Origin of the sequence: Agrobacterium rosae (genome assembly GCF_002915175.1) — a bacterium.
Classification (GTDB): domain Bacteria; phylum Pseudomonadota; class Alphaproteobacteria; order Rhizobiales; family Rhizobiaceae; genus Agrobacterium; species Agrobacterium rosae.
This window is the reverse complement of the sequence record NZ_NXEJ01000004.1, coordinates 173,015-228,778: the sequence shown is the minus strand read 5'-3', so window position 1 is coordinate 228,778 and position 55,764 is coordinate 173,015. Positions and strand designations below refer to the sequence as shown.

Sequence of the window (55,764 nt, the reverse complement as noted above, 5' to 3'; positions counted from 1 at the left end):
ATGCGCCAGCGTCCGCGCACCGTCCTCCAAGGACACCTCCCCCTTTGCGGGCGGCATAAAATCCGAGCGGTCCAGCGAGCGGCGAATATTGGCGGAGAAGAACGGGCTTTCCATATAACGCGACACCAGTGACGGAACGATCGCACCGCGTGCCGCCGTCGCACCGCCCCTATCATAAGCCTTGCCCGTATGCGCCTCGATCCATTGGTCGATCAGCATATTGCCGGGACCGCTATCAAAGGCCGCCAGTGTGCCGCTCTCACCGATATAGGTGAGGTTGGAAATACCGCCGATATTGACGAAGACGGCAGGCGTTTCGAACTGCGCGGGCAGATTGGCGGCAAGTGCTGCGTGATAAATCGGGATCAACGGTGCGCCCTGCCCGCCATGCACCATGTCGTTGGCGCGCATGTCATAGACCACATCAATGCCGATTTTCTCGGCCAGCAGCATACCATCGCCGATCTGCACCGTCAGGGCATCATCCGGGCGGTGAAGCACGGTTTGGCCGTGAAAGCCGATCACGTCGATGGCCTCGGCATTCAACCCGTGCCGATGCAGGAATGATTTGACCGCCGCCGCATGCGCTAGCGTCAGCTTACGCTCGGCGTCACCAAGATCATCGGGCCGTTCGTCACGCTGTCGGATGGACTTGGCCGTGACCAGCGCCTTTTGCCATGTGGCGCGCAGTTGCGGGTCATAGGGAAAATAGCCGCTCGGGCCGTGGCGGACGACGCTTTCGCCATCCGTGCGCAGAAGCGCGATGTCGATGCCATCCATGGACGTTCCGCTCATCAGCCCTATCGCCGTTTTGACCTCGCCCATGTCGTTCTCCCTGCCGGATGGAATCATCTCGTTCCCGATTGCCGATATTCATGGCGCAAACGGGTGCATTTATCAAAAAACAATGCTAATGGCGCGGCATTCACTGGCATTTCAGTGAGCAGAAGACCCAACCAGAAAGAAAAAGGTTATGTCCAGGTTCAAGTCCGATTTCCTCCGCACGCTCGATGAGCGCGGCTTCATTCACCAGATCTCCGACGAGGCAGGTCTCGATGAACTCTTCGCCAAGGAAACCGTGACTGCCTATATCGGCTTCGATCCGACCGCGCCCAGCCTTCACGCTGGCGGTCTGATCCAGATCATGATGTTGCACTGGATGCAGAAGACCGGCCACCAGCCGATCTCTCTGATGGGCGGCGGCACCGGCATGGTCGGCGATCCCTCGTTCAAGGACGACGCACGTCAGCTGATGACGATCGATACGATCGAAAGCAACATCGCCTCCATCAAGCGCGTGTTCGCCAATTACCTCAACTACGACGCAGCAACCGCGCCTGCCCTGATGATCAACAATGGCGACTGGCTGCGCGATATCAACTACCTCGAATTCCTGCGCGATGTCGGCCGTCACTTCTCGGTCAACCGCATGCTATCGTTTGAAAGCGTGAAGACACGACTGGATCGCGAGCAGTCGCTGTCCTTCCTCGAATTCAACTACATGATCCTTCAGGCCTATGATTTCGTGGAGCTGAACAAGCGCACAGGCTGCCGCCTGCAAATGGGCGGTTCCGACCAGTGGGGCAACATCATAAACGGCATCGACCTTGGTCACCGCATGGGCACGCCGCAGCTTTACGCGCTGACCTCGCCGCTTTTGACGACGTCTTCGGGTGCGAAGATGGGTAAGTCGATGAATGGTGCCGTGTGGCTAAACCCGGATATGCTGTCGGCTTACGATTTCTGGCAATACTGGCGCAATACGGAAGATGCCGATGTGTCCCGCTTCCTGAAGCTCTACACGACGCTGCCGATGGACGAGATCGCACGTCTCTCAGCACTGGGTGGTTCGGAGATCAACGAGGTCAAGAAAATCCTCGCGACCGAAATTACTGCCATGCTGCATGGTCGCGATAATGCAGAACAGGCAGCTGACACGGCGCGCAAGACATTCGAAGAAGGTGCATTGGCCGACAACCTGCCCTCCATCGACGTACCGAAGGCTGAGCTAGAGGCAGGCGTCGGCCTGCTGTCGCTGATCGTCCGAGCTGGCCTTGCCGCCTCCAACGGCGAAGCCCGTCGTCACGTTCAGGGCGGTGCGGTGAAGATCAATGATCAGAGCATGTCGGATGAGCGTCAGGTTATCGGTGCTGGTGAAGTGACGGCTGATGGCGTCATCAAGCTTTCGCTGGGCAAGAAGAAGCACATTCTCGTGCGGCCTGTTTGAAACTAAATCAGGGAGAACGCGCAAGCTTCTCCCTGATTATTTGCGGAGAATGCAACCTCTCCTCCGTCATGCTCGGGCTTGTCCCGAGCATCTAACGCACCCCAAGATCAAACGTGGTCAGATCCTCGGGTCAAGCCCGAGGATGACGGTAAACGAGGGCGAACGCCCATCAGTTTCTCAGCTTATAACCCGTCTTGAACATCCAGCTCACCACGCCGAGGCATACCGCCAAGAACAAGGTGACCATCGCCAGGCTGAGCAGAGGATTGACGTCCGAAATCTCGTAGAAACTCCACCGGAAGCCGCTGATGAGATACAGGACCGGATTGAAGTGGCTGACGGTCTGCCAGAATGGCGGCAGCATGTTGATGGAATAGAAGCTGCCACCGAGGAAGGTCAGCGGTGGAACGACCAGCATGGGAATGAGGTTGAGCTGTTCGAAATTCGAAGCCCATATGCCGATGATGAAGCCGAACAGACTGAAGCTGATTGCCGTCAGTATGAAAAACAGCAGCATCATGAACGGATGCGCAATCGAAATATCCACGAAGAAGGACGCGGTGATGAGGATGATCGTGCCGATCATCAACCCCTTCGTGGCGGCTGCCCCGACATAACCAATCACGATCTCGGTCATTGCCACGGGCGCTGACAGAAGTTCATAGATCGTACCGGTGAATTTCGGGAAATAGATTCCAAAGGCGCCGTTACTGATACATTGCGTCAACAAAGTCAGCATTATGAGGCCGGGCGTGATGAACGCGCCGTAGGAAATGCCATCCACTTCCTGAATGCGCGAGCCTATGGCGGTGCCGAACACGATAAAATAGAGCGATGTGGAAATGACCGGCGACACAACGCTTTGCAGAAGCGTGCGGCGCGTGCGGGCCATTTCGAACAGATAGATGGACTTGATTGCCTCGAAATTCATTTTTGACCTCCCACCAGCGCCACGAAAATGTCTTCGAGAGAACTCTGTCGTGTTGAAATATCCTTGAAGTGGATGCCGGCGGCAGAAAGCGCTGCCAGCACATCGGCAATACGACTTTGCTCGCCATTGCCCTCATATTCGTAGGTCAGGCAGGTACCGTCTTCGGAAAGGGAAAGCTGGTATTGGGAAAGACTGTCCGGCAAAACTTTCACCGGCTCCGTCAGTTCGAGCGAAAGCTGTTTGCGGCCAAGCTTCTGCATCAGGGCAGTCTTGTCTTCCACCAGCAAAAGCTCGCCGCCATTGATGACGCCGACTCGGTCGGCAATCTCTTCGGCCTCTTCGATATAGTGGGTGGTGAGAATGATGGTGACGCCGGTTGCGCGCAGGTCCTCAACCACCTTCCACATGTCGCGGCGCAAGGCGACATCGACGCCCGCCGTCGGCTCATCCAGAAACAGAATTTTCGGCTCGTGCGCCAGCGCCTTGGCAATCAGCACACGTCGCTTCATGCCGCCCGAGAGCTCCCGCAGCATGTTGTCCTTCTTGTCGAAGAGCGACAGCGATTTCAGGATACGCTCGACCAGCTGCGGGTTCTTCTTTTGCCCGTGCAACCCGCGTGAGAAAGAAACAGTATTCCACACGGTCTCAAACTGATCGGTGGTCAGTTCCTGCGGCACGAGGCCGATAAGCTCGCGTGTCTTGCGAAACTCACTGACGACATCATGCCCGCCGACGAGGACTTTACCGCCGCTGGGGTTGACCAGTCCACAGACAATGGAAATCAGCGTGGTCTTGCCCGCACCATTCGGTCCGAGAAGCGCCAGGATTTCGCCCTGCTTGATGTCGAGTGTAACGCCTTTGAGAGCCTGGAAGCCATTGGCATAGGCCTTGGTCAGGTTCTGAATGGAAACGATTGGCTTCATGGGGGAGTTCATACGAAATCTTTCAACACAATCCTGCTGGAGAGGATATAAGTTCAAGATTGCTTAAAAGCCATCCCCGCAGGAAGATCATTCTACATGCGGGACCGTTATGAGGTGACCAATCTCAGCTACAATGGCGATAGCCGGATTTGCGGGTGCGCAGATCGAAGTGGAAGTGGTTCCAGTGGTTTGGATCGCTGCCCGGCCCAAGCACGGTCGAGAAATACTTGCAGCTGTCGGTGCGGACCGCCTTCAGAAGACCCTTCTCGCGGAATGCGAAAAAGTTCTTGGAGCGCACGTCGATTTCCTTGCCGTTCTTCAGCGTGATGGTGCCGATATCGATGGCGTTGCCGCGCGCATGTTCCGACCACGGGTTGCTGGAGCGCGAATTCATCTTGCGGCAGGAATAACCACCCATCGGCGTGATGCGCTCGACGCCGGAGAGATAGCGGAAGCGCGACGATGGCACGAGTTCGAATTTCACCCATTTGGCAAAAGCCAGCGTCACCTGGCAATTCAGCTTCACCGCTGGGCGGATCGCGACACCGCTGGCAAGGCCTGAGAGTTCGATAGGGTAATCGATGCCGCAGGTCGGGCCATCGGCAATGCGCGCAACATCGCGGAACGCCACGCCAAGCCGGCGCAGTTCGGAACGGCAGGACACTTCCGACTGCGGCATCATGCCCGGCGGTGAGGACATGCGGCGTTCCTGCGTCGGATTGTCAGGCATCAGCATCGCCACGTCCTGAACCGGCTGACGCTGCCCTTCTCCCGGTGGCGGAATGAGACGCGATTGGCTGGCAGACTGTCGGCGCGGCGCAGGAGACATCGGCATCTGGCTGTCCATCTCGCCCTGCATGGTCTGGCTGGGCTGGGCTCCGGAGACTTCCATGTCCTGCTCTTCGGCAAGACCGCGAACCGGGGCAACGCCCAAGCCGTCATCCATATTGACGCCGCCCTCACCCTCGGCCATCTCGCTTGGCATCTGTGGTGATGCACCGCCCAGCCGCTGTTGTTGCGCATCCAGTGTCGAATATTGCTCGCCTGGCCCTGCCTGCAACAGCGGATCACGAGACGGCGTATGCTCCGGCATCGGTTGCGACAAAGGTGCATAATCATTCGCGGGCTGGTTTGAAGCGACGCCGGCAGGTGGTGCGCTATAATTCTGCTGATTGGATGAGCGTATGGAACTGACGCGCGTCGATCCATCGACTTCGGCGGGCGGCACCAGCCCCTCAGCCGAACAGGACGCGATAACCGTGGAAATCGTCAGCAACGTCACAAAACGACGCGGAAGGGAAACATACGCCATACCAGAACCCGTGCCTTCAGCGGCCGCAAAGCGCGGCAATCGAATCAAATCTTAAAGAAATTTGGTAAACGAACCCTTTTTGCGGGCGCAGAGAAACTCACGGGTAAGGGTTTGCCACGCAAACGCCTGTTACGGTTGACGTCGCCCGGCTTTCACAATCCATCAAAAGGATGAATGCAGTCCACGCTAACGAAGCGTTCATCATCCTTGCGTATCGTTATGAGACGCAGCTAACGATTACGGGGCTCATCATGGCCAAGCCAGGCTTCCGCTTTACCCATTACGATCTGAGAGAATTGCGCGCAGGCGCGATCATCGAAGTATCGTTGAATGCCGTCAACAATGTCCGGTTGATGACGTCGGGCAACTATCAGCGTTTTACGGAAATGCTGGACTTCAAATATCTGGGTGGCGTTGCCAAGAAGTCGCCAATCCGCGTAACAATCCCCGAGACATCGCACTGGCATCTCATCGTAGATTGTGAGGGGCATAACACCCTTGCAGAATCAGCCGTGAAAATGCTGCCACCGCGTGCCGTACCGCTCAATCGCGAGGTCTCACAAGCCAGCGCATAGTTATACGACGCGCTATTTACCGTTCCGTTCGCGGCGAAGCTTCGCCCACCAATCCAACCGTTTGCGGATATCCCGCTCGAAGCCGCGATCCGGCGGATCGTAAAACGTCGTGCGGCCCATTTTCTCCGGGAAATAATCCTGCCCTGAAAAGGCATCCGGCTCATCGTGGTCGTAACGATAGCCATCGCCATAGGCTTCGCTCTTCATCAGCTTCGTCGGCGCGTTGAGAATATGCTTGGGTGGCAGCAGCGAGCCATTTTCCTTGGCCGCCCGCATCGCCGCTTTGAACGCTGTGTAGACGGCGTTGGATTTGGGTGCGGTTGCCAGATAGACGCACGCCTGGGCCAAAGCCAACTCACCTTCGGGCGAGCCGAGATAATCATAGGCGTCCTTGGCAGCGTTACAGATGACCAGCGCCTGCGGGTCGGCAAGGCCGATGTCTTCCACCGCCATACGAACAAGTCGTCGCCCGAGGTAAAGCGGATCTTCGCCAGCATCCATCATACGCGCCAGGTAATACAGCGCGGCATCGGGATCGGAACCGCGCACGGATTTATGCAGTGCGGAGATGAGATTATAGTGGCCGTCCTGCGCCTTGTCATAAACAGGCGCGCGACGCTGCACGATATGCGTCAGGCCTTCCGTATCAAACACCTCGTCCTTGCGCACAGCACGCCAAACCTCTTCCGCCAGGGTCAGCACAGCGCGCCCATCACCATCGGCCATTCGGATCAGCGAGGCGCGTGCGTCATCAGTCAGTGGCAGCGGCTTTTCTTCGACGCTTTCGGCGCGCGTTAGAAGCTCGGCAAGGCTTTCCTCATCATGCGATTTGAAGGTCAGCACCCGCGCGCGCGACAAAAGAGCGGCGTTGAGCTCGAAGGACGGGTTTTCCGTCGTCGCGCCCACGAGGATGATGGTGCCGTCTTCCATGACCGGCAAGAAACTGTCCTGCTGGGCGCGGTTGAAGCGGTGGATTTCGTCCACGAATAGCAATGTCTGCCGCCCGTTCATGCGGCGGGTGCGCGCGCCTTCGAAAACCTTTTTGAGGTCGGCAACGCCGGAAAATATGGCGGATATCTGCTCGAAAGCCAGTCCCGCCTCGCCGGAAAGAAGACGGGCGACCGTGGTCTTCCCCGTGCCCGGCGGGCCCCAGAAAATCATCGAGCCCAGTGAGCCGCTTTCGATCATGCGGCGCAGAACGCCTTCTTCACCCGTCAGATGCGGCTGGCCCGTGACCTCGGAAAGCGTGGTTGGGCGCAGCCTGTCCGCCAAAGGCCGCCGGTTGGCGACCTCCGCTGGAATCTGTGGGGCGAAGAGATCGCCGCTCATCGCAGGAATTGCCGGATGCGTTGGCCATCACGAATGATCTCAAGACGCCAGAAGCCAGGATTGTCTTCCAGCGCTTTTTCGACATTCGCCGTGGATGTCATGTCCGTACCATTCAGGGAGACGATGATGTCCTTTGGCTGGAAACCAACACGGGCGGCTGGCGAATTGCGCTTCACATCCATGATAACAACACCCGAGGTGCTGGTCGGCATCCGCAACTCGTCGGCAAGCTTTGGCGAAAGATTGGCAACAGTCGCGCCAGCAAAGGGATTGCGTCCTTCCAGTAAGCGTTCATCACGCGGTGCTGTCTCAGGCGCGGTATCAAGCGCGATGGTGACGTTTTTCTCCTTGCCCTTGTCGATCAGGGTAATGGTTGCGGACTTGCCGATGCCAGCCGTGGTCAGGCGATAACCCAGCGCATCCGGGTGTTCCACCGGAATGCCATTGACCGCTGTCACCACCTGCCCCGGCTCGATGCCAGCCTTTTCAGCTGGGCCATCCTTGACCACACCGACGACCAGCGCACCGCGGGCACGCTTGAGGCCCAGTGCCTCGGCCACTTCTGACGTCACAGGATCGAAGGTTGCGCCAACGTAGGGACGCTGGAAGCTCGTTTCGCCCTTTTCGGCAGCAGCCAGGAACACCCGCACCAGATTGGCCGGAATGGCAAAGCCGATGCCGTTGGAGCCGCCACCGCGTGAGAAGATGGCGGTGTTGATGCCGATCAGTTCACCCGCCATGTTCATCAGCGCACCACCGGAGTTACCGGGGTTGATGGAAGCATCGGTCTGGATGAAAAAGCCGAAATCGCCCTGCGTGACCTGGTTGCGCGCCAGTGCCGAGACGATACCACTCGTGACCGTCTGTCCCACACCGAAGGGATTGCCGATGGCGAGAACGAGATCACCCACCTCGGTCGCATCGGAATTGCCGAGCGCCAGAACAGGGAACTCTTCCTTGGCGTCGATCTGCAGGACCGCGAGATCAAGACGGTCATCTTTCAGGAGAACCTTGGAGGCGAACTCGCGCCCATCCGCCAGCGCAACCTTGATATCGTCTGCACCATCGATGACGTGGTTGTTGGTCACCACCAGCCCGCTTGCGGTGGCGATAACGCCGGAACCAAGCGACGACTGCTTTTCCGTGCGGTTTGGCGATTGTTGCCCGAAAAACTGCTCGAAGAACGGATCGCCCGCAAAGGGCGACGCACGTTTTTGAACGAGCCGTTCGGCGTAAACGTTGACCACAGCCCCTGCCGTGCGCTTGACCAGCGGCGCGAAGGACAGCTGCATTTCCGCTGTGCTGGCAGGTACGGTCTTGTTGTCTTGCGCCTGCACGGGAACAGGCAGAGCAAGCATCGTCGCAAGAAAGCCGGTGGTTAAATAGTTCAACATGCTTGGCATGTGATTCCTCATCCTCATCAATATGATGGAGTTATAACGCTTGAGCCTATAAATCAAAGGGCGGCAAGATCATGACGGAACGTGCCTTAAACTGCGGGATGGAACAAGTTGCCCTGTTTCCTGCTTTAGACGGCTTATAAGACCGTTTATGGAAAAGAGATCCACATGCATTTCAAGAAACATATTCTTGCTGCTCTGATTGTTGTCACCTCATATTCCCATGGCTCACCCGTGGGTGCGGCCAGCTTCGATTGCACAAAGACAGATCTCGCCGCAGACGAAAAGACGATTTGCGAAAACCGTGCACTGAACGATCAGGACGTGCGCATGGCCACGACCTTCGACATCCTCACGCAATTGATGGCGATGGGTGCACGCGATGAGCTGAAGACCCAGCAGAGTGAATGGCTGAAACACCGCCAGACATGCGCCGCAGATGTCGCCTGCCTGACCACCGCCTATGATGAGCGCATGAAGAAGCTCAGCGAAGCCTTCCTCAACATCAACAGACCGCTCTAAACCGCTGAAATGATTCCGCCCATCAGCCCATGCAACTGGTCTCGATACCCGGTGCGGGCTGATGGCGCATCCTCGCGCGATGTCATCACCACAGACAGTCTCTTTGACGGCACAATGTAGAGCATCTGCCCGCCATAGCCCCAGGCGTAATACACCATCTCTCCCGCCATCTCCTTGATGAACCAGCAATAGCCATATCCATCGCCGTTGAAGACGGAGTTGGTTCGCCGCACCCAGGATTGGTCGATCCAGCTCTGAGAGACGATGCGCTCCCCATCCGGCGTAACGCCACCGCGACGATAAAGCTCGCCAAACGCCAGCAGCGACCGTGCCGTCATCGCCATCTGGTTTCCACCAAGATAAATGCCCTGCGGATCACGCTCCCATGAGTCGATGGAAAAGCCGTTGAGTGGGGAAAACCAGTCTCGCGCCAGAGCAAGTGTCGACTTGCCCGACGCCTTGGTCAAAATGGCAGACAGCAAATGAGTCGACCCAGTCGAATAGAGCATCCCGCCACCCGGATCTCCGGCAAAACCGGAACCGAGCGCCATCCGCACCCAGTTTCGACTGGAAACCCAGCGCCCGTAATTGGGACCGGACATACGCTCCAGACCGGATTGCATGGACAGCAGATTACCGATTGTCACGCGTTCGATACGCGGATCGGGCTTGGCTGGAAAGTCGGTCCGAAGCACGGATGATATCGGCTGATCGACACCCTCCAGTATCTTCCGGTCTATCGCTATACCCACCAAGGCGGAAACGATGGATTTCGATGCGGACTTGATATTGGTCGAGCCATTCAGCGAAGCACCATGATAAGCGCGGCTGGCGACTTCCTTGCCATCGATACTGACGATGACCGTCTTCAGGCTGTCCAGCGCATCGGCATTTTCGAGCAGTTTCGGCATGCCGTCGCGCGTCTGCGCGCGAACGACGGATGCGAGTGGGAGTGAGGCGATGAGGGCGAGTGCTGTGCGGCGTTTCATGCTGCCTTACTTAGTGCCTTTCGGAAGAGGCAGAAGGCCTCTCACTCGTTTGTGACTTCACCCACCGGTGACAAAGCGCACGTGAACAACGGTTTCGAATGCTTTGTTGAATCAGTTTGGCAGCGCGTTGAATCTGTTTCGAACGGCTATTCCTCGTAAATCATCTTCTTCGTCATGCCACCATCAAGCACCAGCACCTGCCCGGTCATGAAACCCGCGCTGGCGAGATAAACAACGGCACCCGCAATGTCCTTTGGGCGGCCCACTCGCCCTACCGGGTGTTGCTCGTGGTCTTCTTTGCGCAAATCCGTTTCATTGGTGATCCAGCCCGGCGCAATCGCATTCACCCGAATTTTTGGCCCGAGGCTAACCGCCAGCGCATGCGTCAGCGCAACCAGCCCGCCCTTTGATGCCGCATAGGCTTCCGTCTCCGGCTCCGACATGTATGCCCGGGTGGAGGCCATGTTGACGATGCTGGCACCCTCACCCATCAGCGGCACCGCGGACCGCGTCATTAGAAAAGCCCCGGTCAAATGGCTGTCGGTCACCTTGCGCCAATCGGCCAACGACAGCTCGTGGATCGGGCCGTTGTTCGGCCCAGCAATACCGGCATTGTTGACGAGAAGCTCAAGCCCATCCCAACCAAGCTGCGTGAACGCCTCCGCAACAGATGCCTCATCGCCAACATCGCAATGAATGTGCCGCGCTTTCGTCTTACTCTCTTTGATGTCGAAGGATGCCACCGTCCAGCCATCCTCCAGCAGAGTTTCGATAATCCCAGTCCCGATCAAACCGGCACCACCGGTCACGATTGCGCGTTTCATACTTCCGATCCTTATTTTCACTGTTCAGCCAACGTGCTGAAGAAGAACCAGTTCCGGGTCAAAAAATCGCAGTTGGCATCAACGTCGAAATTGCGCATGCTGAAAGCCATGCAATCCGCCGACAGAACAGCACCGCGATTGGTTTCGAACCGACTCACCCTTCGGCCTTTCGACATCACGGATTCGCCCGCGCTGGCCCGCATCACCAACGATCCGCTGGTCCTGCGCAATCTGCTTCGAACATCATCTCCCTTCACGGTGGACGACGCCCGAGCGAGGATACTGCGCTTTCGGAAAAACAATCTGCCCGTTTGGTCGATCGATAATGGCCAACTGATCGGCCTCATCGGCCTTGCTGGCGAATTCGGACTGTGGCTGGGGCGCAGTGCATGGGGTAAAGGTTACGGCGAAAAAGCCAGTCGTCTCGTCATCGACCATGCCTTTACGCAGATGGGAATGACGACGCTCCACGCCAACCCTATCAGCGATAACAAGGCATCGTGCCATCTGATGGAGAAGCTTGGTTTCACGGACGTTGGGCGTTCTCAATCATTCTGCAAGCAGCGCAACAAGATGGTTGCGCTGCGCCGTTATGAGTTAAAAAACATTGGGTGAAGAAGGTCTAACGACCCTTCCAACATCATCCTCGGGCTTGACTCGAGGATCCAACGAACCCCAACATCGAACGTGGTCAGATCCTCGGGTCAAGCCCGAGGATGACGTCCAATGGTAAGCCTACTCCGGCAAAATGCGAACCGCACCCTTATCCGCACTCGATGCAAAAGCCGCATAAGCCTTCAGCGCCGTCGTTACATTGCGCTTGCGCTGTTCGGCTGGCTTCCAGCCCAGCTGGTCCTGCTCTGCACGGCGTGCTGCGAGTTCCGCGTCTGGAACCTTGAGGTTGATCGTGCGGTTCGGGATGTCGATCTCGATGGCATCGCCCTGACGCACCAGGCCGATGGCACCGCCTTGGGCAGCTTCTGGAGAAGCATGGCCGATGGAGAGGCCTGAGGTGCCGCCGGAGAAGCGTCCGTCGGTGATGAGCGCGCAGGCTTTGCCGAGGCCCTTGGATTTCAGGTAGCTGGTTGGATACAGCATTTCCTGCATGCCAGGACCGCCCTTAGGGCCTTCATATCTGATAACAACGACATCGCCCGCCTTAACTTCGTTAGACAGAATGCCCTTCACGGCAGCGTCCTGGCTTTCGTAAACCACGGCAACGCCGTTGAATTTCAAGATGGATTCATCCACGCCCGCTGTCTTCACGATGCAGCCGTCCAGCGCGATGTTTCCGTAAAGCACGGCCAGACCACCATCCTTGGAGAACGGCTTTTCGACCGAGCGGATAACGCCGTTTTCACTGTCGATATCCAGCTCATCCCAGCGTGAGGACTGGCTGAAGGCCACCTGCGTCGGTACGCCGCCAGGGGCAGCCTTGAAGAACTGGCGCACGCTTTCGCTGTTGGTACGGGTGATGTCCCAACGGTTGATGGCATCGCCAAGGGTGGCTTCGTGAACGGTGTAGCAGTCCGTATTGAGAAGACCGCCGCGTTCCAGTTCGCCCAGAATACGCATTATGCCGCCTGCCCGGTGAACGTCTTCCATGTGCACGTCCTGCTTGGCAGGCGCGACCTTGGACAGGCACGGCACCCGGCGCGACATGCGGTCTATGTCTTCCATGGTGAAATCGACCTCGCCCTCATGGGCAGCGGCCAGAATGTGCAAAACGGTGTTGGTCGAACCACCCATGGCGATATCAAGCGCAATGGCGTTTTCGAAGGCGGCCTTGGTGGCAATCGAGCGCGGCAGCACGGTGTAGTCATCCTGCTCATAATGACGGCGCGCCAGATCGACAATCAGATGACCGGCCTCTACGAACAGGCGCTTGCGATCCGAATGGGTGGCGAGTGTCGAACCGTTGCCGGGCAGAGCCAAGCCAAGGGCTTCCGTCAAACAGTTCATGGAATTGGCCGTGAACATGCCGGAGCACGAACCGCAGGTCGGACACGCCGCACGCTCGATTGTGTCGACTTCTTCGTCGGTCATCTTGTCGTCGGCGGCAGCAACCATCGCATCCACGAGGTCAAGCGCAACCGTCTTGCCATGCAGAACCGCCTTGCCCGCTTCCATCGGTCCACCGGACACGAAAACGACGGGGATGTTGAGGCGCATGGCAGCATTCAGCATGCCCGGCGTGATCTTGTCGCAGTTGGAAATGCAGACCATGGCATCGGCGCAGTGTGCGTTGACCATGTACTCGACCGAGTCGGCAATGATTTCGCGTGATGGCAGCGAATAGAGCATGCCATCGTGGCCCATGGCGATGCCGTCATCGACGGCAATCGTGTTGAATTCCTTGGCGACACCGCCAGCAGCTTCGATTTCTCGCGCCACGAGCTGACCGAGATCCTTCAGGTGGACGTGGCCCGGTACGAACTGCGTGAACGAGTTGACGACAGCGATGATCGGTTTGCCAAAATCGCCGTCCTTCATACCGGTCGCGCGCCAAAGGCCACGCGCACCGGCCATGTTGCGGCCGTGGGTTGTCGTTCTGGAGCGATAAACTGGCATGTGCTTATTCCTCGATGTGTTCGATATGAAGGCGCGTTTGCGCAGTGCAGTCTGCTCACACCTTCGCTTTTGAGAACTTTCTACTCGAAAGCCGGTTGCCTGTCACTGTCACCTTGCGGCGAAACAGTACGGTTCGGTACGGTACGGCGTCCCGTTCTTTCGATGCGTCGGCTTACTCTGCCGCATCCCTCAGCATGGTTTCCTGGCTCGGTTCGAAATCTGCCAGGAAATTCTTGTGGTTCGGGCATTGGGACAAGCATTGATGGAACGAATCGATCAACCACTGTGCTGCGGGGCCAGCCGGCGTGTCGGATTTGCGCAGGGCATAAAGCGCATACTCCCCGCCCTCATAAGCATCCAATTTCAACGCTTTCAAAACGCCGTTGATAATATCGTTGCGAACCACGGATGCCGGAAGACCACCCCAACCCAGCCCGCCCTTGATGAGCTGATATTTGGTCGCGATGTCGCTGACGCGCCATTTTTTGTAGGATAAGACGTTGAAATCACGACCTTTGGTCAGGCCGGATGCGTCTGTCACAACAAGCTGCACCTCTTCGCGGACATCCGCGAGCGTCAAGGGCCGATCCAGCAAAGCAAGAGGATGGTCGGCGGCGGCCACAGGCACCATGAAGGAATGGCCAACCTTATCGATAACAAGGCCATCATCCTGGTGGAATATGGCGCCACCAATGCCGATGCCCGCCTTGCGGTTCAGCACCATATCCATGACCATGCCGAGTTCCCCAACATTCAGGTTAAGAGAAACGGTGGGAAAATGGACCCGGAAATCGCGCAGTACGGCAACCACCGCCTCGGCAGGTACCATGGTGCTGATGGCGAGATTGACCTCCGCCTCCAGCCCCTGCTTCAACCCTTTCGCCCGGGCGCGCATATCCTGAAGTCCGGCAACGATGCGCCGCGCATGTTCCAGCATGGCTGCACCATCCGCTGTCAGCTTGGGCTGGCGAACGCCGTTTCGCTCGAACAACGTCACTTCCAGCTGCGCTTCGAGGTTGGCAATCGTATAGCTGACAACCGATTGCGCCCGGTTCAAAGCCCTTGAGGCAGCAGAGAAACTGCCGGTTTCAGCAACGCTCAAAAACACCTGCAATTGGTCCAGCGTGGGATTAGCTTCCATGGTCCATCCACTTCATCGATAGGTCACTTCCAGATTATCACAGTTTTCTAGATGACAACATTGAATGATATAAGCGGCAACCATCGGGCCACTCTGCCCGCTTGAACGCCTAAAATTGAAACAAGGATATTTCAAATGTCGAAGATTCTCCTCCTTACATCGAGCCCACGCGCTGAAGAATCCCTGTCCAACAAATTCGCTGGCGATCTCGCTGCCAAGCTTCAGGCACAGACGAACGGCACGATCACGCATCTCGATCTCGGCCAGAACCCAATCCCGCATCTGGATCAGGTCACAACATCCGCCATCCGCAAGTCCGCCGATCAGCGCGACGCACAGGAAGCCGCAGCCGCAGACTATTCCGACAAGCGCGTTGCCGAATTGCTGGAAGCCGACACGATCGTCATCGGCACGGGCATGATCAACTTCAACATCTATTCGGGCCTGAAGTCCTGGATCGATAACATTGCTCGCGCAGGCCTGACCTTCAAATACACCGAATCCGGCCCGGTCGGCCTCGCAACTGGCAAGAAGGTCTACATCGTTCTGTCTTCGGCTGGCGTTTATTCCGAAGGCCCAGCAGCGGCCATGGACCACGCCATTCCATATCTCAAGACGGTTCTTGGCTTCATCGGCCTTACGGATATTGAAGTCATCCGTGTTGAAGGCCTCGCATTCGGTCCTGAAGCTGCCGAAAAGGCAATCGCATCGGCCACCGCCAAGGTTGAAGAACTGGCCAAGGCTGCCTGATCCCAACAAAAAAGCGGCGTGTCACCACGCCGCTTGTCAGAATTACCGTAACGGCTGCGATCAAATCGCGGCCGTTATTTTTTGTCGGTGAACAGCGAAGCGCCGCTCTGGTCGATGATCAGCTTGGCCTTGCGGACCGTGCATTCCACCGCATCATCAAGGCTGGTGAAAACATCCGCGCGCACAAATTCATGCGCAAGCGTTTCCTCGCCCACCTTTTTCTCGATGCGACCGGCCAGACGGTACTGGCTGCCCTCTTTCAGCGGCGTCGCGTAAATCACGCAATCCTTGTAGGGATGCGCTTCCGATGTTTCGGCCTTCTTCGGGGCATCATCCGATGCGGAGCCGAAGCCGGAAAAGAGTTTCGAGAAGAATGAGGCCATTGTTTTACCTTCCTGTTGTCTTGTCCGAAATCAGATGATCAGATTGGCGAGAATTTCGTTTTCGGTTATGTCCTCATAACCCAGGCCAGCCGCCTCGAAACGTTCGAACAGGCCGTTGAAATTCTCAGGTTCCGTCGTTTCGATACCAATAAGGATGGAGCCGAAGTTGCGTGCCGACTTCTTCAGATATTCGAAACGCGCAACATCATCATCGGGTCCCAAAAGATTGAGGAAATCGCGCAATGCGCCGGGGCGCTGCGGCAAGCGCAGAATAAAGTATTTCTTCACGCCCGCGTAACGCATGGCGCGCTCTTTTACATCCGGCAACCGGTCGAAGTCGAAATTGCCGCCGGAGACGACGCAAACGACACGCTTGCCCTCAAGCCTTTCACGACCCAGCTTTTCGAGCGCCGCAATCGATAGCGCACCGGCGGGTTCCAGCACCACGCCTTCGAGATTGAGCATATCGATGATGGTCACGCAGATAGCGTTTTCGGCGATCAGTTCGACCTGCTCCGGCGGAAAATGCTTCAGCGCCTCGAAGTTCAGATCGCCGATGCGCGCCACGGCGGCACCATCGACAAAATTATCGACCTTTGCCAGCGTGACAGCCCTGCCCTCTGCAAGGCTTGTCTTCAGGCTTGGCGCGCCAACGGGCTCGCAGAAAATGAAGTTGCTGCTCGCAACCTTGTCCGCAAAAAAGCCCGTCAAGCCAGCTGAAAGACCACCACCGCCAACCGGCATGACGAGCAAATCCGGCGCTTTGTCATCCGGCAACTGGTCTACGATCTCGGCGGCAACGGTCGCCTGTCCCTCGATGATGTCCTTATGGTCGAAGGGCGGCACCATATAGGCGTCGGTTTCTTCCACGTAAGCGCGCGCTGCGGCATAGCACTGGTCGAAAATATCGCCGATCAGCTTGATCTTGATGAACTCGCCGCCAAAGATACGGGTCTTGTCGATCTTCTGCTGCGGTGTCGTCACCGGCATGAAGACCACGCCGTGCACGCCGAAGTGGCGGCAGGCGAAGGCAAAGCCCTGCGCATGATTGCCAGCGGATGCGCAGACGAAAATCTTGTCCTTACCGGCTGTCGAGACCGCCTTGCGCAGAAAATTGAACGCGCCTCTAATCTTGTAGGAACGAACGGGCGTGAGGTCTTCACGCTTCAGCCAAATCTCGGCTCCATACCGACGGCTGAGATGTTCATTTAACTGCAACGGCGTTTCGGGAAACAATTCCCGAACTTCCCGCCGTGCGGCCTCTACAAGCAATTTATCCACGATTTTCAATCCATTGAATTTCAAGATGGCACCCGCTATGCCATAGGAAAAGGCCTGACACAAAGACTCTTTGCGCAACTTCGGTACGCTTCACTCGATCAAGGTTCCATTTATTGAACAGCAACCTTCTGCGCGCAGTCCTCTATATCGCCTCGGTCTTCGGGCTCTACATGGCAACGGCGATGTTCATACCCGCCATGGCCGATCTCTATTACGGCAACAATGACTGGGCAATCTTTGCCACATCCGGCTTCATGTGCGGCGGACTGGCGCTGGCCTGCGCGCTCGCCACACGCGCGCCCATGCCCACCTTTAACAAACGTTTCGGCTTTCTGCTGGTCAACGTTCTGTGGTTGGTGTTCTCGCTTATCGGTGCCGTTCCGCTCTATCTGTCCGAACTCAACCTGACCTTCGGACAGGCCATGTTCGAATCCGTTTCCGCTATCACCACCACCGGCTCCACCGCCATCTATGGTCTGGACAAGGCCCCGCAGGGCATCCTCATCTGGCGCTCGTTGCTGTGCTGGCTGGGCGGCATCGGTATCGTCGCGCTCGGCCTTTTCATCCTGCCGCTGCTGCGCGTCGGCGGCATGACGTTCTTTCGCATGGAATCCTCAGATACAGCCAACGACAGGCCTTTCGCGCGGCTAGCCAGCTTCACCAAGGCCTTCGTCGGCATCTATGTGGTGATGACACTGGCCTGCACCATCGCATTCGATTTCGCAGGCATGACGCATTTCGATGCGCTGAACCACGCCATGTCCACTGTGGCTACCGGCGGGTTCTCCACTCATGATGCGTCCTTCGCCTTTTTCGGCGACAATGTTGCGCTGCTGTGGATCGCTACTTTTTTTCTCATCCTCGGAAGCCTGCCCTTTTCCGTCATGATCCTGCTGGCGGTCCGCGGACGCATGGATATTATCCACGATCCGCAAATTAGGGTTTTCATCGGCTATCTCTGCGCCATCTCGCTGGCCGTCGGCATCTACCATCACCTGACCAATGACGTCCCGCTTTACATTGCGCTCAGCCATTCCTTCTTCAACATGACCTCGATCCTTTCCACCGGCGGCTTTGCCAGCGACGATTATACGCTGTGGGGGCCCTTCGTCGTGGTCGTCGCCTTCTTCGCCACCTTCATGGGCGGCTGTTCCGGCTCGACAGCCGGCGGCATCAAGGCCTACCGCTTCGTCATCGTCTATAATGTCGTGAAAACCGGTCTGAAAAAACTGCTCTACCCGGACGCAGTATATTCCGTACGTTATGGTGCCCAAGTCGTGGACGCCGAAACCATCCGCAACGTCTTCCTCTTCCTGAGCTGCTTCATCGCCCTGTGGATCGGCGGCAGCTTGATCATGAGCGCAATGGGCTACGACTTCCTGACCGCAACCTCCGCCGTCGCCACATCGCTCGCCAATGTCGGCCCCGGCGTCGGCCCAATCATCGGCCCCGCTGGCAACTTCTCCACCATCAGCGACCCGGCTCTTTACCTGCTGTCCTTGATGATGCTGCTTGGCCGTTTGGAGATATTGACGGTGCTGGTGCTGTTAATGCCGTTGTTTTGGAAGGGGTAAGAGGTCGCTTCCTAAGCGTATCGCCGTTGCTGAACCGCAAGATGGTATGGCTGGACAAGGCAATCAGCAGGAATTCCCCATTCTTTATGGAGCTTGTGAACCATTTCCACGGTGAGCGCGCGCTTTTTATTCAAAACTTCTGATGCGCGTGGTCTTGAGCCGAGAAGCATTGCCAGATCACCTTGGGTACGCCCGGTCATTTCCATATGAGCTTTGATAAGCTCTACGGGCTCTGGCGTGTCGATAGCGTGATGCTTATCCTCATAGGCTTCAATAAGAGTGGAGAGGATATCAAACCGGTCCGCTTCGGGCGTTCCGAAGTCTGGTGGGTTATCAAAATAAGGGGCGACCGTCGCGATAGCCCATGCGAGATCATCATCGTTTCTGATGGCCCGAATGTCATCCATTACACTGTCTCCGGGTTAATCTGATCATATTCCTTATGGCTGCCCACGAACTTGATCAGGATACGCTTGTAGGAATAAGCAACATGAACAATCAGACGATATTTATTGCCTGAAATATCGAAAATAATGCGATTATCCGAAACAAAGTCTACAGTCGAACCGAACATCGCCTTCACATCCGAAGGTCCGGTCCACTCAGCTCTGCTGACGATTGAATACTACGTTTTCAAAGGCGTTTCGGCTTGCGCGTGGCGCTCCCAGAACTGCTTTAACGTCGACTTGGCAATAATCTGCATAGGTCCCTTGATAGCATATTCCCAATACGGGAACAAGCACAATTCCCATATTGAGAACAATTGGACGAAAAAGGGAAATGTGCGCAAACCCATTGCCAGGCAGGGGTGGGTTCATTGGTGCGGACGGCGGGACTTGAACCCGCAAGACCAGAGGTCGGCAGATTTTAAGTCTGCTGCGTATACCGATTCCGCCACGTCCGCTTGCCGTTTTTATCTACACAGCGCAAGCGGCTGTGGTCAACGGGCAGGTGTGGTGCGAAGTCGAAATTACCCGCACCAGGATTGATTTCCCCTGCCCGCTGGCAGCGCCAGACCTTCGCGCACCAACTGGTCTGCGAAAGAGACGCCGGATCTCGATAGTGTCGAGGCACCTCCCATGGAGGCGACCTGGAAATTGCCGCCGTTCAGCATATCGCGCAGGCGAACCTTTGCGGCAAAGCCCTTCTGGCGCTCTTCCAGGCATCGGGCCTGATCCGTTTGCGGAACGGCGATACCGGCGAGTTTCATTTTCTCGCCTTTGAGCCAGAATGTGTTGCCATCGGCGACGCAATTGTTGAGACCGGATCGACCGCAGAAAGCGAACGTCCCGGGCTTTGCACCCAGCGATACGTTCTCCACCGGCGGGCGGGATGATGGCAGCGCATTGGTTGATGCCTGCGTAGACATCGTTGCTGCACCGTTGGGCATCGCGATGGCGCGGGGCGGCACGGGGGCACCACTTGCCGGAAGTGCTACGGTTTGTGTGGCGGATGGTTTCGGCCTTTCCGCGGCAACCTCCCGCAACCTTGGTTGCGGCGCGGCGGGCTTCGATACGGCGGCAACCGTGTCTTTCAATTTCGGCATCAGGCTGTCGCGATGCTCATAGACCTGTATGCCGCCGACGGCGACGCCGAACAGCAACAGCCACGACCACAGACCTGAACCGCCAGACTTGGCGGAGCTGCGACGACGACTTGAAGGTTTTCTCTTGCTCACGGGATAACTCCTTGTCCGGGCCGCATTATCGGCCCAAGGAGTTTCCGAAAGGTTGGCATTTGACATAAATGCCGCTTAAAAATTTGGGTTATCCCCAAACTTTATGATTGTCAGCGGACCTGGTCCAGCAGCCGCTTGCATTCCAGAAGGTCGAACAGGGCTTCCTGCAGAAGGGCACGGTCATCCTTGTTGATGCTGGATTTACCGAGGGATATCTCCGGCGTGTCGTCTGAACCATTCCCGCCAAAGCCGAAGAAACGACCGCTAGGCCGGGCCTTGGGGCGTCCGACGACTTCATCTTCCTCTGAAGCGGCAACGCGTGGCTCCGGTGTGTCCTTCTCACCGCTGGCGGCCATGATGGCTTCCATTGTCGCCATATCGCCTGAAGCGATGGCGGAGACGAAGCGGTTGCCATTGGTTTTGAGCAGCTTTTGCACGCCCTTGATCGTATAACCGTGATCATACAAAAGGTGACGAATACCCTTCAAAAGATCGACATCGTCAGGGCGATAATAGCGACGGCCACCGCCGCGCTTCATCGGTTTAATCTGCGGAAAGCGTGTTTCCCAGAAACGCAGAACGTGTTGCGGGAGGTCCAGATCATCCGCCACTTCGCTGATCGTTCGAAAGGCGTCGGGGCTCTTATCCAAAGTTCAACTCCCATTCAGACCAAAGGCAGAATCCAAAACACGCAACAAGGTATGATGCGAATCGCCTTTGTTTCAACAGCTTGGCGGTTGAAATTCAACTATCTTCACAGGAAGAAAGGAATCGCAGCGTGTAAAAATCACTTCAACTGCTCAAAAGAATGCGGCTCAGGAGCCGGCTTTCTGGCTTTTCTGTTTCGCCTTGCGCGCCGAATGGGCTTTGAGAATGCGCTGCTTCAAAACGTTGGATGCCTTGAAGGTCATGACGCGGCGGGGAGAAATAGGCACCTCTTCACCGGTCTTGGGATTGCGACCGATACGCTCATTCTTTTCACGGATCTGAAAGGTCGCGAAGGAGGAGAGCTTGACCACCTCTCCGCGAGTGATCGCGTTACAAATCTCGTCGATGACGGTTTCAACCAGTTCGGCGGATTCAGTCCGGGACAACCCCACTTTTCGAAACACAGACTCGGCTAGATCCGCACGTGTCACTGTTTTCCCGGCCATATTTCCCCGCACCGCTCTCTTTTATTCTGCTGAACCGGGCAGAGATTATTGCCCTTGCCTCAACCGGTCAAGCAAAGTTTCCAGAATCGTTTAGGGATTTCCATTAATAGTGGCAATGGCTTACCGGGCATCATAAAGCAAATTTTACCAGCGCAGCAGAACAGCACCCCATGCGAAACCGCCACCCATGGCTTCCAGCATCACCAGATCGCCCTTTTTGATGCGGCCATCAGCAGCGGCAACAGCCAGTGCAAGCGGAATGGAAGCGGCAGACGTGTTGCCATGCTGATCCACCGTGATCACAACCTTTTCGCTCGGAATGCCGAGTTTTTTCGCGGAACCATCGATAATACGACGGTTTGCCTGGTGCGGCACCAGCCAGTCCAGGTCGTCAGCGGTCGTACCGGTCGCCTCGAATGCAGCCTCGATAACGTCGGTAATCATGCCAACGGCGTGCTTGAAAACCTCACGGCCTTCCATGCGCAGATGACCGACGGTGCCTGTCGTTGATGGGCCACCGTCCACGTAAAGCTTATCCTTGTGCGAACCATCGGAACGCAGATTGGATGTCAGAATGCCGCGATCGGAGGTCTTGCCTTCGCCCTCGCCCGCCTCGAGAACAACAGCACCGGCACCGTCACCGAACAAAACGCAGGTCGTGCGATCGGTCCAGTCGAGAATGCGCGAGAATGTTTCCGCGCCAATGACCAGTACCCGCTTGGCCATGCCGCCACGAATGTAAAGGTCGGCGGTTGCCATGGCATAGACGAAGCCTGAACAGACAGCCTGAACGTCGAATGCGAAGCCGCCGGTGATGCCAAGACGGTTCTGGATATTCACCGCCGTTGCAGGAAAGGTATTATCAGGCGTTGATGTCGCCACGATGATGAGGTCGATTTCGTCAGGCTTGATACCAGCATTTTCAAGAGCCGCGCGCGCTGCCAACTCGCCAAGCGAAGAGGTCGTCTCCCCCTCACCCGCGATGTAGCGCTGCTTGATGCCGGTGCGCTGCACGATCCACTCATCGGTGGTCTCTACGATCGCTTCAATGTCCTGGTTCGTCATGACGCGCTTTGGCAGCGCTGCACCGTAACCCCGTATAATTGAGCGGATCATCTTCTATTCCTCATCAACCACGAGCGCTTCAGGTGCCGGAGGCGGAAGACGTCTTGCGTGGTAAGCTTTCAAATCATTTTCTATTTTGGCTGTTAGGCCATTATGCGCCATGTCATAGCCAACATCGACTGCGGACGCGAAGCCCATGGCATCCGTGCTGCCGTGGCTTTTGATGACGATGCCGTTCAGACCCAGAAACACGCCACCATTGACCTTGCGGGGGTCCATCTTCTCACGCAGCACATCGAATGCGCTTTTCGCGAGAATATAGCCGATTTTGGCAATAAAGCTGCGGGAAATCGCTTCACGCAGCAGCGTATTGATCTGCCGGGCTGTGCCTTCCGCCGTCTTCAACGCAATGTTGCCGGTAAAGCCTTCGGTCACCACGACATCAACCGTACCCTTGCCGATATCGTTGCCCTCAACGAAACCGCGGTAGTCGATGGTGCCAAGACCTGCTTCACGGATCAGACGACCGGCTTCGCGAACCTCTTCCTGTCCCTTCACCTCTTCGGTGCCGACGTTGAGAAGGCCAACCGTCGGGCGGTCGATATCGAACAACGCACGGGCCATGGCCCCGCCCATGATGGCGAAGTCGAGGAGTTGCTGGGAATCGGCACCGATCGTGGCACCCACATCGAGAACGATGCTTTCGCCCTTTGTCGTCGGCCAGATACCGGCAATGGCAGGCCGCTCGACACGTGCCATGGTGCGCAGGCAGAATTTTGCCATGGCCATCAGCGCGCCGGTGTTACCTGCGGAAACCGCAACATCCGCTTCGCCAACCTTTACGGCCTCAAGCGCGCGCCACATGCTGGAGATATAGCGGCCACGGCGCAGCGCCTGGCTTGGCTTCTCATCCATCGCAACGGATACTTCGCAGTCGAAAAATTGTGCCTTTTCCCGAAGTTTCGGAAATTGCGCCAGAATGGGCTCACATCTGGCCTTCTGCCCATAAAGCAGGAAAACCACATCGTTATGCCGCTCCAGCGCCTTGGCAGCGCCGGGTATGGCAACATCAGGGCCAAAATCTCCGCCCATGACGTCAATTGCAATTCTGATCACGCGTCCCTGATCCTTCTAACCGCCGTGCGGTGGAATTTTGCGCGAAAATACCGTTTCCGCGCTCTCTTACAACCGAATTATTGGTGCTAACCGGATTCAGTCTTTTTTCCAGTCCTTCAACGCCGCAAAAGGCGACGGCTTTTTTTCTTCCACAAGCTTCTCTTCGCCATACCCTGCAAAATCCACATCGGGCTTGCGCGGATAAGGTTCGATGGCAAGCGCTGCGAACTCCGCGACAACGACACCGACATCGATCGTATCACCACTGAACTGGTCGGGCATATCAGGACCATCCGGGTCCAGAACGATTTCGCCTTTTTCGTCCGGCATCATGCGCGCCAGTTTGGAACCCTCTGGTACGAAAATCTGATCAATCTTTTCATCGATAACACTCGAAACCGGCTCCAGTGTGACAACACAAGCCTGGGTCAGAGCAACACGCACATCACCGGTAATTTTCAATCCATCTCTTTTCCAGCGCGTCACCTGCAATTCGCTTTTCAGAGACTCCACGGACACGACATCCCACAGTTTTGCCAGCCCAATCAGTTCTTCCGGGCTGGCGGTGAGACCAATCCTGACGGGATTGGCGGAAATATGACCTACCTTCACAGGATAGGAAAAAGGTACGTCGTCGTTGGCCGGATGTTGCGAACTCATTGAAACCTCATAACTCGGGGACGGGCAACGTGACATTTCCTGTCGCGACAAGGTCTTCCGACTGCGCAGACAAGGCATGGGCGGCCGCCATCATCCAATTGGCAAGTCCGCGCATATCAGGCGCGGACGCTTCTGCCTGCGGGTATATATTGCGTGCAAGGGCTGCCGCAAGTGCCTGCGCATCCGAAGCGTCCAGCGCCGCAGCGTAGGATTCAAGCCGTCCATAGAACATGCCAGCGAATTTCTTCATCCGCTTGGGCACGCCCTGGTCACCAATGCCAAGCTCGCGCATGGAGTGATCGAGGTCCTGAAAAAACGCATCCACGATCTCCTGCGCAATCTCCTGCCCGCTGGTGGCGGAGGATTTGGTGCGCCGGAAGTAGAGAATCATGATGATTGCAAGCATCTCGAAACGGCCCATGACTGTATCTGGCACACCAAGGTGCAGATAGAAATCCGGGTGGCGCGCGGCAGTGGTCAGCGTATGATATTGCCTGTCAACAATGGGACGATTGTTGTTTTTCTTTTTGAAAAGACCGAACACCATCGAAATTCCCGAATATTGATCGGCGAAATGGCGTCTCGCCCGTCGCGCTTGTTGCATGATTGCGAAAGCTGGTTTACCGAAGCATCCAAGAATTGCAATGCCGTTGAGGTCACGTTCATCGTCTGGCTGAAACAGTCGTAGAGAAGCGTCGCAAGAGACGCAATTTTCGAAAACCTGTTGCATTGCTTGATGAAACGGGGAATTCCTGTCCCCGGATTGACATAATCGTGTGTACACAAGCGCTACAACACGCAATGCCGGAAGGTGCCATTCATGATCGCAGTCGGGGAAACGCAGGTGAGCAAGCAGAAATCAGGAAAGCAGACCACGTTTCTGAGCAAGACCGCCGTTGCGATCGTCATCGCATCCAGCCTCTTGTCGGCCTGCTCCAGCACCACCGATGTTTTCCACAATGGCTACGTTGCCGACGAACAGTCCCTCCAGTTGATCCCGGTCGGTTCCAGCCGCGAACAGGTTTTGCTGACCATGGGCACGCCTTCCACCACCGCGACATTCGGCAATGAGGTGTTCTATTACATCTCCCAGAAGCGCGTGCGCAGAGCGGCCTTCATGAAGCCGCAGCTGGTCGAGCAGAACATTCTGGCGATCTATTTCGACAAGAACGGCGTCGTTTCGCAAAAGGCAAACTACACGCTGCAAGACGGCAAGGTGTTCGACACTATTTCGCGCACCACACCGACAGGCGGCAAGGACCTTACCTTCCTGCAGCAGTTGCTGTCCGGCGGCACGGCGGGTGCCGGTATTGCCAAGAGCATTCTGGGCCAGAGCGGCAACAACGGCAGCGGCTTCTGATCCCAAGACGAGACAATGCAAAAAGCCCGCGAGATGGTCATCTCGCGGGCTTTTCTGTTTCAGGTTTTAATGGGCCAGAACAGCCAACAGCAGCAATGCCACGATATTGGTGATCTTGATCGCCGGATTGACCGCGGGACCAGCCGTATCCTTGTAGGGATCACCCACCGTATCACCGGTCACCGATGCCTTGTGTGCTTCTGAACCCTTGAGATGCGTGACGCCATCCTTGTCGATGAAGCCATCCTCGAAGCTCTTCTTGGCATTGTCCCATGCGCCACCACCAGATGTCATGGAGATGGCAACGAAGAGACCGTTGATGATGACGCCGAGCAGAGACGCACCGAGCGCGGCGAAGGCTGATGCCTTGGAGCCGGACATCAGCAATACCCCAAAGTACACGACGATGGGGGCCAGAACAGGCAGCAGCGAGGGAATGACCATTTCCCGAATGGCCGCTTTGGTCAAAATATCCACGGCCCTGCCGTAATCCGGCTTTTCCGTACCCTGCATGATGCCGGGCTTTTCGCGGAACTGACGACGCACCTCTTCCACGATGGACCCTGCGGCCTTGCCAACCGCCGTCATGGCGATGCCACCGAAGAGGTAGGGAATCATGCCGCCGAATAGCAATCCGGCAACCACGTAGGGGTTGGAGAGGCTGAAGGAGATTTCGCCGATACCCTTGAAGTAAGGATAGAGATCGCCATTGGCCGCGAAATAGGAGAGGTCGTTGGAATAGGCGGCAAACAACACCAGTGCGCCAAGGCCTGCCGAACCGATGGCATAACCCTTGGTTACGGCCTTGGTGGTGTTTCCGACAGCATCCAGCGCATCCGTTGCCTTGCGAACGTCTGGATCAAGACCCGCCATTTCCGCAATCCCGCCGGCATTATCGGTGACGGGGCCGAACGCATCTAGGGCAACGATCATGCCCGCAATACCGATCATGGCGGTGACCGCAATGCCAGTGCCGAACAGGCCCGCGAGCTGATAGGTCGAGATGATGCCACCAACGATGACGATGGCTGGAAGTGCCGTCGATTCCAGCGACACGGCAAGGCCCTGAATGACGTTGGTGCCGTGGCCAGTGACGGAAGCCTGCGCGATGGAATTGACCGGACGCTTGTTGGTGCCGGTGTAATATTCCGTAATCACGACGATAAAGGCAGTGACGACCAGGCCGACGATGCCACACAGAAACAGGTTGGTACCGGTGATATCCATACCAGCGACGGTGCCGATGGAGCCCCAGCCGATGGTGAGCGATGTTGCCGCCGCCAGACCGGCAATGGAAAGCACGCCGGTGGCGATCAGGCCCTTATAGAGCGCGCCCATGATCGAGTTGTTGGTACCAAGCTTGACGAAGAAGGTTCCGGCAATCGAGGTCAGGATGCACACGCCGCAAATTGCCAGCGGATAGAGCATGACGCTTTCAAGGATCGGCGCACCGGCAAAGAAGATTGCCGCGAGAACCATCGTTGCCACAACGGAGACGGCATAGGTTTCGAACAGGTCCGCTGCCATGCCTGCGCAATCGCCGACATTATCGCCGACATTGTCGGCAATGGTGGCGGGGTTGCGTGGGTCGTCTTCGGGAATACCCGCTTCCACCTTGCCGACGAGATCACCGCCGACATCGGCCCCCTTGGTGAAGATACCGCCGCCAAGACGGGCGAAGATCGAGATCAGCGAGGCACCGAAGCCGAGGGACACCAGCGCATCGATGACCGCGCGAGACCCGACCGGATGGCCAAGGCCTGCCGTCAGCACGAGGTAATAGATGGACACGCCCAAAAGCGCGAGACCCGCCACCAGCATGCCGGTAATGGCACCGGACTTGAAAGCGATGTCGAGACCCGCAGCCAGACTGTGGGATGCGGCCTGCGCCGTGCGCAGATTGGCCCGCACCGAGACATGCATGCCGACAAAACCGGCGGCACCGGACAAAACCGCGCCGATGATGAACCCGATAGCTGCTTCCGACGAGAGAAAGAACCAGACCGCGACTGCGACGATGATACCGACGATTGCGATGGTAAGATATTGACGGGCGAGATACGCCTGCGCGCCCTCCCTGATATAGCCTGCTATTTCCTGCATGCGTTCACTGCCTTGATCGGCATCGAGAACGCTTTTCGTTGCCCAGACCGCGTATATCACGGACAAGACACCGCATAAAATTACCAATGCAATGACGGTCATTCGCACTTACCTCCTGTGTGCCGGGTTCTCACTCCCTCCCCGGCGGGCGAAACCATGCGGGGCGCAGGGTGTAGAGCCCTGACGCCAAGGTGGACCATTTGTTCCCCTCCCAAGGAAAAATGGTCTGCGTGCGGAGATTGCGTTGGTGAAACCCGCCGCGTCAAGTCCGAAGATTCGCAACGAATGGCTTATCGCTCTGATTCAGACCGGTTTTTGAACGGCCTTCTGTTTCGACAAAAGGAAAGCGGAGGCAAAAAGCACGTGCCGACGAAGGCAACGGGTGCCAGCAAATCCTTTACGGATATCACCCGTTGCGGAAATCACGCCGCCTGCAAAAATCAAGGACATGGTTTGGTGAGAAGTCAGCAGGCGGTGCTGTAGCCAGCGATTTATCCGCACCGAGAAGCCGATAACCGGCCAGCCCGTCGACGGAGTGCAGCGGAACCCATAATGGCCTACGCCACGCCAAGCAGGAAGACATTGCGCTTTGCTTCGTTCCGTTGGTCTTCAAGTCCCGGAACAGAAACGGCGCTGATGTCTTCCTCGAATGTTTCTTAGCGCTTTGCCTCGCCGCGCACCTGCTTGGCAATGCGGTCCAACACTGCATTGACGAGCTTCGGCTCGTCATGTTCGAAAAACGCACGGGCGATTTCGACATATTCCGTCACGATAACGGCGACCGGAACGTCTTTCCGCTCCAGGATTTCGAAGGTGCCAGCACGCAGGATTGCCCGAACGGTGGTGTCCAGACGCGACAGCGGCCAGTCTTCCTGAAGGGCCGAGCGCACCAGCGGGTCGATCTTGGTCTGGTCACGCACGACGCCAGAAACGATGGAGCGGAACCAGGACGGATCAGCCTTCAGATAGGTCTCGCCATCCACTTCCTGGCCAAGGCGATGTGCCTCATATTCGGCGACGACTTCCATCACACCGGTGCCGCCGACATCCATCTGGTAAAGCGCCTGAACCGCAGCAAGGCGAGCAGCGCCGCGCTGGTTGACCGGCTTTGTAGACGGTGGGCGAGGCTCGGAGCCGTTCTCAGTATTGCTCATGCTCTCAGCCACCCAGTTTCTTTTTCAGTTCGATCATGGTCAGTGCCGCACGGGCCGCAAAACCGCCCTTGTCCTTATCGGAACGGCGAACACGCGCCCAGGCCTGATCTTCGTTCTCGACGGTCATGATACCATTGCCGATGGCCAGCGATTCGCTGACGGCAAGATCCATCAGTGCGCGCGAGGATTCGTTGGAAACGATATCGAAATGGTAGGTCTCGCCACGGATAACCATGCCGAGTGCAACGAAGCCATCATATTCAGTGCCTTCATCATCCGCACCATCCAGCGCCATGGCGATGGCAGGCGGAATTTCCAGCGCGCCCGGAACAGTGATGATGTCATAGGTCGCGCCAGCTTCATCAAGCGCAAACTTTGCGCCATCGAGAAGAGCATCAGCCATATCGTCATAAAATCGTGCTTCCACGATGAGAAGGTGAGGTTTGGACATGGGGATTTCCTGAAAATCTGCGCCGGATCATCCCGGCTTTTGGCGCGGTCAAACCATGGCTTGCGTGCTTTAGCAAGCATTTTTCACGCATGGCAGCTCCGATGTCCCGAACACTATCGTAAAATTTCGCAGTTTGATCGCAAGAAAAATATGTTTATTTTTGCGCGATAACCGCAGGAGCGTAGCTTGCACAGCATCCCCATCATCGAAACCCCTCGTCTTATTCTCAGATCACATCACGTCAATGATTTCGCCGACTATGCAACGCTATGGGCCGACCCAGGCGTCGTGCGCTACATAGGCGGGATACCTCAGACCCGCGAGCAAAGCTGGAGCAAATTGCTGCGATCCGCCGGACACTGGCACCATCTCGGATTTGGTTTCATGGCAATTGAAGACAAAGAGACTGGCCGGTTTATTGGGGAAGCCGGCTTTCATGAGGCACGTCGTGAGATCACCCCCTCCGTGGAAGGGACATTGGAAACCGGATGGGTGTTCTTTCCGGAGTTCCATGGCAAGGGCTACGCTTTTGAGGCCGTCAGCGCGCTCATCCAATGGGCGAAGGTCAATTTCCCGGACATGCGTATGACGTCCATCATCCACCCAGAAAACGGTCCTTCGCTGAAGCTGGCCGGCAAACTCGGCTTTGCCGAACTTGCTCGCACGGACTACAACGGCGACATCGTCATTCTTTCCCGGACGGAAACTCCGCCAGCCTAGCGGCATAGCGCGCCATGGTATCGACTTCGAAATTCACGAAATCGCCCGGCTGACGATCGCCCCAAGTGGTGACGGACAGCGTGTGGCGGATGAGCAGGACGTCGAAATCCGTGCCGTTGACGGCATTGACGGTCAGCGAGGTACCATCCAGCGCGATGGAACCCTTGGGTGCCACGAACTTCGCCAGATGCTCCGGCGCACGAAGGCGGATGCGAACCGCCTCGCCTTCGGATTCCACCGACAGGATTTCGGCCTTGTCATCCACGTGGCCGGACACGATATGGCCGCCGAGTTCGTCGCCAATTTTCAGCGCGCGCTCCAGATTGACGCGAGTATCCTTGGTCCAGCTTGCAATGGTGGTCAGGCGAAGCGCCTCTTCCCAGGCCTCGACCTCGAACCAGCGCTCGTTGCTGCCCTGTTCGGGAAGCTTCGTCACCGTCAGACATACGCCGCCATGGGAAATCGATGCGCCGATATCGATGGTCTTGGGATCATAGGTGGTCGCCACGCGCAACCGCACGCCTTCCGGCAAGGCCTCAAGCTCGGACACGGTTCCAACGTCGGTAACAATTCCGGTAAACATCAAAGCGGCCTTTCAAATTCAAAACAACGATCCGGCCCGTAAGCGGTCTCGCCGACAAATGTAAATTCCTGGGAGATATCGGCACGTGTGAGCGGGCTTTCAAGACCGCCTGCGCCGACAATCACCGGGCTTTCAAACAGCAGAATACGGTCAACGAGCCCAGCTTCAAGGAAGGATTTTGCGACGTGAGCGCCACCTTCGACCAGAAGTTCCGACATTCCACGGTTGGCGAGAATGGTAAGGAGGGATTGGAGGGTTGGGGTTTCGAGGACTTCGACGCCTGATGTTTCCAATTGTGTGCGTTTTTGGGTGTGGCTACCCCCCTCTGCCCTGCCGGGCATCTCCCCCACAGGTGGGGAGATCGACTCGCGGTTGGCTGATCGCCCCAATTTATCGTTTGATTTTGACGCAATGTGCTCAGACGCATTTTTAGCGTTTGACGCCGACAACGAGACGTCCGACAATGCCAGCGCCCAGCCAATCTCCCCACCTGTGGGGGAGATGCCCGGCAGGGCAGAGGGGGGTAGCTCCGGGCTCGACGCTATCCGCACCACCACAACACCCACATCCCCAGCCGTCCGCACCAGCTTCGACCCCATCGGCAATTCCAACCGCCGATCCAGCACAATCCTCACCGGCGAGCGATGCTCCAACCCAGCAATCCGCACCGTCAGTTCCGGATCATCCGCAATCGCCGTTCCAATCCCAACCAGAATAGCATCACACCGAGCCCGCAACTCATGCACTGCCCGTCGCGATTCCGGCCCGGTGATGGCCACCTGCCCTTCCCCAACCCGGCCAATCATCCCATCCGAGGAAACAGCAAGCTTCAAAATCACATGTGGACGGCTCCTCACCTTTCGCGTGAGATATCCCGCCAGCACACGTTCGCCCTCGGCACGCAGCAAGCCGGTCTCGACCGCAATCCCGGCATCGCGCAAAATCTGGTAGCCGCGCCCGGAAACCCGCTCGTCCGGGTCATCGACGGCGACCACAACACGCGCCACACCGAAATCCACCAGCGCGTTGGCGCAAGGCGGGGTTTTGCCGAAGTGGGAGCACGGTTCGAGGGTGACATAGGCGGTTGCGCCCCTCGCCGTCTCTCCGGCGAGGTCAAGCGCATTCCGCTCCGCGTGGGGCCGACCGCCGACAGAGGTTACGGCCTCTGCGATGATCTCACCATCTTTGACGAGAACACAGCCGACGGAGGGGTTGGTATCAGTGAGGCCTGTATGGCGGCGGGAAACCTCGATTGCCCGTGCCATGAACCGTTCATCATCGGCGCGGGTCGTCATGATTACTTCCCGGCTTCCGTATCGCGGGCGATCTTGGCGTTGATCTCGGCAATGACGTTTTCAAAATCTTCGGCGTGACTGAAATCACGATAGACAGAGGCGTAACGCACGAAGGCCACATCATCGAGGCTCTTCAGCGCTTCCAGCACCTGCAAGCCGATTTCTTCGGATGGAATTTCCGTCTCGCCCGAGCTTTCCAGACGACGTGCTATGCCTGAGACGGCACGCTCGATGCGATCTCGGTCCACCGGGCGTTTGCGCAGTGCGATCTCGAAAGACCGCACCAGCTTTTCGCGATCGAAGGGCAGCTTGCGGCCGCTTTTTTTGATGACCATCAGCTCGCGCAACTGCACGCGCTCATAGGTCGTGAAGCGACCGCCGCAATCCGGGCAGATGCGCCGCCGGCGGATGGAGGTGTTATCCTCCGCCGGACGCGAGTCCTTGACCTGCGTATCTTCCGAGCCGCAAAAAGGGCAGCGCATCTGCGATCCTTCCTTAGAGGTACGGGTACATCGGGAAACGGTCGGTCAGTGTGACGACCTTTTCACGAACAGTAGCCTCGACAGCGGCATTGCCTTCATCAGAATTGGCGGCCTTGAGGCCATCCAGCGTCTCGACAATGAGCTTGCCGATTTCGCGGAATTCCGCTTCCTTAAAGCCGCGTGTCGTGCCGGCAGGTGTGCCGAGACGGACGCCAGAGGTGACGAAAGGCTTTTCAGGATCGAACGGAATACCGTTCTTGTTGCACGTGATGTAGGCGCGACCGAGCGCTGCTTCCGCCCGCTTGCCGGTGGCGTTCTTCTTGCGAAGATCGACCAGCATCAGGTGGTTGTCGGTACCGCCAGAAACAACATCAAGACCGCCTTCAATCAGCGTTTCCGCCAATGCCTTGGCGTTCTTCACGATCTGTGCCGCATAATCCTTGAACTCAGGCTTCAATGCTTCACCAAAGGCAACCGCTTTGGCGGCGATGATGTGCATCAGTGGGCCGCCCTGCAAGCCAGGGAAAACAGCCGAATTGAACTTCTTTGCCAGATCTTCGTCGTTCGTTAGAATGACGCCGCCGCGTGGGCCGCGCAGCGACTTGTGGGTCGTTGTCGTGGCAACATGGCAATGCGGGAACGGCGATGGGTGCTGACCACCGGCCACAAGGCCAGCAATGTGGGCCATATCCACCATCAGGTACGCGCCGACCGAATCTGCAATTTCGCGGAAACGCTTCCAGTCCCATATGCGGGAATAGGCAGTGCCACCGGCGATGATGAGCTTCGGCTTGGTTTCCTTGGCCTTGCGCTCGACTTCGTCCATATCCAGCAGGTTATCGCCTTCGCGAACGCCGTAGGACACGACGTTGAACCATTTACCGGACATGTTGACCGGCGAACCATGCGTCAGGTGACCACCCGAATTCAGGTCGAGACCCATGAAGGTATCACCCGGCTGCAGCAGCGCGAGGAACACGGCCTGGTTCATCTGCGAACCCGAGTTCGGCTGAACATTGGCGAAGTTGACGCCGAACAGCTTCTTGGCACGCTCGATGGCCAGCTCTTCGGCAATATCCACGAACTGGCATCCGCCGTAATAGCGCTTGCCCGGATATCCCTCGGCATATTTGTTGGTCATGATCGAACCCTGCGCTTCAAGCACGGCGCGGGAAACGATGTTTTCCGAGGCGATCAGTTCGATCTCGTGGCGCTGACGACCGAGCTCCTTCTCGATCGCGCCAAAGATATCTGGATCGACGTCGGCGAGCGGACTGGAGAAGAAGGCATCTGTATTCGTCATGATGAAAGCTCCTGAAACAGTAATGCGATGGCGTCTTAACGCCCTGCCCTTTCAAGAGCAAGACAGCCTGCGAGATTTGCCCGTCAAACTGCGACTTAGGCAGAAAAATTCTATTTTTTGCTTTGCCATTCCGCAAAAAACAAAAGCCGCGCTTCGAGAAACGCGGCTTTTACAACATTTAGAGCGATGGATCAGTTACGTGGCAAAAGGTCGTCGTCCATCGAACCCGATGGCTGCTCCTGGGTATTGGTGGTGTTCAGCGCCAGTTCGGCGTTGCCGTCCTTGCTGTAGATGTCGTCGCGGAACTGTACGACGCCATCACGTGTCGACCAGGCCGTGATGTAGACGAAATACACCGGAATTTCCTGCGCCAGCTTGATCGGCGTGTTGACGCGGCTGGCGATGACGCGCTCGATTTCCTGTCGCGACCAGCCGGGCGTGTCACGCAGCATCCATGATGTCAGATCGCGAACGTTCTGCACGCGAACACAGCCGGACGATTCGAAACGCATCAGCTTGTTGAACAGGCCCTGCTGCGGCGTATCGTGCATGTATTCGTTGTTCGGATTGTGGAAGTTGATCTTGGTCGAAGACATGGCGTTGTTCTTGCCCGGGTCCTGACGGAACATCAGGTTCGGAGCCTTCGCCGCATTCCAGTCGATGGTTGTCGGCGACACTTCCTGACCCTTGCCATCGAGAAGGCGGATGTTGTTGCGCTCCAGATAGGTCGGATCCTTCTGCATCAAAGGAACGATGTCCTTTTCGATGATCGAGCGCGGCGCAGTCCAGTAAGGGTTGAGAATGATCTCGTAAATCTTGGAATTGATGATGTGGGTTGGGCGGCTATCGCGGCCCACAACGGCCGTGTTGCGCAGCACGACGCGGTTGTTCTCAACCGCCTCAATGGAGGCAGCTGGAATATTGACCATGACGTGGCGCGGACCGAGATCGCCAGACATCGTATTGACGCGAACGAGGTTCGTCTGAAGCTGCCCCAGGCGAATCTGCGCCGAAACATTCAGTGCCTTCAACGTGTACTCACCGATGACGCCGTCAGCCGGAAGGCCGTGACGCGCCTGAAAACGCTTCAAGGCACCATCGACATAGGAATCGAATGCGCTGGAAATACCGGCTTCACGCGGCAGATCGCCAGAGATCATCAGGCGCTGACGCAAGGCCTGAACGGACGGGTCGCTGACACCAATCTGAAGCTTCTGCTGGCTTCCAGGAACGGCGGGCCAACCACCGTTCGAAACGATCTGCTGATACTGCATCACCGCCTGCTGAACGAAAGCAGGTGATTCCGGGCTGAGAACCGGCGTGTTGGAGGCAACACCCGCCGCGGCCCGCGAAGAGTTTGCATCGAACTGATCGTCCCAGTTACCACGGCGCGACGATCCGATCAGATCGTTGAACGCATCCTGAGCGAATGCGGGCGCGGCGAGAGCCACAGCGCCGAGGGAAACGGCAGAGCGCAACATGGCGCGCCGTGAAACAACTTCAGGGACGATTTTCTTTGTCATTTTACCTACCAGCCAATTTATCAGGCATCTTAAACAATGCCTAAAACAACATCGTTAACAAACACGTATAAACGCGCCTGCCGGCAGGATTGACTCGATGCGAACTTTAGGATGACGCATGACGCGAACACAGGAGAAACCGCCGGCTCCTTCGCTTGTGGCGGTCCCATACCAATATGGCCAATTCGTGTCACCTGAAGGTGCCTCACGAAGCTGTGTCAGCGTGTGATTTTAAGGAAACGCCGCACAAAAATGCAACAAGCCGGATGCGCCCCGCATCCGGCTTTGCTTTGAGAATGATTTAGCCAGCGATTACAGGCGGTAAGCGATGCTGTCGTTCCAGAAACGGTCCAGACGCTGAAGCATCTTGTTCATTTCGGCGAACTCGCCGGTGCCGATGCCGCCGACTTTTTCGATAGAGCCGATGTGGCGCTCATAGAGGCCTGCAACGGTTTCTGCGATGTCCTGGCCTTTTTCGGTCAGGCTAATGCGAACCGAGCGGCGGTCGATGCGGGAACGCTGGTGGTTGATGAAGCCGAGGTCTACCAGCTTCTTGACGTTGTAGGACACGTTGGAGCCGAGGTAGTAGCCACGCGAGCGGAGTTCGCCGGCGGTCAGTTCGGAAGTGCCGATGTTGAAAAGCAGGAGCGCCTGAACTGCGTTGACATCATCGCGACCCTGACGGTCGAACTCGTCCTTGATGACATCGAGAAGGCGGCGGTGGAGACGCTCAACCAGGTGAAGCGATTCCATGTAGAGAGAGCGGATGGTTTCGTCCTGAGCGTCGGAAACGATGGCCTGTGGCTTTGCTTTGCTATTGATCATGACTGCCTCACTGTTTTTGTTTGGCGGTGTTTGTTTGTTTCCCGCCTTGAGACCAAATCTAAGCAATGCGCATAAAATTCTACTTAAAATGCACGATTAATGAAACGTTACTTGCATGTTCGGCTTTTGATGAAGCTTGTATCAAATCCAAAATCGGCCAAATCACCCCTATATATTTCAATGACTTACGTCAAAAAAACGAGAAAAATCGGGCCTCAATAGCTTTAATTTTATGGTAAATCAATTCTTGAGCGCTCGTCATTTTGGCGGGCATCCAGCCAAAAAGCGACCTGAAATAGTATATAAACAGTTGATACGATGCCGTGCATAACGGGTACGACGGTGTTGTGTCCGAAAATATCCGGCCACACCCGGTACATGGCAATCTGGGTACCCGCGCCGATGACCCACATCACCGCGCCCCAGGATACGCCAAGCCATAAGCCCAGCGCTGCGACAGGAAAAACAACGGCGAGACTGGTGCCTGCCACGCGCCATTGCATATTGAGCATATCAAAGCGCGCCTGCCCGTTCAGCGAATAGCCCGTCAGCATCGCCCAATATTGCAGGCTGAACCAGAAGCACGAAAGCGCGACCAACCTCAGAAAAATGAGGTAGAGAATTTCGCTGAGCGGCATTTTCGGATGTGGTAGAGAATCAGGTTCCATGGCGGCAAGATACTGACCTGTTGCAGAAGCGACCAGCGGATATTGCTCTGCGGCAAACGGCCTGTCAAAAATCCGCAACGATCTGCCGCATTCGCATGTGCGATACATTGTGTTATGGGCAGCACAATACACGACAAGGGCCGTTTTTAGACGTCGACATTTCCCTTTGTCCTCATTCCTGTGACAAGCACAGGAATGAGGAAGAGAATGCGTCGGCATCTAAAAACGGCCATGCCGCGCGTCATACGCACGGACATTACCGGCTACGGAAGGACTGATAATGAACGACAAGACACATCTCGTAGATCACATTACCGGCCACCGGCGTATGCGCAGAAACCGCAAGGCGGACTGGACGCGCCGGCTGGTGCGTGAAAACCTACTGACGGTGGATGATTTCATCTGGCCGGTGTTCATCGTGCCCGGCACGAATATTCTGGAGCCCATTCCATCCATGCCCGGCGTCAACCGCATGAGTGTGGACAAGGCGGTCGAAGCCGTGAAGGAAGCTGCCGATCTCGGCATTCCCGCTATCACCACCTTTCCCAACATCGACTTGAACATGCGTGACGAAACCGGCTCTCAGGTTCTCGAAGCCAACAATCTCATCAATCAGGCAACAGCAGCCTTCAAGAAAGCGGTGCCGAACATCGGTATCATCACCGATGTCGCTCTGGACCCTTTCACCAGCCACGGGCATGACGGCATTTTGCGCGGCGATGAGATCATCAATGACGAGACGGTGGATCAGGTCGTGAGAGCTGCGATCATGCAGGCGGATGCAGGCTCCGATATCATCTCACCATCCGAGATGATGGATGGGCGTATCGGCGCCATCCGTCGCGGACTGGATGCAAGCGGCCACCAGAATGTCGGCATCATGTCCTATGCGACGAAGTTCGCCTCCGGCTATTACGGCCCCTATCGCGACGCGATCTGCACCAGCGGCCTGCTGAAGGGCGACAAGAACAGCTATTACATCAGCCCTGCCAATGGCATGGAAGCCGTGCGCGATGCCGCCCTCGATGTGGAAGAAGGCGCAGATATGCTGATGGTCAAGCCCGGCCTGCCCTATCTCGATATCTGTTGGCGCTTGAAGGAGGCCTTCGGTCTGCCGACCTTCGCCTATCAGGTGTCTGGCGAATATACGCAGATCAAGGCCGCCGCCCTGAACGGCTGGATCGATGGCGAACGGGTGATGATGGAAACGCTGCTCTGCTTCAAACGTGCCGGTTGCGACGGCATTTTGACCTACTTCGCGATCGAGGCCGCCAAAAAACTTGCCAAGGGTTGAACAGGCAGATCATTGCATTGCACGGTTTCAACACCATATGATTTTGCGAACAGGAGAAACCGTCGATGAGCCTCGACCCGAACACGACATACGTCCCGACCGAAGACTGGCGCGCCTATAGCGGCGTGCTGAGCCGTCGCGTCTTTGCTTTCATCATCGACTACATGATTGTCCTGCTGCTGTGCATTCCAGCGGCGGTCATCATCTTCTTTCTCGGCGTCCTCACGCTGGGTCTCGGGTTCGTGCTGTTCCCGGCCATGTTCTTCATCGTGGCGATCCTCTATTTCGGCATGACACTGGGCAGTTCCGCACAGGCAACACCGGGCATGCGCGCCGCAGGCATTGCCATGGCGCGGACGAACGGACAGCGAATCGATTTCCTGCTGTCCACCGTGCACATCGCGTTGTTCTGGATCATCAACTCCATTCTGACGCCGTTTATTCTGCTGGCTGGCCTCTTCACGGAACGCTCGCGGCTGCTGCACGACTTCCTTTTGGGAACCGTTATCGTTAGAACAACCTAAAATTCTTAAAAGCCGCCTCTGGCGGCTTCAATTCGACGTGCGTCCCACATCAGCCAGTTGACGTTTCATGTCTTTTTGCCATTCTGGTAGAAAGGCTTGACTGGCGAAGGGAGCGATCAGGGTTCGATGAACACGCAGGCGACGCCTTCTCCGCAATTTTACCTGACAGCACCGGCCACCTGTCCCTACCTGCCCGGTCAGCTGGAGCGGAAGGTTTTCACACATCTTGTCGGCCCGCGTGCGACGGAAATGAACGATCTGCTCACCCAGGGCGGCTTTCGTCGTTCGCAGAACATCGCTTACCGTCCAGCCTGCGAGACATGCCGCGCCTGCGTTTCCGTCCGCATTCTGGCCGACCGTTTTACGCCAACGAAATCCATGCGCCGCGTCATGAGCATCAACAGCGATCTCGTGGCAACGGTTCATCAGTCCGAACCGTCCACCGAGCAGTTCTCTCTTTTCCGCCGTTATCTGGACCGGCGCCACCAGTCCGGCGGCATGTCGGATATGTCGGCGCTGGATTATGCCGTGATGGTGGAAGACACCCACGTCAGCACCCGCATCATCGAATATCGCAAGCGCGAACCGGGTGCCGGCATAGACGACAGCAAACGTGGCGAACTCATTGCCGTCGCGCTGACGGATACGATGAGCGACGGGCTGTCCATGGTCTACTCGTTCTTCAATCCGGAATATGAAAAACGGTCGCTTGGCACGTTCCTTATTCTCGATCACGTTGCCCGCACCCGCACGCTTGGCCTGCCGCATGTCTATCTCGGCTATTGGGTCAACGGTTCGGACAAGATGGGCTATAAGGTCAGATACCATCCGCAAGAGCACCTGACCCCGCGTGGTTGGGAACTCTACCAGCCAGAACCACCGGAGCCGGTGCAAGCTGACATGACATGATGACAAGCAGGAAAACGCGTGCCTAGATTTCTCACAACTATCCTCGCCACAGGCACTCTCATTGCTCTTTTGACACCGTCCGCGAATGCGCAAACCGGCAGCTGGACACCCAGCGAGCAGATCAAGACCTATACGATCAGCGGCAATACCGGCTTCAGCCTTTACCAGTCCATCGGCGAGCGTGGCCCGCAGGCGGGCGTGCAGGCCGTGGCCCACACCACGTTCAAGCTGACCTGGCGGCGCGATTATCGCCCGCAGCCGGATGGCGCATGCGTGCTGGCAACGGCGCGTCCGAACCTCACCATCATCTATACGTGGCCGAAAGCACCGGCAAAGCTGCCGCCGGATGTTGCCGCCAGCTGGCAACGCTTCATATCAGGCGTAGAAAAGCATGAGCGTGTTCACGGCCAGCATATTCTCGATATGGTGAAAAAGATCGAGGCTTACAGCGTCGGCCTGCGTGCTGAGGATGATCCGAAGTGCCAGAAGGTCCGCACCGTTCTGCAACAGCGTTTAGGCGAGCTTTCCAACGAACAGCGCCAGCGTGGCCGCGATTTCGACCGGGACGAGTTGTCGAATGGCGGTGCTGTCCATCAGCTCATTCTGGCGCTGGTGAACGGCCCTTGAGGCACACCGTTTATTCGGCCGCCTCACCTTTCAGCACCGGCTCCGCCAGAATAGCGATCTCCAACTCGTAGGAATAACCCTCAAGCATCGTGTAAGCCTGCTCGATGACTTCGATCTGTGTCTCCGCATTGCGAATGGCATCCGCGATAGACTGGCTGCGGGCTCGCAGCATGGAGCCCAGCACATCCGTCTCGGGCTTGCGGCCAAGACGATCCATATGCTTGCGCACACGGGCGCGGTGCCGTTCCAGTTCCAGAATATGAAAGCGGCTTTTCAGAATATCATCCGTCAGCTTGCGACGCATGGCCGCCACGGGATCGAAGCTGCCAGGCTCGCGCTCATCCAGAATGAATTCGTTGACCAGCGTTTCCAGCATCAGCAAACCCTTGAGATCCTTGGCATCGGCCAATTGCGGGTCGTAGCCAGTGTCGTCAAACACACGGCGGCGCACGGGGTCTTTCAGGAGATCATAGGCCAATTGCAGCTTGGCAAATTGCTCGGCATCGCCGCCGCTGTCAGGGTGGGCACTCTTGGCCACCTTGCGATAGGCGGACTTGATTGCCGCCTCGTCCGCATTGCGCTCCACACCCAGCAAAACATAAGGATCGATCACCGAAACACCTGTACCCGCATTCTCGAAAACAGCCCTGCCCGCAAATCAGAACAGTGGCCGCCACGGGATCATACGAAATTTTGCGCGCCCAAGGCACCCCTCTGTCGCGGTTTTGAACGCAAAACGACAATCACGCCTCACCATCTCCAACCGCAACTCGCCATCACCCGTAAATTTGTCCAGCACATGGCGAGCGCCAACCTGCGCATCACAAATATGTGGAGAACCCTCCATTTCCAGTTCACCAAACAATCTTCAAGGCCGGGTTATACGCTGGTTTCAAGGGGTTATAGCGTATTGCCGAAAAGCCGTGTACTTTAGAAAGCACTTCTGGAGGGAGGAGTCCAATGTCCGAAACGATTGCCCAAACCGTCTCAGATTACGTGCAGGGAATGACCTATGCCGATGCCAGCCTGTTGCGAGAGGTATTCGATCCGCGCGCATTTATCGTGGGTAACTACGAAGGCGCAACCGAATGGCTATCGCTCGAGGATTTCATCCACCAGATCCGCTCCGCCGATCAGGGCCTGCAGGAACAGCAACAGGAATTCGAAATCCTCGGAATAGACAAAACCGGCGACACCGCCTCCGTCAAACTCACCACCCGCTTCGCCGGTCTGGGTTTTTCCGAATATCTCACCCTGCTCGAACGCGACAACAACTGGATCATCGTCCACAAGCTCTATTACGTCCGGGCCTAAATCACAGCGCCCACCCAAAAATCACATAATTTTCGAGTCGCAGATGAAATTTCCACTTTACACCGGAAAAGAATCTGCTAATTCCACACGCACTGGATTGCCCTTGTAGCTCAGTTGGTAGAGCACCTGATTTGTAATCAGGGGGTCACGAGTTCGAACCTTGTCGGGGGCACCAGTTTTTCTTTTTCCCGATGATAATTTGGTTATTCTCGCCGAGCGGTAACATGCTTGCGCGAAATCTCACTTGTGCACATTCGGCATCTCACCCCAAATCCAGCGTCATCACCACCGGGCAATGGTCAGAGGCTTTCGGCCTGTCCCAACCTGTGCGCGGATAACGCTCTACCTCCTGCCCTGGCGGAAAGACGGTGCGGTAGGGTTGTCCGGCGCGGATGATTTCGGGGGCACTGTTGGCGTTGATCTCCGCCAGATGCGGTGAGAGCCAGATGTAGTCGAGCTGGCAGAGATGCTGCTCTTGCGGGCCGCGGGAGTGGTAGAGGGTCCAGCGGTCCATGTCGTCACGGCGCAGCATCGGGTTTACTGCGAAACCGTCCTTGCTGAGAATATCAAGCGCGCTGCGCTCTTCTTTGACCGGCGTAAAGCTGTAGCCGGTGCGGCGGTTGCCGGAGATGGTGACGCGTTCCTGATAGTCGTTCATGTCGCCGCAGATGGCGAAATTCATGGAGCGGGCTTTGTCTACTCCGAACCGGTTTTCGATGATGCGGCGGATGGCGCGGACCTCTGCTTCGCGCACGGGCATGGTGGAGAGCCGAGCATCGCCCGCCTCCCGCGCATTGGTCATGGATTTCAGATGCGTCACATAAAGCGTAAACGGTTTGCCTCCGATGCGCAGATCGAGTTCCAGGCAATCGCGTTTGAAAATCTTGTCGTCGATGCGGTTCGTCAGCGCCAGTTCTGGCGTGAACAGACCCAACTCGCGATAGGTCAGCGTGGCATGGCTTTTGATCTCGACAAGCTCGATCTTTTCGCCATCCAGCGTTTCCTCACGCATGATGACGGCGACATCGATGCCGCGGCTGTCATTGCCTTCCACCAGATATTTCTGGCGGTAGCCATTGCCCACCATGCGGTAGAGATAACCGTATTCGAAGGCCTGGAGAGCGGCCATGTTATCGACTTCCTGCAGGCAGAGGATGTCGGCATCCGCATCGGCAATGGCCAGCGCCGAAAGCTGGCGAGTGTCATCGGTGGATGCCAGCATGCGCGCGCTTTCCAGCGCCTGATAAGTCGCCTCGTCGCGCACATCGAAAAGCTGCATGGCCCGGTCGCGCCGCGTCTGGTTGCGAAAGCCGGTGTAATCGAAACGCGTCATCAGGTTTTCGATGTTGAACGTAGCAAGCCGCAGCGACATGAATCATTCCCGGTTTGGTCTCAGCTAAGACTATCCGTTTCTCCTGTCACGGCAAGCACTTACAGCCGCCAGGCCGAACGGATGGCGATGGGGAACAGCGAGCCGATGGCGGCGGGTTCGCGGGAATAGGCGCGCAGCGACTGCCCGTCCGGTAGCGTCAGCCGCAGGGCGTAGCGCTCGCCCTCGTAGAGAATGTTGGCGACGCGGCAGGCTATGCCTTCGCCGTCCTGTATTACATCCTGCGGGCGCACCAGAATATCGGCACTCGGTGACGACGAGCTTTCACCTGCCATCATTGGTCGTAACTGGCTCCAGTCCAGGGACCGTGGCGCATTCTCCGGCACCGGCAGAGAGAGTATCGCACCCTGCCCCACCAGCCCGCCCACAAGCCTGCCTTCGGGGCGGGCGTAGAGTTCAGCCGGGGCTGCCATCTGTAGCAGCTTGCCCTCGGACATGACGGCGACATCGGTGGCGAGTGCCATGGCTTCGGCCTGGTCATGGGTGACATAGACCATGGTTGCGCCTGATGTGGCGTGGAATTCGCGGAAGGTTTCTTCCATTTCCTGGCGCAGATGCCGGTCGAGATTGGCCAGCGGCTCGTCGAGGAGCACGACGTCGGGTTCGGTAACGAGGCAGCGGGCCAATGCCACGCGCTGCCTCTGCCCGCCGGAAAGTTCGGATGGGCGGCGGTCGGCATAGGCTTCCAACCGCACGGTGGCGAGTGCATCCGCCACCTTGCGCTTATAGGTCTCGCCGGAAATGCCACGCACCTTCAGCGGATATCCGGCATTATCGGCGACGGTCATGTGCGGCCACAGCGCGTAGGACTGGAACACCATCGCCATGTTGCGGCGTTCCGGCGGCACCATGCTGCCGGCATCGGCCAGCACACGTTCACCCAGCAGAATGGCACCGTCCGTCGGCTGTTCGAAACCGGCGATCATGCGCAGGACAGTGGTCTTGCCGCAGCCGGAAGGGCCGAGCAGCGCCAGAAAGCCGCCTTCGCGAATGGTCATAGACACGTCGTTGACGGCAGGTTTGCCGCCGCCAAAACTCTTGGACAGGCGGTTGAGGATCAGTTTCGCCAAGGCACAACTCCCTTCGGCAGCTTTCGGCCGAGCACTTCCAGAAGCAGCATGAGGACGATCACCATCGCCACCACCAGCACGGAGAGTGCCGAGGCAAGATCGAAACTGCCGCTGTCATCGAGATTATAGATCACCACGCCCAGCGTCTGCGTGCCTGCGGACCAGAGCAGCGCCGATACCGTCAGTTCGTTGCAGGCAATGAGGAACACGAGAATGACCGAGGCACCCGCCGCAGGCCCGACTAGCGGCAGGATGATATCGAACATCCGCCGCCAGAACCCCGCCCCGGCCAGCCGTGCCGCTTCCTCCAACGCCGGGTCGAACTGCGTGAAGGCTGAGACCATCGGCTTCAGGCTGACGGCGAAGAAGGAGGAGAAATAGGCGAGCAGAATGATCCACAGCGTGCCGTAAAGCGTCACCCCCAGCAGCGGAATGGGCGCGGCAAACAGCAGGACATAGGACACGGAAATGACCACACCCGGCAGTGCATAGGGAATATCCACCAGCGCCGATAGCAGGAACATGAAACGGCTTTTGCCCCGCACCAGAAAATAGGCCGTCAACACTGTCACTGCCAGGAGACAAAGCGATGTTGCCGTGGCGAGAAACAGCGAGTTGGCAAAGGCCGTGCGCGTCACCGCCTGCCGGAACAGGATTTCCTCATAGGCATGCAGCGTCGCGGTTTTGAGGGTCAGCGGCACACCATAGGCAGGCGCCAGCGAACTGACGACAAGTGCCGTCAACGGCGCCACCAGCATGAAAAAGATGCCGAGCCAGAGCGCCAACTCCGCCAACATCCGCCAGCCGCCAAGCTGGAAGGTCGCGGCCTTGCCGGACAGGCCGATGATGCGGTAATCGCGCCCCTTCATCGCCCGTTCCTGAATGGCAAGGCCGAGGACGGAAATGATAGCAATCATGCCCGAGAGCATGGCGATATCGCCAAAGGTGCTGGTGCCGAAGCTGGCAAAGCGACTGTAGATCAGCGTTGGCAAGGTGAAGATGGACGCGGGAATGCCGAGAATGGCGGGAATGCCGAAATTGCCCACGCCCGAGACGAAGGAGATAGCAGCACCCGCAATCAGGCCCGGCATGGCCAGCGGCAGAATAATGTCTTTCAGCACCTGCCAGGAGGACGCACCGGACAGCTTGGCCGCCTCGATGCCATCCTGCGGCAAGGCCAGCAGCCCGGCACGAAGCGAAAGGTAGACCAGCGGCGCATGCTGCACGCCCAGCAGCAGCGCAATGCCAGCAATGGAATACAGCGGCTGCGGCGAACCCAAAGGCGGCGCAAGGCCGATGGCCTTCAAGAGCGTGCTGGATGGCCCCGTCATGCCGATCCATGACAGTGCTGTCACCTGCGGCGGGATCATCATCGGCAGCATGAAGAGAAAGCTCAGTGCCGACTTGGCCCTGATATCGCACAGCGTCAGTGCCAGCGCGAAACCGGCTCCGATGGCGAGCGAAATGACCATGCCGAAAAAGGATGTGGAGAGCGTGTTCACCACCGCGTTCCACAGCGCCGGATCGCTCAGCAGCGGCCACATGTTACCTTTCAGTGAAGAAAGGATGCCGGTATAAGCCAGCCGCCCCAGCGGCAGCGCGCTCAGCATGAAAACGACTGAAACCACAAAGGGAAACAGCCAGCGCGGCTGACTGTTTCCTGTCTTCGAAATCGTGTGCATGAATGCGGATCAGCCCTTGGAGCCGAAGATATCCGAGAAGGTTTTCAGGTCCTTTTCTGAGTTCTTCAGCGCTTCCGGTGCGTTGATTGGCAGTACCTTGATCTTGTCGCGCGCCGGGAAGCCTTCCGGCAGGGCAACGTCGTTGCGGGCTGGAATGTAACCGAGCTTGACGAAGCCTTCCTGGCCCTTGGCGGACAGAACGTAATCCACGAACTTCTTGGCGGCGTCGGCATGCTTGGTGTTGGCCAGAATGCCGACCGGTTCGGTGACGGCCGAAACGCCCTCCTCAGGGAACACGAATTCAACCGGTGCGCCCTTGGCCTTCTCACGGATCGGCATGTAATCGACCACGACGCCATAGGCCTTTTCGCCCGAGGCAACCGACTTCAGCACGGCACCGTTGCCACCAGCGGCAATCGCGCCATTTTCCTTGAGCGCCTTGTAATAATCCCAGCCAAGGCTGCTGACGCCAGCCAGCGTCTGCGCGTGGATGAGGGCCGCACCAGAGGTCAGCGGGCTTGGCATGGTGACGAGGCCCTTGGCGTCCGGCTTTGCCAGATCCTTCCAACTCGTCGGCTTCATCGCGGCTTGGGTGTTATACATGATGCCCGTGGTGATGAGCTTGGTAGAGTAGTAATAGCCATCTGCATCATAGAAGGCCGCATCATAATGGGCCGCTTCCGGCGACTTGTAGGCCAGAAGCTGCTTGTTCTGCTTCATGCGCTCCAGCGTGACCGTATCGGCAATCAGCAGCACGTCGGCAACAGGGTTGCCCGCTTCGATCTCGGCCATCAGCTTTGCCATGATCTTCGGCGTTCCGTCACGCACCCACTGAATGTCGATGTTTGGGTTGGCAGCCTTGAAGCCATCGACGGTTGCCTGCGCATCCTCGTTCGGCTGGCTGGTGTAGAGAACCAGATCAGCCGCCTGGGCGTTGCCCAAGAGAATGCCGAGCGAAACGACGGCCGTGAAGGCGGAGAGAAGCGTTTTCATGAATGCGGTTCCAGTTGCGATCTGGCACCGCTAAAACACACATCCATAACATGTGTGTGACAGGCAGGATTTAAGCGCTCATCACAGGCTCACCGTACCCTCGATCAACACCGTTACCGCACCGCCAATCCAGATATCGTCGCCGATCTTGTCGACACTGACACGCCCTGCCCGGCCAAGAACCGTGCCCTGGCTTGCAACATAGCTGTGCGGCGCGATTCCCGCTCCAATCAGCCATTGCGCGATGCCTGCATTCAGGCTGCCGGTGACCGGATCTTCGTAACCATCCGCAAAGGCTCTCAACTCGAAATCCGCCTCGATAGCGTCTTCCACACTGCAAGGAGCCACCACGCCGACCTTGAAGCCGCCAAGAACCGGATAATTCGGCTTGATGTTCAAAACATCCTTCCGCGAACGGAGCAACAGCGAGACCCAGCCGGGACCGTTATCCGTCCAGTTTGCATCGATAACGGCATCCTTTGAAAGACCAAGACCCTCAATGACGTTTTCAAGTATATCGGCATCCACTGGACCGGATTTGCGCAAGGGTGGCGCGGCAAATGCTAGCTTGCCGTCTGAAACCCTGATACGGACAAGACCCGCCTCACATTCCTGCACCACCTCGGCCTTGTCGGTTTTGCCCTGACGGGATAGCCAGACATGGCATGTGCCAAGCGTTGGATGGCCAGCGAAAGGCAACTCTCCATGCGGCGTAAAAATCCGCACCCGGTAATCGGCATCCGGCGATGTCGGCTTCAAGAGAAAGGTCGTCTCGCTCAGATTCGTCCAGTTGGCAAAAGCCGCCATCTGCGCATCCGACAGGCCATCGGCATCGCAGACGACGGCGAGAGGATTGCCCTTGAGTGGTTCTGACGAGAAGACATCGACTTGCTGGAATGCATGGTGGCTGGTCATGAGCGAACCCTTTCGTGGGAATCTGGAGACACAAGTATTCGTCACCCTCGGGCTTGTCCCGAGGGTCTAACCACGTTTGATGTTGGGGTGCGTTAGATCCTCGGGACAAGCCCGAGGATGACGTAAAAAAGCTGCCGCTTAAACCAGCGGCATCGTCTCGTTGGATGTCGTTTCCGCACCGGCAATCAGGCGACCGAGGCGCTTGATGCCTTCATCGATCATCTGCTCATTGGCGCAGGAGAAGCTAATGCGCAGCGTGTTGGCGCCTGAACCATCGGCATAGAACGCCTTGCCGGGCACGAAAGCGACCCGCTCTGTGGACAAGGACTTGGCGAGAAGCTCTGCACCATCCATGCCTTCCGGTAGCGTGACCCAGACGAACATGCCGCCTTCCGGCTTCGTCCAGCTGGCAAATTTCGGCATGTATTTCTCGAGAGCCGCCAGCATCGCATCCCGACGCGCGCTGTAGGCAGCCTTGATCTTTGCGACCTGCTTGTCGAAACCGCGCGATGCGACATGCTCGATGGCCATCTGGTTGATGGTCGAGGAATGCAGGTCTGCTGCCTGCTTCATCAGCACCAGCTTGCGAATGACGGGCATGGCCGCAACCACGAAGCCGACGCGCAGGCCCGGTGCCAGCGTCTTGGAAAAGCTGCCGGAATAGATAGTGCGGGTCTTTTCAATGCCACCGCTGCGAGCGATATCGAGCGCCAGAATTGGCGTAACGGGTTCGCCGTCGAAACGCAGATTCTGATAGGCAGCATCTTCGAGAACGGCGATATCCAGCTCGTCGGCCAGTTCAAGCAACTTCTTGCGGCCCGCCAGATCGACGGTCTCGCCGGTCGGGTTGGAAAAGTCAGCCGAGAGATAAGCGAACTTCACCGAACCGCCAGCCTTGGTCGCGGCATCGCGATAGGTCTGCGGCGTGCGGTTACCACCAGGGTTCAGTTGATCATAGGTCGGCTCATAGGCATTGAAGGCCGAGAGAGCGCCGAGATAGGTCGGCCATGTCACCAGCGCCGTATCGTTGGGCGAAAGGAACAGCTTGCCGAGATAATCCAGCGCCTGCTGCGAACCGGACGTGATGAAGACGTTATCGACCGAGCATTCGATGCCGATCTTTTCCATGTCTTTCACGATCCACTCGCGCAGCGGCTTGTAGCCTTCGCTAACGGAATATTGCAGGGCGGAATTGACCTGCGGGCCAGAGAAAATATCCGCGTAAGCCTGCTTGAATTCCTGGTCTGGAAACAGCGCAGGATCAGGAATACCGCCCGCGAAGGAAATGATATCTGGTTGTTCCAGCAACTTCAGCAATTCGCGGATTTCGGACGCCTTCATGCGCGACGAGCGCGTGGCGAAAATCTGTTCCCAATCGAGCATGGGTTCGTTTCCTCTTGTTTCGTTTTCTTGCGCATATATGTACAGAAACACCGATAGGTCAGCAATGCTGACTTATCGATTTTTGGTACGGTTTTTCACCTTTTCTGCGCAACCTCCCGGAAGGTGCATACGCAATACATCCTCGGACAAGAGTCTACAATCGGCATCACGATGGATTGACGGCGGCAGAATTTCCGGCTCGATTGCAGGCCACTGATTTGACGCATGATGGAGGATACAATGCTCAAGAATATCGACCCGGCTCTCAACGCCGATGTGCTGCACGCGCTGCGCGCCATGGGCCACGCCGACACGCTTGTCATCACGGACACCAACTTCCCATCCGACAGCATCGCCCAGCACACGGTGGTCGGCCAGGTTCTGCGCATGGAAAACATCTCCGCCGCCCGCGCCATGAAAGCCATCCTCTCCGTCTTCCCGCTGGATACTCCCATTCAACCCTCAGTCGGCCGCATGGAAGTCATGGGCGCACCAGACCAGATAGAGCCGGTGCAGGCCGAAGTGCAGGCTGAAATCGACGCCGCCGAAGGCAAATCCGCCCCGATGTACGGCATCGAACGCTTTGCCTTTTATGAGCAGGCAAAGGATGCCTATTGCGTGATTACGACGGGCGAAACGCGGTTCTACGGGTGTTTTATTCTGACGAAGGGTGTGATTGCGCCGGGGACGTAAAGTTTTACACCACCTCATTCCTGTGCTTGTCACAGGAATCCAGTCGTCGAGCGTCTGCGCGGCGAAAGACTTTCCTCAGCCCAAAGACTTGGGCTGACTGGATTCCTGTGACAAGCACAGGAATGAGGGAGGTAGAGCTACCAGCACCACATCAAGCTTGGGTCGGATCGCGCTCAATCACGTCACCGCTCTGAAGTTGTTCCACCGAACTTCGCAATCGTTCAGCGTTAGCAACATGAGAGAGCAGATGAGACGTACCGTCAGCCGATTTGTCGACCGGCGTTCCTTGATGAAACCGAAGTTTCCAACTATTCCCCTCGCGGCTCCAGATCGAAGAGCGATTAGCCCACTCCACGACATCACCGTAAACCGCTTCACTCACATACGTCGCCTGAACGATGTCCGGTGACAGTTGTCGACCGTGAAAACTCAGGAGGGGAATAGTGGCTTTTATCGTCTGTCCTGGGCGAGCCTCGACAAGTATCTCAGCCCTTTTATAGGTTCGTCCCGATCGCCCGAACTCGAAAAAGTCTTTAGCAAGAACTTTGTCCATCAATGCAACGTCGAAACGTGTCTCGGCGATCCACAGGCTTTCTTCCAGTTGACGGATTTCATCCAAATCCGTTGCGGATAATAACGTGTCCTCTTCATGCACGATAGCGTCCTCCGTCATCAAGTCGCACAAGAAGACCAGCTTTCGACATTATCGACAAGAAAAAAGGATGCGAAAGTTGCCCTCCGCATCCCTAGCAATTTTATTTTCACCCTCGTCAATGTGACGAAGACATTAAGCAGTCTTAGTTGACAGCCTTATCAACCAGCTTGTTCTTGCCGATCCAAGGCATCATGCCGCGAAGCTTTGCGCCGACTTCTTCGATCTGGTGAACGTCGTTCATGCGGCGGATGCCCTTGAAGCGGGCGGCACCGGAGCGGTATTCCTGCATCCAGTCGGACGTGAACTTGCCGGTCTGGATGTCGTGCAGGACGCGCTTCATTTCAGCCTTTGTTTCAGCGGTGATGATGCGCGGGCCGGTGACGTATTCGCCCCATTCCGCCGTGTTGGAGATGGAGTAGTTCATGTTGGCGATGCCGCCTTCGTAGATCAGGTCTACGATGAGCTTTACTTCGTGCAGGCACTCGAAATAGGCCATTTCAGGCGCATAACCGCCTTCGACCAGCGTTTCGAAACCAGCGCGGATCAGCTCGACGAGACCGCCGCACAGAACGACCTGTTCGCCGAAGAGGTCGGTTTCGCACTCTTCGCGGAAGTTGGTTTCGATGATGCCCGAACGACCGCCACCAACGCCGCAGGCGTAGGAGAGCGCAACTTCAAGCGCATTGCCCGAAGCGTTCTGGTGAACGGCAACGAGGCAAGGCACGCCGCCACCCTTCTGGTATTCGCCGCGAACCGTGTGGCCAGGGCCCTTTGGTGCGATCATGATGACGTCGAGCGAAGCCTTCGGCTCGATAAGGCCGAAGTGAACGTTGAGACCGTGCGCGAAGGCAATCGCTGCACCATCACGAATGTTGTCGGCAATTTCTGCCTTGTAAATGTCGGCCTGAAGTTCGTCAGGCGTTGCCATCATCAAGAGGTCGCCCCACTTTGCAGCTTCGGCAACGGTCATGACCTTGAAGCCATCGGCTTCTGCCTTCTTGATCGTGCCAGAACCGGCCTTCAAAGCAATGACGACGTTCGTGGAACCGCTGTCCTTCAGGTTCAGCGCGTGGGCGCGGCCCTGCGAGCCATAACCGACGATGACGACATTCTTCGCCTTGATGAGATTGAGATCGGCATCACGATCGTAATAAACGCGCATTGGATAGTCCTTCCTGTGCTAAATCAAGTTGTTAGGGCCGAAAATTCAGGCGACCTTTCCGCCGATTTCCGAATGTACTTTTTCCGTGCCGTAGAGCGTCAGAAAGGCCGAAACAGCCTTGCGCGCCCGCGACGAGAAATCCTTGACCTGCTGCGCTTCACCGAGCAGCATGCGCACATGCAAGTCGGAAACGATCAGGCCATAAAAGCTGCGATAGGCGTCCTCGAGATCATCGAAGCGCAGGTAGCCGGAGCGACGTCCCGCCTCGATCAAGCCGCGAGAGCGCTTGTCGATCTGGCGACGTCCGCGCTCCAGAAGAAGATTGCCGAGCTTGGAGCCATCACGGGTCGCCTGCCCAATCGCCAGACGGTTCAGCGCCAGCGAGACATCGCCCGCCAGAACGTCCAGAAGATCATGGGCAAAAACTTCAAGATGATCGGTCAGTTGCGCCGCCGACACGCGGTCGCCTGCCTTTTCGAAGGTGCGGACCTTGCTCTGTTGAAAGGTGATCATCGCAGCCAACAGACCATCGCGGTCGCCGAACCACTTGTAGAGACTTTCCTTGGAACAGTTCGCGGCGCGCGCCAGGCCAGATGTGGTCAGCGCTTTTTCTCCGCCCTCGACCAGAAGACGCAAAGCCTGCTCCAGAACGGCGTTCTGACGCGGCGAAAATTCCTGCGCTGTGATCGGATCGGTCCCCACCTTGCCCACTCCATCTGACAAATATGTACCGTACGGTACGGTTCGAGTGTTGTTTAAGGGGAGCCGCGAGCGGGGTCAAGCAATTTTTAAAAGGAAATTACGAATTGACGCAGCGCAATATCAGCGCTGGCGAAAATGCCTGCGGTGTGGCCGTCATCCGTGGGCGGGCGGGCTCAGGCTTCGAAACGCTGACGCGCGTCCTTAACCGCATCGTGGTTCTCCAGCGCCCAGTTGATGACTTCAGACAATGGACGATAGAGCGAGCGCCCGAGCGGCGTCATGCTGTATTCCACGCTTGGCGGTTTCGTCGGAAAAACTTCCCGGTGAATATAACCATCTCGCTGAAGGTCGCGCAGGGTCTGTGTCAGCATGCGCTGGGAAATATCCGGCACCATGCGGCGAAGTTCGCCAAATCTATAGGGTCGTTCCGCAAGAGCTTGCAAAAGCAAGGTGGACCACTTGCCACCGATATGGTTGAGCAGGTCCCGCACCGGGCAGTTGGCAAAATCCAGATTGGCGAAATCAGGCATCGGGGCAGACGATGTCGGCTTTAATCTGGAAATCGTTGCGGTCATGGTGGTTCCCTTTTGGTAACGTAGAGCGGTAAAAATGCCTTCTTTACAGATAGCAGTCAATTCCTATTCTATCCCTACTCTCTTTTTGAGACCACTGAAAAAGGAATAACTCTATGAGCAAGATTCTCGTGACCGGCGCTTCCGGCAACCTCGGCCAGGCGATCATTCGCCACCTTTTGGAAACATACCATGTTCCCGCGTCCGATATCGTTGCGGCAAGCCGCGACACCTCCAAGCTCTCGGCACTCGGTTCAAAGGGCGTGGAAGTGCGCAAGGCCGATTTCGATGACGCAGCGTCGCTGGATGCGGCCTTTGCCGGGATCGACACGGTTCTCATCATCTCCACGGATGCGCTTGCCGTACCCGGCTTGCGTCTGACGCAGCACAAGGCAGCGGTTGCCGCAGCAAAGACCGCTGGTGTAAAGCACCTTGCCTATACATCCATGCCGAACCCGGACAAGTCGCTCGTCACCTTCGCTCCCGACCATCTGGGAACCGAAGAAGCGATCAAGGCAAGCGGCCTGCCCTACACCATCATCCGCAACGCCTGGTATAACGACAACTACCTGCATTCCATGGCGCACAATCTGCAAAGCGGACAATGGTTCACAGCCATGGGTGACGGCAAGGTTCCCAACATCTCCCGCGATGACTGCGCCCGTGCAGCCGCCGCAGCCCTCGCCAAGGGCAAGGCCGAGAACAAGACCTACACCGTCACCGGCCCAGAATCGCTCAATGCCGACGAAATCGGCGCGATCATCTCGCACGCAGCCGGCAAGCCACTGGCAGTCATCAAGGTATCGCCTGCCGATCTGCAAAAGGGCATCGAAGGTGCCGGCCTCCCCGGCTTCGTAGCCGAAATGCTGGCATCCGCCGATGCAAACATCGCTGCTGGCAATTTCGATCTCGTAACCAGCGATTATGAAACGTTGACGGGCGAGAAGCCGCAGACGTCTGAGGCGTTCTTCACGGCGCACAAAGCGGCGCTTCTTTCGGCTTGAGGTAGCTGCAAGGTCTTGGGGGAATACCACTCCCCCCTTTGAAGGCACACGCCACTGCCCCGCACACAACCTCATCCTCGGGCTTGACCCGAGGATCCAACGAACCACGACGTTGACCGTGGATAGACCCTCGGGACAAGCCCGAGGGTCACGGAGGTTGGGTGTAACGTCACGCCTCCCAGGGCAGCAGCGTTATACTCACGCCTCGTCCTTCAGCGTCTCTTTCTGCGTAATCAGCCGTGCGCTATGTTGACCGCTGAGATAAATCCACAGCCAGCTCCACGCCACGGCAAGGCGCGAGCGGGTGCCGATAAGGAAGTAGATGTGGGCGAGGCCCCATATCCACCATGCCAGAACACCCGTCAGCTTGATCTTGCCGAAATCGGCAACTGCGGCGCTTTTGCCGATGGTGGCGAGATTGCCCTGGTGACGGTAGTGGAAGGCCGGTTGTTCGGTCTTGCCTGCCAGACGCGCCGTGATGACCTCTGCGACATAGCCGCCCTGCTGCTTGGCAGCCGGCGCGACCCCCGGCACGGGTTTGCCGTCTTCCTGCTTCACCAGAGCCGTGTCGCCAATGACGAAGATGTTGGGGTCACCGGGTATATTGAGCTGCGGGCCGACTTCCGCGCGCCCTGCCCTGTCAGACGTCGTATCGAGCCATTTTGCAGCGGGCGATGCCTGAACGCCAGCAGCCCAGATGATGGTGCGGGCGGGCGTGAAGTCCTCACCGATCTTGACGCCGTCTTCCGTGCAGGCCGAAACCGGTGTTCCAAGCAGCACTTCGACGCCCAGCTTTTCCAGCGCAGTTTTGCTGTAGGCCGACAGTTTCTCGGTGAAAGCGGGCAAAACTCTTGGCCCCGCTTCGACCAGCAGAACCCGCGTCTTGCGAGTATCGACATTGCGAAATTCCGGCGGCAGCACCTTGTGGGCCAGTTCCGCAATCATTCCGGCCATCTCGACACCGGTCGGGCCGGCACCGATGACCACGAAGGTCAGATGCGCCTGCTTTTCCTCTTCCGTTGCCGCAAGCTCGGCGCGCTCGAAAGCCAGCAGCAGACGGCGGCGGATGGTCGTTGCGTCCTCAAGCGTTTTCAAACCGGGCGCATGTTTTTCCCACGCGTCATTGCCGAAATAGGCATGGCGTGCACCGGTGGCCAACACCAGCGTATCGAAGGGAACGGTCTCACCCGATGTCAGGATGACGTTGCGGTTCTGCCGGTCTATGCCGCCGACTTCCGATAAAAGCGTGGTGACTTCCTGCCGGTCGCGGTAAAGCCGCCGTATCGGCCAGGCGATTTCGGATGTCGCCAGCGCCGTGGTCGCCACTTGATAAAGCAGCGGCTGAAACAGGTGATGATTACGGCGGTCGATCAAGGTGATGCGAACCGGCGCGCCTTTAAGTCCATGAACGACCTGCAGTCCGCCGAAGCCTCCCCCAACGACGACAACGTGGTGCTGCTGCATAAAAATTTGCCCTTCTAAAATAAAAATATCCGCGCATTATCGTGCGCGGATACAATATAAAGGCAAAAATTGACGATAGTTATGAAATAGTCTGACCACAGGCGCGACAAAAACGCCGTACCGTCTCAGTCATTCCATATTCCATCGCATCCGCCGTCAGCCCGTGTCCGATGGAGACTTCCGCCAGATCCGGAATGCGCCGGACCAGTGCCGGCAGGTTGGCAACGGTCAGATCATGGCCGGCATTGACCTCTAGGTCGAGCGCCTTGGCGTAATCGGCGGTTACCCCAAGCTTTTCGATCCACATCGCAGCCTGCTCAGGATTGTCATAACAGCCGCCATAGGGGCCGGTGTAAAGCTCGATGCGAGCCGCCCGCGTTTCCGCCGCAAGTCGAACCGCCTCCTCATCCCCATCGCCATCAGCAAAAAGAGACACGCGCATGCCGCCAGCCATGAGACGCGCCACGGTCTCCTTCAGGAAGGTGGCATGCTTGCGAAAATCCCAGCCATGATCGGAAGTCGCCTGCGCGGGATCATCC

At 57.2% G+C, this 55,764-nt stretch carries 58 protein-coding genes, 2 tRNA genes and 1 pseudogene (2 of these 61 only partly in view); 16 read left to right on the top strand and 45 right to left on the bottom strand.

Annotated features, from left to right (window positions below; translation table 11 throughout):
* Window positions 1-825 carry the 5' portion of an anhydro-N-acetylmuramic acid kinase gene (locus CPJ18_RS08415; RefSeq protein ID WP_103657712.1) on the bottom strand. It extends 303 nt beyond the left edge of the window, so the window shows 825 of its 1,128 coding nt (coding positions 1-825); the start codon lies at window positions 823-825; its stop codon lies beyond the left edge, outside the window.
* A 148-nt stretch (window positions 826-973) separates the two neighbouring features.
* On the opposite strand from CPJ18_RS08415, the gene tyrS reads away from it, so the two are divergent.
* A complete protein-coding gene (gene tyrS, locus CPJ18_RS08410; RefSeq protein WP_077101389.1) occupies window positions 974-2,227 on the top strand; it encodes a tyrosine--tRNA ligase in 1,254 nt (417 codons plus the stop codon).
* Window positions 2,228-2,396: 169 nt separating this feature from the next.
* Here the strand turns inward: tyrS and CPJ18_RS08405 are convergent, their stop codons facing one another.
* The 3 genes from CPJ18_RS08405 to CPJ18_RS08395 form a co-directional block, all read right to left on the bottom strand.
* On the bottom strand, window positions 2,397-3,158 hold the full coding sequence (locus tag CPJ18_RS08405; protein ID WP_103657711.1) for an ABC transporter permease: 762 nt from the start codon (window positions 3,156-3,158) through the stop codon (window positions 2,397-2,399).
* Window positions 3,155-4,081 (bottom strand): ABC transporter ATP-binding protein, encoded by a 927-nt coding sequence (locus tag CPJ18_RS08400; protein ID WP_103657710.1) that lies wholly within the window; start codon window positions 4,079-4,081, stop codon window positions 3,155-3,157. The genes CPJ18_RS08405 and CPJ18_RS08400 overlap by 4 nt, the downstream gene beginning before the upstream one ends.
* 124 nt (window positions 4,082-4,205) lie before the next feature.
* The gene (locus CPJ18_RS08395) at window positions 4,206-5,393 is read right to left on the bottom strand and encodes an extensin-like domain-containing protein (RefSeq protein WP_103657709.1); all 1,188 of its coding nucleotides are present in this window, start codon (window positions 5,391-5,393) and stop codon (window positions 4,206-4,208) included.
* A gap of 251 nt (window positions 5,394-5,644) precedes the next feature.
* Between CPJ18_RS08395 and CPJ18_RS08390 the strand changes: the two genes are divergently transcribed.
* Window positions 5,645-5,968 carry a DUF1883 domain-containing protein gene (locus CPJ18_RS08390; protein ID WP_103657911.1) on the top strand — a complete coding sequence of 108 codons (324 nt, stop codon included), beginning with the start codon at window positions 5,645-5,647 and terminating at the stop codon, window positions 5,966-5,968.
* Between the two features lie 12 nt (window positions 5,969-5,980).
* Here CPJ18_RS08390 and CPJ18_RS08385 read toward each other — a convergent pair whose 3' ends face one another.
* Together CPJ18_RS08385 and CPJ18_RS08380 are read right to left on the bottom strand one after the other, a co-directional pair.
* Entirely contained in the window at window positions 5,981-7,297 is a 1,317-nt protein-coding gene (locus CPJ18_RS08385; RefSeq protein ID WP_103657708.1) for a replication-associated recombination protein A, read from the bottom strand.
* On the bottom strand, window positions 7,294-8,700 hold the full coding sequence (locus tag CPJ18_RS08380) for a DegQ family serine endoprotease (protein ID WP_103657707.1): 1,407 nt from the start codon (window positions 8,698-8,700) through the stop codon (window positions 7,294-7,296). The genes CPJ18_RS08385 and CPJ18_RS08380 overlap by 4 nt, the downstream gene beginning before the upstream one ends.
* Before the next feature lie 165 nt (window positions 8,701-8,865).
* On the opposite strand from CPJ18_RS08380, the gene CPJ18_RS08375 reads away from it, so the two are divergent.
* Window positions 8,866-9,219 carry a lysozyme inhibitor LprI family protein gene (locus tag CPJ18_RS08375; protein WP_103657706.1) on the top strand — a complete coding sequence of 118 codons (354 nt, stop codon included), beginning with the start codon at window positions 8,866-8,868 and terminating at the stop codon, window positions 9,217-9,219.
* Here CPJ18_RS08375 and CPJ18_RS08370 read toward each other — a convergent pair.
* Together CPJ18_RS08370 and CPJ18_RS08365 are read right to left on the bottom strand one after the other, a co-directional pair.
* A complete protein-coding gene (locus tag CPJ18_RS08370) occupies window positions 9,216-10,208 on the bottom strand; it encodes a serine hydrolase domain-containing protein (protein ID WP_103657705.1) in 993 nt (330 codons plus the stop codon). The two genes, CPJ18_RS08375 and CPJ18_RS08370, sit on opposite strands and share 4 nt — an antisense overlap.
* Window positions 10,209-10,354: 146 nt before the next feature.
* Window positions 10,355-11,032, bottom strand: coding sequence for an SDR family oxidoreductase (locus tag CPJ18_RS08365; RefSeq protein ID WP_103657704.1), 678 nt, complete (start codon window positions 11,030-11,032; stop codon window positions 10,355-10,357).
* Between the two features lie 96 nt (window positions 11,033-11,128).
* On the opposite strand from CPJ18_RS08365, the gene CPJ18_RS08360 reads away from it, so the two are divergent.
* Window positions 11,129-11,647, top strand: coding sequence for a GNAT family N-acetyltransferase (locus CPJ18_RS08360; RefSeq protein ID WP_146258666.1), 519 nt, complete (start codon window positions 11,129-11,131; stop codon window positions 11,645-11,647).
* Between the two features lie 120 nt (window positions 11,648-11,767).
* On the opposite strand, the gene ilvD is transcribed toward CPJ18_RS08360, so the two are convergent.
* Together ilvD and CPJ18_RS08350 are read right to left on the bottom strand one after the other, a co-directional pair.
* Window positions 11,768-13,603 (bottom strand): dihydroxy-acid dehydratase, encoded by a 1,836-nt coding sequence (gene ilvD / locus CPJ18_RS08355; RefSeq protein ID WP_103657702.1) that lies wholly within the window; start codon window positions 13,601-13,603, stop codon window positions 11,768-11,770.
* Window positions 13,604-13,775: 172 nt separating this feature from the next.
* Window positions 13,776-14,744 (bottom strand): LysR family transcriptional regulator, encoded by a 969-nt coding sequence (locus CPJ18_RS08350; RefSeq protein WP_103584252.1) that lies wholly within the window; start codon window positions 14,742-14,744, stop codon window positions 13,776-13,778.
* A 135-nt stretch (window positions 14,745-14,879) separates the two neighbouring features.
* Here CPJ18_RS08350 and CPJ18_RS08345 point away from each other — a divergent pair, with 135 nt between their 5' ends.
* Window positions 14,880-15,494: an FMN-dependent NADH-azoreductase gene (locus tag CPJ18_RS08345; protein WP_103584253.1), complete on the top strand. Its 615-nt coding sequence runs from the start codon at window positions 14,880-14,882 to the stop codon at window positions 15,492-15,494.
* A gap of 74 nt (window positions 15,495-15,568) precedes the next feature.
* On the opposite strand, the gene CPJ18_RS08340 is transcribed toward CPJ18_RS08345, so the two are convergent.
* Both CPJ18_RS08340 and ilvA read right to left on the bottom strand, forming a co-directional pair.
* A complete protein-coding gene (locus CPJ18_RS08340) occupies window positions 15,569-15,877 on the bottom strand; it encodes an HlyU family transcriptional regulator (RefSeq protein ID WP_077117232.1) in 309 nt (102 codons plus the stop codon).
* 30 nt (window positions 15,878-15,907) lie between these two features.
* Complete coding sequence (gene ilvA / locus CPJ18_RS08335) at window positions 15,908-17,182, bottom strand: threonine ammonia-lyase (protein WP_103657910.1); 1,275 nt, start codon at window positions 17,180-17,182, stop codon at window positions 15,908-15,910.
* A gap of 89 nt (window positions 17,183-17,271) precedes the next feature.
* Between ilvA and CPJ18_RS08330 the strand changes: the two genes are divergently transcribed.
* On the top strand, window positions 17,272-18,732 hold the full coding sequence (locus tag CPJ18_RS08330; RefSeq protein WP_167397860.1) for a TrkH family potassium uptake protein: 1,461 nt from the start codon (window positions 17,272-17,274) through the stop codon (window positions 18,730-18,732).
* Window positions 18,733-18,743: 11 nt separating this feature from the next.
* On the opposite strand, the gene CPJ18_RS08325 is transcribed toward CPJ18_RS08330, so the two are convergent.
* The 10 genes and pseudogenes from CPJ18_RS08325 to CPJ18_RS08280 form a co-directional block, all read right to left on the bottom strand.
* A complete protein-coding gene (locus tag CPJ18_RS08325; RefSeq protein WP_103657701.1) occupies window positions 18,744-19,139 on the bottom strand; it encodes a helix-turn-helix domain-containing protein in 396 nt (131 codons plus the stop codon).
* Window positions 19,139-19,435 (bottom strand): annotated as a pseudogene (locus CPJ18_RS08320) (type II toxin-antitoxin system HigB family toxin). Before CPJ18_RS08320 ends, CPJ18_RS08325 begins: the two are co-directional and overlap by 1 nt.
* A gap of 115 nt (window positions 19,436-19,550) precedes the next feature.
* A tRNA-Leu gene (locus CPJ18_RS08315) sits at window positions 19,551-19,636 on the bottom strand.
* Window positions 19,637-19,702: 66 nt separating this feature from the next.
* Window positions 19,703-20,410 carry a nuclease gene (locus CPJ18_RS08310; protein ID WP_103657908.1) on the bottom strand — a complete coding sequence of 236 codons (708 nt, stop codon included), beginning with the start codon at window positions 20,408-20,410 and terminating at the stop codon, window positions 19,703-19,705.
* A gap of 110 nt (window positions 20,411-20,520) precedes the next feature.
* A complete protein-coding gene (locus CPJ18_RS08305; protein ID WP_077107070.1) occupies window positions 20,521-21,060 on the bottom strand; it encodes a MerR family transcriptional regulator in 540 nt (179 codons plus the stop codon).
* Between the two features lie 165 nt (window positions 21,061-21,225).
* The gene (locus CPJ18_RS08300) at window positions 21,226-21,564 is read right to left on the bottom strand and encodes an integration host factor subunit alpha (RefSeq protein WP_077107069.1); all 339 of its coding nucleotides are present in this window, start codon (window positions 21,562-21,564) and stop codon (window positions 21,226-21,228) included.
* A 144-nt stretch (window positions 21,565-21,708) separates the two neighbouring features.
* Window positions 21,709-22,680: a beta-ketoacyl-ACP synthase III gene (locus CPJ18_RS08295; protein WP_103657700.1), complete on the bottom strand. Its 972-nt coding sequence runs from the start codon at window positions 22,678-22,680 to the stop codon at window positions 21,709-21,711.
* Window positions 22,681-22,683: 3 nt separating this feature from the next.
* Window positions 22,684-23,745, bottom strand: coding sequence for a phosphate acyltransferase PlsX (gene plsX, locus CPJ18_RS08290; RefSeq protein ID WP_067645466.1), 1,062 nt, complete (start codon window positions 23,743-23,745; stop codon window positions 22,684-22,686).
* Window positions 23,746-23,841: 96 nt separating this feature from the next.
* Window positions 23,842-24,405 carry a YceD family protein gene (locus CPJ18_RS08285; RefSeq protein WP_077117260.1) on the bottom strand — a complete coding sequence of 188 codons (564 nt, stop codon included), beginning with the start codon at window positions 24,403-24,405 and terminating at the stop codon, window positions 23,842-23,844.
* A gap of 7 nt (window positions 24,406-24,412) precedes the next feature.
* Window positions 24,413-24,952 (bottom strand): ubiquinol-cytochrome C chaperone family protein, encoded by a 540-nt coding sequence (locus tag CPJ18_RS08280; RefSeq protein ID WP_103657907.1) that lies wholly within the window; start codon window positions 24,950-24,952, stop codon window positions 24,413-24,415.
* Between the two features lie 273 nt (window positions 24,953-25,225).
* On the opposite strand from CPJ18_RS08280, the gene CPJ18_RS08275 reads away from it, so the two are divergent.
* Entirely contained in the window at window positions 25,226-25,765 is a 540-nt protein-coding gene (locus CPJ18_RS08275) for an outer membrane protein assembly factor BamE (protein WP_103657699.1), read from the top strand.
* Window positions 25,766-25,831: 66 nt separating this feature from the next.
* Here the strand turns inward: CPJ18_RS08275 and CPJ18_RS08270 are convergent, their stop codons facing one another.
* From CPJ18_RS08270 to ribH, 3 genes are all read right to left on the bottom strand, one after another.
* Window positions 25,832-27,970 (bottom strand): sodium-translocating pyrophosphatase, encoded by a 2,139-nt coding sequence (locus tag CPJ18_RS08270; RefSeq protein ID WP_103657698.1) that lies wholly within the window; start codon window positions 27,968-27,970, stop codon window positions 25,832-25,834.
* Window positions 27,971-28,524: 554 nt separating this feature from the next.
* Window positions 28,525-29,022, bottom strand: a complete 498-nt coding sequence (nusB, locus tag CPJ18_RS08260; protein WP_077107062.1) for a transcription antitermination factor NusB — start codon at window positions 29,020-29,022, stop codon at window positions 28,525-28,527.
* Between the two features lie 4 nt (window positions 29,023-29,026).
* Window positions 29,027-29,473: a 6,7-dimethyl-8-ribityllumazine synthase gene (gene ribH, locus CPJ18_RS08255; protein ID WP_067645454.1), complete on the bottom strand. Its 447-nt coding sequence runs from the start codon at window positions 29,471-29,473 to the stop codon at window positions 29,027-29,029.
* Between the two features lie 186 nt (window positions 29,474-29,659).
* Here ribH and CPJ18_RS08250 point away from each other — a divergent pair, with 186 nt between their 5' ends.
* The gene (locus CPJ18_RS08250) at window positions 29,660-30,193 is read left to right on the top strand and encodes a GNAT family N-acetyltransferase (protein ID WP_103657697.1); all 534 of its coding nucleotides are present in this window, start codon (window positions 29,660-29,662) and stop codon (window positions 30,191-30,193) included.
* On the opposite strand, the gene CPJ18_RS08245 is transcribed toward CPJ18_RS08250, so the two are convergent.
* From CPJ18_RS08245 to CPJ18_RS08215, 7 genes are all read right to left on the bottom strand, one after another.
* Entirely contained in the window at window positions 30,159-30,776 is a 618-nt protein-coding gene (locus CPJ18_RS08245) for a riboflavin synthase (protein WP_103657696.1), read from the bottom strand. The genes CPJ18_RS08250 and CPJ18_RS08245 overlap by 35 nt on opposite strands.
* A complete protein-coding gene (gene ribD / locus CPJ18_RS08240) occupies window positions 30,776-32,071 on the bottom strand; it encodes a bifunctional diaminohydroxyphosphoribosylaminopyrimidine deaminase/5-amino-6-(5-phosphoribosylamino)uracil reductase RibD (RefSeq protein ID WP_103657695.1) in 1,296 nt (431 codons plus the stop codon). The genes CPJ18_RS08245 and ribD overlap by 1 nt, the downstream gene beginning before the upstream one ends.
* 2 nt (window positions 32,072-32,073) lie before the next feature.
* Window positions 32,074-32,553 carry a transcriptional regulator NrdR gene (gene nrdR / locus CPJ18_RS08235; RefSeq protein ID WP_103657694.1) on the bottom strand — a complete coding sequence of 160 codons (480 nt, stop codon included), beginning with the start codon at window positions 32,551-32,553 and terminating at the stop codon, window positions 32,074-32,076.
* A gap of 13 nt (window positions 32,554-32,566) precedes the next feature.
* Entirely contained in the window at window positions 32,567-33,856 is a 1,290-nt protein-coding gene (glyA, locus tag CPJ18_RS08230; protein ID WP_077117276.1) for a serine hydroxymethyltransferase, read from the bottom strand.
* A 191-nt stretch (window positions 33,857-34,047) separates the two neighbouring features.
* Entirely contained in the window at window positions 34,048-35,379 is a 1,332-nt protein-coding gene (locus CPJ18_RS08225; protein WP_103657693.1) for a L,D-transpeptidase family protein, read from the bottom strand.
* Between the two features lie 312 nt (window positions 35,380-35,691).
* The gene (gene ldtR / locus CPJ18_RS08220; protein ID WP_173645921.1) at window positions 35,692-36,201 is read right to left on the bottom strand and encodes a transcriptional regulator LdtR; all 510 of its coding nucleotides are present in this window, start codon (window positions 36,199-36,201) and stop codon (window positions 35,692-35,694) included.
* Between the two features lie 233 nt (window positions 36,202-36,434).
* Window positions 36,435-36,872, bottom strand: a complete 438-nt coding sequence (locus tag CPJ18_RS08215) for a DUF6163 family protein (protein WP_077107090.1) — start codon at window positions 36,870-36,872, stop codon at window positions 36,435-36,437.
* Between the two features lie 280 nt (window positions 36,873-37,152).
* Here CPJ18_RS08215 and hemB point away from each other — a divergent pair, with 280 nt between their 5' ends.
* The 4 genes from hemB to CPJ18_RS08195 all read left to right on the top strand — a co-directional run bounded on the left by hemB (window position 37,153) and on the right by CPJ18_RS08195 (window position 40,226).
* A complete protein-coding gene (gene hemB / locus CPJ18_RS08210; RefSeq protein WP_103657692.1) occupies window positions 37,153-38,166 on the top strand; it encodes a porphobilinogen synthase in 1,014 nt (337 codons plus the stop codon).
* 65 nt (window positions 38,167-38,231) lie between these two features.
* Window positions 38,232-38,690: an RDD family protein gene (locus CPJ18_RS08205; RefSeq protein ID WP_077107054.1), complete on the top strand. Its 459-nt coding sequence runs from the start codon at window positions 38,232-38,234 to the stop codon at window positions 38,688-38,690.
* A gap of 126 nt (window positions 38,691-38,816) precedes the next feature.
* Window positions 38,817-39,599 carry an arginyltransferase gene (locus CPJ18_RS08200; protein WP_103657691.1) on the top strand — a complete coding sequence of 261 codons (783 nt, stop codon included), beginning with the start codon at window positions 38,817-38,819 and terminating at the stop codon, window positions 39,597-39,599.
* Between the two features lie 60 nt (window positions 39,600-39,659).
* Window positions 39,660-40,226: a DUF922 domain-containing Zn-dependent protease gene (locus CPJ18_RS08195; protein WP_245445381.1), complete on the top strand. Its 567-nt coding sequence runs from the start codon at window positions 39,660-39,662 to the stop codon at window positions 40,224-40,226.
* A gap of 10 nt (window positions 40,227-40,236) precedes the next feature.
* Here CPJ18_RS08195 and CPJ18_RS08190 read toward each other — a convergent pair whose 3' ends face one another.
* Window positions 40,237-40,839, bottom strand: a complete 603-nt coding sequence (locus CPJ18_RS08190) for a J domain-containing protein (RefSeq protein ID WP_103584268.1) — start codon at window positions 40,837-40,839, stop codon at window positions 40,237-40,239.
* A gap of 347 nt (window positions 40,840-41,186) precedes the next feature.
* Here CPJ18_RS08190 and CPJ18_RS08185 point away from each other — a divergent pair, with 347 nt between their 5' ends.
* The gene (locus tag CPJ18_RS08185; protein ID WP_103657689.1) at window positions 41,187-41,540 is read left to right on the top strand and encodes a nuclear transport factor 2 family protein; all 354 of its coding nucleotides are present in this window, start codon (window positions 41,187-41,189) and stop codon (window positions 41,538-41,540) included.
* Between the two features lie 99 nt (window positions 41,541-41,639).
* Window positions 41,640-41,715, top strand: a tRNA-Thr gene (locus tag CPJ18_RS08180).
* 87 nt (window positions 41,716-41,802) lie between these two features.
* Here the strand turns inward: CPJ18_RS08180 and CPJ18_RS08175 are convergent.
* The 6 genes from CPJ18_RS08175 to CPJ18_RS08150 form a co-directional block, all read right to left on the bottom strand.
* Window positions 41,803-42,912: an endonuclease/exonuclease/phosphatase family protein gene (locus tag CPJ18_RS08175; protein ID WP_103657688.1), complete on the bottom strand. Its 1,110-nt coding sequence runs from the start codon at window positions 42,910-42,912 to the stop codon at window positions 41,803-41,805.
* A gap of 59 nt (window positions 42,913-42,971) precedes the next feature.
* Window positions 42,972-44,000, bottom strand: coding sequence for an ABC transporter ATP-binding protein (locus CPJ18_RS08170; protein WP_103657687.1), 1,029 nt, complete (start codon window positions 43,998-44,000; stop codon window positions 42,972-42,974).
* Window positions 43,988-45,682: an ABC transporter permease gene (locus CPJ18_RS08165; protein ID WP_103657686.1), complete on the bottom strand. Its 1,695-nt coding sequence runs from the start codon at window positions 45,680-45,682 to the stop codon at window positions 43,988-43,990. The genes CPJ18_RS08170 and CPJ18_RS08165 overlap by 13 nt, the downstream gene beginning before the upstream one ends.
* Window positions 45,683-45,691: 9 nt before the next feature.
* Window positions 45,692-46,675 (bottom strand): ABC transporter substrate-binding protein, encoded by a 984-nt coding sequence (locus tag CPJ18_RS08160; RefSeq protein WP_103657685.1) that lies wholly within the window; start codon window positions 46,673-46,675, stop codon window positions 45,692-45,694.
* An 81-nt stretch (window positions 46,676-46,756) separates the two neighbouring features.
* Window positions 46,757-47,590 carry a PhzF family phenazine biosynthesis protein gene (locus CPJ18_RS08155; protein WP_103657684.1) on the bottom strand — a complete coding sequence of 278 codons (834 nt, stop codon included), beginning with the start codon at window positions 47,588-47,590 and terminating at the stop codon, window positions 46,757-46,759.
* A 138-nt stretch (window positions 47,591-47,728) separates the two neighbouring features.
* Entirely contained in the window at window positions 47,729-48,973 is a 1,245-nt protein-coding gene (locus CPJ18_RS08150) for an aminotransferase-like domain-containing protein (protein WP_103657905.1), read from the bottom strand.
* Between the two features lie 240 nt (window positions 48,974-49,213).
* Here CPJ18_RS08150 and CPJ18_RS08145 point away from each other — a divergent pair, with 240 nt between their 5' ends.
* A complete protein-coding gene (locus CPJ18_RS08145; RefSeq protein WP_103657904.1) occupies window positions 49,214-49,666 on the top strand; it encodes an RbsD/FucU family protein in 453 nt (150 codons plus the stop codon).
* A gap of 151 nt (window positions 49,667-49,817) precedes the next feature.
* Here the strand turns inward: CPJ18_RS08145 and CPJ18_RS08135 are convergent, their stop codons facing one another.
* From CPJ18_RS08135 to CPJ18_RS08120, 4 genes are all read right to left on the bottom strand, one after another.
* On the bottom strand, window positions 49,818-50,321 hold the full coding sequence (locus tag CPJ18_RS08135) for a DUF4440 domain-containing protein (RefSeq protein ID WP_167397859.1): 504 nt from the start codon (window positions 50,319-50,321) through the stop codon (window positions 49,818-49,820).
* A gap of 142 nt (window positions 50,322-50,463) precedes the next feature.
* Entirely contained in the window at window positions 50,464-51,483 is a 1,020-nt protein-coding gene (gene ilvC / locus CPJ18_RS08130) for a ketol-acid reductoisomerase (RefSeq protein WP_077107430.1), read from the bottom strand.
* A 45-nt stretch (window positions 51,484-51,528) separates the two neighbouring features.
* Complete coding sequence (locus tag CPJ18_RS08125; protein WP_103657903.1) at window positions 51,529-52,185, bottom strand: TetR/AcrR family transcriptional regulator; 657 nt, start codon at window positions 52,183-52,185, stop codon at window positions 51,529-51,531.
* Window positions 52,186-52,358: 173 nt separating this feature from the next.
* The gene (locus CPJ18_RS08120) at window positions 52,359-52,760 is read right to left on the bottom strand and encodes a winged helix-turn-helix transcriptional regulator (RefSeq protein WP_103657682.1); all 402 of its coding nucleotides are present in this window, start codon (window positions 52,758-52,760) and stop codon (window positions 52,359-52,361) included.
* 113 nt (window positions 52,761-52,873) lie between these two features.
* Here CPJ18_RS08120 and CPJ18_RS08115 point away from each other — a divergent pair, with 113 nt between their 5' ends.
* Window positions 52,874-53,761, top strand: a complete 888-nt coding sequence (locus CPJ18_RS08115) for an SDR family oxidoreductase (protein WP_103657681.1) — start codon at window positions 52,874-52,876, stop codon at window positions 53,759-53,761.
* A gap of 198 nt (window positions 53,762-53,959) precedes the next feature.
* Here CPJ18_RS08115 and CPJ18_RS08110 read toward each other — a convergent pair whose 3' ends face one another.
* Both CPJ18_RS08110 and CPJ18_RS08105 read right to left on the bottom strand, forming a co-directional pair.
* Entirely contained in the window at window positions 53,960-55,225 is a 1,266-nt protein-coding gene (locus CPJ18_RS08110) for an NAD(P)/FAD-dependent oxidoreductase (protein WP_103657680.1), read from the bottom strand.
* 79 nt (window positions 55,226-55,304) lie between these two features.
* Window positions 55,305-55,764 carry the 3' portion of a pyridoxine 5'-phosphate synthase gene (locus tag CPJ18_RS08105; RefSeq protein WP_103657679.1) on the bottom strand. 296 nt of this gene lie beyond the right edge of the window, so 460 of the gene's 756 nt are visible here — the last part of the coding sequence; its start codon lies off the right edge, out of view; the stop codon is at window positions 55,305-55,307.

Excerpts from the sequence above, each read along its gene's own strand:
- CPJ18_RS08275 (WP_103657699.1), top strand. The coding sequence starts at position 25,226 with ATGATCGCAGTCGGGGAAACGCAGGTGAGCAAGCAGAAATCAGGAAAG.
- CPJ18_RS08155 (WP_103657684.1), bottom strand. The coding sequence starts at position 47,590 with ATGACCAGCCACCATGCATTCCAGCAAGTCGATGTCTTCTCGTCAGAA.
- CPJ18_RS08165 (WP_103657686.1), bottom strand. The coding sequence starts at position 45,682 with ATGCACACGATTTCGAAGACAGGAAACAGTCAGCCGCGCTGGCTGTTT.
- CPJ18_RS08400 (WP_103657710.1), bottom strand. The coding sequence starts at position 4,081 with ATGAAGCCAATCGTTTCCATTCAGAACCTGACCAAGGCCTATGCCAAT.
- CPJ18_RS08115 (WP_103657681.1), top strand. The coding sequence starts at position 52,874 with ATGAGCAAGATTCTCGTGACCGGCGCTTCCGGCAACCTCGGCCAGGCG.
- CPJ18_RS08350 (WP_103584252.1), bottom strand. The coding sequence starts at position 14,744 with ATGGAAGCTAATCCCACGCTGGACCAATTGCAGGTGTTTTTGAGCGTT.
- tyrS (WP_077101389.1), top strand. The coding sequence starts at position 974 with ATGTCCAGGTTCAAGTCCGATTTCCTCCGCACGCTCGATGAGCGCGGC.
- ilvD (WP_103657702.1), bottom strand. The coding sequence starts at position 13,603 with ATGCCAGTTTATCGCTCCAGAACGACAACCCACGGCCGCAACATGGCC.
- CPJ18_RS08285 (WP_077117260.1), bottom strand. The coding sequence starts at position 24,405 with ATGAGTTCGCAACATCCGGCCAACGACGACGTACCTTTTTCCTATCCT.
- CPJ18_RS08340 (WP_077117232.1), bottom strand. The coding sequence starts at position 15,877 with ATGGCCTCATTCTTCTCGAAACTCTTTTCCGGCTTCGGCTCCGCATCG.
- CPJ18_RS08200 (WP_103657691.1), top strand. The coding sequence starts at position 38,817 with ATGAACACGCAGGCGACGCCTTCTCCGCAATTTTACCTGACAGCACCG.
- glyA (WP_077117276.1), bottom strand. The coding sequence starts at position 33,856 with ATGACGAATACAGATGCCTTCTTCTCCAGTCCGCTCGCCGACGTCGAT.
- CPJ18_RS08120 (WP_103657682.1), bottom strand. The coding sequence starts at position 52,760 with ATGACCGCAACGATTTCCAGATTAAAGCCGACATCGTCTGCCCCGATG.
- hemB (WP_103657692.1), top strand. The coding sequence starts at position 37,153 with ATGAACGACAAGACACATCTCGTAGATCACATTACCGGCCACCGGCGT.
- CPJ18_RS08375 (WP_103657706.1), top strand. The coding sequence starts at position 8,866 with ATGCATTTCAAGAAACATATTCTTGCTGCTCTGATTGTTGTCACCTCA.
- CPJ18_RS08225 (WP_103657693.1), bottom strand. The coding sequence starts at position 35,379 with ATGACAAAGAAAATCGTCCCTGAAGTTGTTTCACGGCGCGCCATGTTG.
- CPJ18_RS08390 (WP_103657911.1), top strand. The coding sequence starts at position 5,645 with ATGGCCAAGCCAGGCTTCCGCTTTACCCATTACGATCTGAGAGAATTG.
- CPJ18_RS08160 (WP_103657685.1), bottom strand. The coding sequence starts at position 46,675 with ATGAAAACGCTTCTCTCCGCCTTCACGGCCGTCGTTTCGCTCGGCATT.
- ribD (WP_103657695.1), bottom strand. The coding sequence starts at position 32,071 with ATGACGACCCGCGCCGATGATGAACGGTTCATGGCACGGGCAATCGAG.
- CPJ18_RS08300 (WP_077107069.1), bottom strand. The coding sequence starts at position 21,564 with ATGGCCGGGAAAACAGTGACACGTGCGGATCTAGCCGAGTCTGTGTTT.
- CPJ18_RS08270 (WP_103657698.1), bottom strand. The coding sequence starts at position 27,970 with ATGACCGTCATTGCATTGGTAATTTTATGCGGTGTCTTGTCCGTGATA.
- CPJ18_RS08205 (WP_077107054.1), top strand. The coding sequence starts at position 38,232 with ATGAGCCTCGACCCGAACACGACATACGTCCCGACCGAAGACTGGCGC.
- CPJ18_RS08395 (WP_103657709.1), bottom strand. The coding sequence starts at position 5,393 with ATGGCGTATGTTTCCCTTCCGCGTCGTTTTGTGACGTTGCTGACGATT.
- CPJ18_RS08110 (WP_103657680.1), bottom strand. The coding sequence starts at position 55,225 with ATGCAGCAGCACCACGTTGTCGTCGTTGGGGGAGGCTTCGGCGGACTG.
- nusB (WP_077107062.1), bottom strand. The coding sequence starts at position 29,022 with ATGAGCAATACTGAGAACGGCTCCGAGCCTCGCCCACCGTCTACAAAG.
- CPJ18_RS08215 (WP_077107090.1), bottom strand. The coding sequence starts at position 36,872 with ATGGAACCTGATTCTCTACCACATCCGAAAATGCCGCTCAGCGAAATT.
- CPJ18_RS08360 (WP_146258666.1), top strand. The coding sequence starts at position 11,129 with ATGCTGAAAGCCATGCAATCCGCCGACAGAACAGCACCGCGATTGGTT.
- CPJ18_RS08150 (WP_103657905.1), bottom strand. The coding sequence starts at position 48,973 with ATGCTCGATTGGGAACAGATTTTCGCCACGCGCTCGTCGCGCATGAAG.
- CPJ18_RS08345 (WP_103584253.1), top strand. The coding sequence starts at position 14,880 with ATGTCGAAGATTCTCCTCCTTACATCGAGCCCACGCGCTGAAGAATCC.
- CPJ18_RS08385 (WP_103657708.1), bottom strand. The coding sequence starts at position 7,297 with ATGAGCGGCGATCTCTTCGCCCCACAGATTCCAGCGGAGGTCGCCAAC.
- CPJ18_RS08405 (WP_103657711.1), bottom strand. The coding sequence starts at position 3,158 with ATGAATTTCGAGGCAATCAAGTCCATCTATCTGTTCGAAATGGCCCGC.
- nrdR (WP_103657694.1), bottom strand. The coding sequence starts at position 32,553 with ATGCGCTGCCCTTTTTGCGGCTCGGAAGATACGCAGGTCAAGGACTCG.
- ilvC (WP_077107430.1), bottom strand. The coding sequence starts at position 51,483 with ATGCGCGTTTATTACGATCGTGATGCCGATCTCAATCTCATCAAGGCG.
- CPJ18_RS08175 (WP_103657688.1), bottom strand. The coding sequence starts at position 42,912 with ATGTCGCTGCGGCTTGCTACGTTCAACATCGAAAACCTGATGACGCGT.
- CPJ18_RS08280 (WP_103657907.1), bottom strand. The coding sequence starts at position 24,952 with ATGGTGTTCGGTCTTTTCAAAAAGAAAAACAACAATCGTCCCATTGTT.
- CPJ18_RS08380 (WP_103657707.1), bottom strand. The coding sequence starts at position 8,700 with ATGCCAAGCATGTTGAACTATTTAACCACCGGCTTTCTTGCGACGATG.
- ribH (WP_067645454.1), bottom strand. The coding sequence starts at position 29,473 with ATGTCCAAACCTCACCTTCTCATCGTGGAAGCACGATTTTATGACGAT.
- CPJ18_RS08365 (WP_103657704.1), bottom strand. The coding sequence starts at position 11,032 with ATGAAACGCGCAATCGTGACCGGTGGTGCCGGTTTGATCGGGACTGGG.
- CPJ18_RS08145 (WP_103657904.1), top strand. The coding sequence starts at position 49,214 with ATGCTCAAGAATATCGACCCGGCTCTCAACGCCGATGTGCTGCACGCG.
- CPJ18_RS08245 (WP_103657696.1), bottom strand. The coding sequence starts at position 30,776 with ATGTTTACCGGAATTGTTACCGACGTTGGAACCGTGTCCGAGCTTGAG.
- CPJ18_RS08295 (WP_103657700.1), bottom strand. The coding sequence starts at position 22,680 with ATGATCCGCTCAATTATACGGGGTTACGGTGCAGCGCTGCCAAAGCGC.
- CPJ18_RS08370 (WP_103657705.1), bottom strand. The coding sequence starts at position 10,208 with ATGAAACGCCGCACAGCACTCGCCCTCATCGCCTCACTCCCACTCGCA.
- CPJ18_RS08325 (WP_103657701.1), bottom strand. The coding sequence starts at position 19,139 with ATGGATGACATTCGGGCCATCAGAAACGATGATGATCTCGCATGGGCT.
- CPJ18_RS08185 (WP_103657689.1), top strand. The coding sequence starts at position 41,187 with ATGTCCGAAACGATTGCCCAAACCGTCTCAGATTACGTGCAGGGAATG.